Source organism: Accumulibacter sp. (genome assembly GCF_023806635.1).
Lineage (GTDB): Bacteria > Pseudomonadota > Gammaproteobacteria > Burkholderiales > Rhodocyclaceae > Accumulibacter.
This window is the reverse complement of the sequence record NZ_JAMTDQ010000023.1, coordinates 111,091-151,723: the sequence shown is the minus strand read 5'-3', so window position 1 is coordinate 151,723 and position 40,633 is coordinate 111,091. Positions and strand designations below refer to the sequence as shown.

Genomic DNA, 40,633 nt, shown 5'->3' with positions numbered 1-40,633 from the left:
CGATGCCACTCACCGTCGTACCGTCCGGCAGGCTGAAGTCCTGGATCGTGTCGCTCGCGTCCACCGTGATCGCCAGCGTCACCGCCACGGCAAGGTCGGATCGCGTGAGGCTCAGGGTATCGAAACCACTGCCCCCATCGATGACGTCCGCGCCACCACCGCTGACCGAAATGGAATCATTTCCAGACCCGCCATTCAGCGTGTCCTTGCCACTACCGCCGGACAGGGTGTCGTCACCACCGTTACCGTGCAGCACGTTCGTTCCAAGCGTGACGCCCAGGTAGTCGTTCCCGAAGCCACCGTAGATCGAGAAGTTGTTGACCTCGACAAGACTGACCCGAGTCTCGCCAGCAACATAGGCGTAGTAATAGTCAAAATTCCAGTAACTATGGCTGGCTGATACTCCACTGCCAAGCGTCGAGAAATCCAGCACAGCCGTATCGTTCCCAGATCCGGCATACCAGTATCGCGACGCCGACGTGCTGGTATTGACGAAGCTCACGTGATCGTCCCCACTGCCCGTCGTCAGATTCAGGAATTCGATGCCACTCACCGTCGTACCGTCCGGCAGGCTGAAGTCCTGGATCGTGTCGCTGGCGTCCACCGTGATCGCCAGCGTCACCGCCGCGGCAAGGTCGGACCGGTTGAGGCTCAGGGTGTCGAAGCCGCTGCCCCCCTCGATGAGGTCCGCACCACCACCACTGACCGAAATGGAGTCATTCCCGGTCCCGCCATTCAGCGTGTCGTTGCCGCCGCCGCTGGTTAGAGTGTCGTTGCCGTCATGGCCGAACAGCGCGTTGGCGCCCGACACTCGCGACAGACTGTCGTCCCCGGCGCCACCGTAGATCCAGACGTTTTCTACGCCAATGGTGACAAGATCATAGGTATTCGTACCCGCGACCTGCACATAGTAGACATCGTTGTTGTAACTGTACTGGCCCGTGATCGCCGAGATGGCTCTGCCAAAAGCCGAGAAATCCAGCACGGCCGTATCGTTCCCGGCGCCGGCGTCCCAGGACTGGCCGCTTACGTGCGGCCCCATCTTGCTGGTGGTATTGGCGAAGGTCACATGGTCGTCGCCACTGCCGGTCAGCAGATTCAGTGTCTCGATGCCGCTCACCGTCGTGCCGTCGGCCAGGCTGAAATCGTGGGTGCTGCCAAGGCCGTCGGAAGTGATTGCCAGGGTCACCGATTGAGTCAGTGCCGATCGATCGAGCTCTAGAGTATCGAGACCCGAGCCGCCGTCAATGACGTCAACCCCAGCGCCACTCCTGATGAAGTCGTCGCCCGAGCCACCCTCGATGGTGTCGTTTCCTGACTTGCCGAACAAGCTGTCGTTGCCCGCGCCAGCGCGGATGTGAAAGTTTTCGACGTTGTACAGGTAAAGCCTTGGTGAGCCTTCGCCAGAGACATAGACGTAGTATTCGTAACTGTTGGCACCAGGGGGCGTCGAAGATGACAGGGCGCTGGCAAACGCCGAAAAATCGAGCACTGCGGTGTCGTTGCCCAAACTGCCGTCCCAGAACTGGGTACCCGGTGTCGTCGTGTTGGCGAAGCTCACGCGATCATCGCCGCTGCCGGTCGCTAAACGCAACGACTCCATTCGGCTCACCGTCGTTCCGTCGGGGAGGCTGAATCCGGGAATGGTGCCGCTGGAATCCGCGGCAATCGTCAGCGTCACTGCAGACGTGAGGTCGTAACGAGCGAGCGACAGCGTATCGAAGCCTGCTCCCCCGTCGATGAGATCCGCCCCGGACCCATACACCGAGAGGCAATCATCACCGCTTCCTCCCTTGAGCGTATCGTTGCCACCGTCACCGGAGTCCAGGGTATCGTTGCCTGAGCCCCCCTCCAGTCGGTCGTCATCCGAGCCGCCTTCGAGGCGGTCGTTGCCGCCATGGCCGTACAGTTCGTCATTGCCTCCGTAGCCACGGTAGGTGTCGTGGCCGCTGGTTCCCGGTCTCGTCTCGCTGGCGCTGGTGCCTGTCCAGCTTTCCCCGGCGCCCGGATCGACATAGACGTCGTCGTCGGTGATCGTGAATTCGGCCCTGGCCAGGGTGTCAGAAACAGGCTTGCTCGGGTCGTCCTGAACGATGAAGCCGAAGGTCTCGCTGCCTTCCGCCTCGCTGTCGTCGTTGATGTGAATGGTTGCGGTATAGCTCGCCTGACCTGCGTTGAAGTCAACCGGTTGGCTGTACCAGTAGTCGTAGTCGCCCTGGTTGAGGCTGCCGTGGTTGATGGTGGTGCTGAGGTAAACCGTCTGTGCCGTGGTAGCTGACGTGCGTGTCACGGTCAACGTGATGTCAGTACCTGATTCGCTTACCGAGGTGGTCGCTGGGGTAATGCTCCAACCCGAACTGGAAATTACCAAAGTTGGTCTATGGGCAACATCGGCGGATTCTGAGCTGACAAAATATGCCTGGTTTGCAGTAGTCGATAGAGGACGAAGCTGGATCCCGGAATTTGCCAAAGCCCCGCTTTGCCACCGTTGGTAGATGTCAGTGATATCGATTTCGAACCAACCAATTCCGTCCGGCCGCCCGATATTCTTGACAAATGTTGCGGTCGTGGTGTTCTGGTTCCACTGCATACCCTCAGCCCACTGCCCATCAACGGTCCAGAGCGACATCTCCGGATAAGTCCACGGACCATGCTCGCCATATACCTCATGTAGACTGAGAATGACAGAGTTGGCGTCCCGGGGCAGCCCGGACAAGTCGAATTGGATAAACGTGTAATACTCGTCAGACCAGCCGCCGACCATCAGATACCCGTTATCCTGCCCCATATCGCCACTTGTGCTGACTGAACTCCGGATGTAGGTATCCTTGCCATCGTTGGGCTGGAAGGTTGTTACCTGACCCGTGCGGGCATCGGCGGCCCCGGCAACCGTGATGTTCGCAGTGCTATTGCTATTCCCCGCGTCCAGCTTGAGCTTCAAGGTGTTTCCACCCTGGATGCCATCGAGCTTGGCGATCTTGAGCCAAGTATCGTCGCCGGGGTCGCTGGTGCCATTGGGATCCTTGATGTACAGATTGGCAAACGTGCCGCTCGCGTCCTTCTCAGCGCGCACGAGATCCTTGAGCGAGGCGGGCGGCGTGGGGTAAAGGCTGGCGATCGCCACGGTGAGGTCGATGATGTCGCCTTCGCCGGCGAAGTAGATATGGTTGGTAGCGTTGCCCTGGTTGTAATCGCTGATCGTGTCGAAGATTCCAGCACGCGCGTCGGGGATCGCAAGCCCGTCGAAGATGAAAGTGTCTGCGCTACTGCCGCCAGCCAGATTGTCTTCACCGCCACAGCCCTGTAGGCGATCAACCCCACTGCCACCACGCAAGAAGTTGGCGTGGATATTGCCGTAGAGCCAGTCGCCATAGGTCGAGCCCCAAACATTCTCGATGCTGATGAGCCTGCCGTTGACATCCTGCCACTCGACGCTGAGGTCGACGGTCAACCCGTAGCCCCATCGACCATACGACACCCAGTCATTTCCGCCTCCGCCATCGACAACATCAGACCCCCCGACCAGTTCGAAAAAATTGTCGTAGCTGTTGCCAGTGAATGAGTCGTTGAAACTGGTACCGAAGGCTCCTTCGACATCAACGAGGGTATCGTAATAGGCGACTCCAATTGAGTAGGCATGGCCAGCACCAGCCTCGCCGAGAACCAGAATAATGGGGTGACCGATCTGGCTATAATCTGCCATATCAAAGCCGCTGCCTCCATCGAGCAGGTTATCCCCCATACCGCCGATCAGGGTGTCATTCCCCGCACCTCCGAAAAGCTGGTTGTCGGCGTCGTTACCCGTCAGTTCATTGTCCAGGGCGTTCCCGCGGCCATGCAGTGCGACGTCCGCGCCCGATAGATAGCCGTTCTGCAGGAGGATGAGGTTCTCGACGTTGTCGGGTAGATCGTATGTTGCTCCGGGCGTCGGTATCGCCGGCAGTTGCGTGCCGAAAAGGACCGTGTCCGTGCCTTCGTTCGAGTTCTCGATGACGGCGTCACCGCTTGGACCACCAACATTGACAACGTAGGTGTCGTTTCCTCGCCCGCCGTACATGCGATCAACACCACCGCCGCCGTCGAGAAGGTCGTCGCCGTCCAGCCCCCAGAGCCAGTCATCGCCGCCGGTGCTGGCAACTTCATCGCCTTGACTGCCACCCAACACATAAATGGGATTCCAGATATGGCTCGCTGGAATCAAGTTGATCACCGAAAGATCGTTGTTTTGTGCAGATGCATACCCTAGAACTATGGTTGCTCCATCCTGAGTCCAGAATGACGTGGCGCTGCTGCTGATCACATCTTGATCGGGCTGGCTGGCAAGGCGCCAGATTTCTTCAGCGTAAATAAACTTGGCATGATTGGTAAGAAGCCAAGCGGGAACATCAAGCATCACCGATGAATCGCCGGTATCGTGATATCCGATCAGGTTCCCGGCACGAGGGACGGGGTCGTACAGATTGTAGAAATGACTGAGATGTGGAATATCTCCCAGGGTATGTGCGCCCGGGGAACCAAAGGTAGCTCCAAAACACTCTTGAATTGATATGTTCGGAAACCGCCCCTCAACGACATCATCCAGAAATATCTGGGCCATGGCGCCACCAAGACTGTGACCGGTAACGAATACCTGCTCAATGGCATTCGCAGGATCAGCCACATAGGCGTCCAACTCGCTCAGGAGTGCCGCGAACTTGTTGTAATGAAACAGAGTGAACCCACCATAGTTCCAAGCATCGCTCCAGCAATCAGTTCCGCGGAAAGCGATCACCATGGTGCGCTTGCCGTCAACTATTGATTCGGCGAGATAGGCCGCGGCGCCATCATGGATGAAAACACCGTCAGAGAGAGCCAGATTGCCTATTTGGGTAATCGCCGCCCAACGACCGTCAATCCCGCCGTAGGCGGCTTCGAGAGCCATGTCCCGGTAGCTCGAATCGACCTCTCCCCAGTTAACGCTTAAACCAGGGTTTTCATAGGCTTTGACCGCCAGCATGGCCAATTCTGGATAGAGGCCGCGCGATTGGGTCAGGCTGAATGCCAAGAGCGGGCTGTACGAATAAGCCGTCTGTGCAGGTTCGCTCAATGCTATGGTGACGTCAATCTGTCCGGTTGATTTCTCCAGCACCCAGTCGCCGTCCAGCTCGGTACTGCCGGTCAGGTTGTCCGACGCTGCCACGTCCGCCCCAGTAAATCCCGCCACATCGTTGATGAACTGAACGCCGGCACCCCCACGCGCCACACTGCACCCATAGACCAGAATGTCCCCGGTCTCGCTCAGGCTCGCGCCAATGGCCCGCAGTGCGGCCTCATAGCTAGTCAGGTTGCCCGAGGTCAGAACCGTGTCGCCGAGATACAGGGTTCCCGGAGCGCCGTGCGAGAGGATCTGGATCGCATCGAGACCGCTGTGCGCCGACAGGATCCGCTCCATCTGCCTGATACCATCCTCGCCGGCTTGCAGCAGATGCCACTCGCTCCCCTCCGCCAGCCCGGCGATCAGGGTCTGGTAATCGGCGACGCGGGAATCGACGAAGAAGACTTGACGGGCGGCGGCAGTCATGAGGGCACCTCGGTTGGGGTTCGGGTCAAGTAATGAAGATGGGGGCAGTGCCACCGGTCAGGGCGACCGATGGCACGACACGGTCGGCCCGTCTTGTTCACCAGGACGTGTCGATCGGGTGGGCGGACAAGAAAGGAGTTCTGGCGGGGTAGGAACGGTCTGCTCGCGGCCTCAGAGCCGCGACCGCGAATGACATGCCCAGTTTCGCGAACCGCTTCAGAGTAGTGCCGGCCGCGTCGCAACCGGCTCGTCGCGACCGTGGCCGTTTTCTGCATGTCCCCGAACCGGCGGCGAGACCGCATGCGCGCGAACCGAGCTAGCGCAATCGGCGACCCGCATTTCGGGAAGCGTCCTAGCGTCCCGACTGTGCCGATCAGTGGAGCCCGACGAGCCCGACGACGCCGACGGGCTGGCGACAGCACGCGCGTGCGCCCTCCTCCGGACTCCTCTCTCGACTTGGGCATCCATGCCCCCTTATTAACGTTGTTGTTTTGTGCGCTTGATAGCACAGGCGAGGCCGGAAGCGGTTGATCTGGATCAATAACACTTATGTCTATCGTCTCGTCTGGGTCGGGCTTCAGCGCCGGGAGCGCCGGAGAGCGCACGTGCCCTCTGCGCGAGGACAGACCTCCGAGCGACGTAACGGGCCACCACATTCGGTGGTCAGCAGACGCTGCCGCGAGCGCGATGGCAGAACGCACGCATGGCTGCCGAGGAACCCCCTCCAGCCCCCGTTCCGGGGCCAGTCCCGCGGCATCGAGCCGCGCCGCTGGAAGAAAGCAGACAGCGCTTGACGCGCCGTTGAACGGCGGAGATACTTTCACCGAATCGGGCGTTCCGGCGTCCGTTTTGCCCTCGCATCTGGCTTCACCCTCCCTCCGACCTTCTCGATCAACCGAATCAGGACACGCAAATCATGAGTGCATCAGAAGTCAAACCCGGCGTCGCCACCGGCGACGAGCTGCAGGCCATCTTCAATCTGGCGAAGGCCAGGCAGTTCGCCCTGCCGGCGGTGAATGTCATCAACACCAGCACGGTCAACGCGGTCATGGAGACCGCCGCCGAACTCAAGTCACCGGCGATCATCCAGTTCTCGAACGGCGGCGCGCAGTTCTTCGCCGGCAAGGGGCTCGACAACAGCAACCAGCGTTCATGCATCGCCGGTGCGGTGTCGGGCGCCGTCCACATCCACCAGCTTGCCGCGCTCTATGGCGCGACGATCATCCTGCACACCGACCACGCGGCGAAGAAACTGCTGCCGTGGATCGACGGCCTGCTCGATGCCGGTGAGCAGTATTTCAAATCGCACGGCAAGCCGCTCTACAGCTCGCACATGCTCGACCTCTCGGAAGAGCCGATCGAGGAGAACATCGAGATCTGCAAGCGCTATCTCGAGCGGATGAGCAGGATGGGGATGACGCTGGAAATCGAACTCGGCGTCACCGGCGGCGAAGAGGACGGCGTCGACAATACCGGCGTCGACAGCTCGCGCCTGTACACGCAGCCCGAAGACGTCGCCTACGCCTACGAGGAATTGTCGAAGGTCAGCGACCGCTTCACCATCGCCGCCTCGTTCGGCAACGTGCATGGCGTCTACAAGCCGGGCAACGTCAAGTTGCAGCCGATCATCCTCAAGAACTCGCAGGAGTTCGTGCAGAAGAAATTCGGCACCGGCGCGCAGCCGATCAACTTCGTTTTCCACGGCGGTTCCGGGTCGACCCTCGAGGAGATCCGCGAGGCCATCTCCTACGGCGTCGTCAAGATGAACATCGACACCGACCTGCAGTGGGCTTTCTGGGATGGCGTCATGGGCTTCTACAAGAAGAACGAGGGCTATCTGCAGGGCCAGATCGGCAACCCCGAAGGCGACGACAAGCCGAACAAGAAGTTCTATGATCCGCGCGCTTGGCTGCGCAAGGGCGAGGACGCCTTCCGCGCGCGCCTGAAGCAGGCGTTTGCCGACCTGAACAACGTCGGCACCCTCGGATAATCGGCTGCATGGCAGGACAGCGGGCTGGTCCAGAGGTGGACTGGCCCGTTTTTGTGTCTGCCCCGTCCCCGAACCGCAGTCTGCAACCACCGCCAATGGGCCCGCTGCGCCGGCCCGGAGCAGGCAACCACGTAACCACACCACGTGACATAGAGGTCAAAGCATGAGTACCCTCGTAGAACAGCTCCTCAACACCGAAGCGCACCGCTCGATCTTCGAGACGGCCGTGCGCCAGAACCCGCTGCCCGTCTGTGCCGCCTTCGGCTCGTCCGAGCACCCGCAGCCGGTCCGCTTCAGCAACACCAGCCAGGTCCTCGGTACCAGGGATGCGGAAGGGGTTCGCGCGCAGTTCCCGCAAACCGTCGCCGCTTCCGGCAACGTCGTCCTCAGCTCGGCCGGCGCCAGCACCGCGGCCGTCACCGGCAAGCGTGTCGCCGTCCTCTTTTCCGGCGGGCCGGCCGCCGGCGGCCACAACGTCGTCTGCGGCCTCAAGCGCGTGCTCGGTGCGGGCAACACGCTGTTCGGCGTCAAGGCCGGGCCCAAGGGCCTGCTCAAGGGCTCGCTGTTCGAGATCACCGACGCCAACGTCGACTTCATCCTCAACACCGGCGGCTTCGATTTCCTCGGCTCGGACCGGACGAAGATCAAGTCGGCCGAGCAGTTTGCACAGGTGCGCGAGACCTGCATCAGGCACAACCTCGACGCGATCGTCGTCGTCGGTGGTGACGACTCGAACACCAACGCGGCGGTGCTCGCCGAATCGCTGTTCACCGGCGTCAAGGCCGACGGTTCCGGCGTCCAGGTCATCGGCGTGCCGAAGACGATCGACGGCGACCTGCAGATCGCCGGCCTGCTGTCGATCTCCTTCGGCTTCGACACCGCGACGCGGATCTACAGCGAGATGGTCGGCAACATCCTGCAGGACACCAGCTCGTCACTGAAGTACTGGCACTTCGTCAAGCTGATGGGCCGCTCGGCCTCGCACGTCGCGCTCGAGGTGGCGCTGCAGACGAAGCCGGCGATCGCGCTGATCTCCGAGGAGATCGCCACCAACAAGGAGTCGCTCGCCAGCATCATCGACCGCGTCGCCCGGGTCATCGTCGAGCGTTCGCACAAGGGGATGAACTATGGCGTCCTGCTCGCGCCCGAGGGCCTGATCGAGTTCATCCCGGAGATGAACGCGATGATCGCCGAGCTCAACGACGTCCTCGCGCACCACGCCGGCGAGTTCGCGACGCTCGCCGACGACGCCAAGGCGGGCTTCGTCGGCAGCAAGCTGAGCGCCGACAACGCCGCCCTCCTCGCCTCGCTGCCGCACTACATCGTCAACATGCTTCTCGCCGAACGCGATTCGCATGGCAACCTGCAGGTCTCGCTGATCCCCACCGAGCAGTTGCTGATCGACATGGCGAAGAAGCGGGTGCGGGAACTCGACCCGGCGGTTCCCTTTGCCGCGCACAACCACTTCCTCGGTTACGAGGGCCGCTGCGGCGCGCCGACGCTGTTCGACGCCGCCTACACCTACAACCTCGGCCTCACCGCCGGCTCGCTGATCCTCGACGGCCGCACCGGCTACATGGCGACGATCACCGGCCTGAGCAGTGGCGGCACGCCGCAGGCGATCCCGCTCGCCGGCCTGCTGAACATCGAGCGGCGGCACGGCAAGGACGAGTTCGTGATCGAGAAGGCGCTGGTGAAGATGGACTCGCCGGCGATGAAGTTCTTCGCTTCGCGGCGTGACGACTGGGCGGCGGCTGACCTCTTCTCCTCGCCGGGTCCGCGGCAGTTCTGGGGTCCGACGACGCACCAGCTGCCGATCAGCGTCGCGCTGAACTCGGGTGCCGATTCGCTGATGTTCCGCATCGGCTGAGGAGCACCGCCCGGCAGTCCGCGGGCGCGCCCAGCCAACGGCCGGGCGCGCCCGTTCTTTCACTTGCGTCAGCCGAGCAGACCGAGCAGGCCCTCGGCGAGGCGCTGCACGGTTTGCGGATCGGGAACCGGCAGCTTGAGGAAGCGCTCGCCGAGGATCCAGCCCTTGTCGCTGGCAACGCCGCCGTGGCACGCTATCGAACGAGCGGACGACTCCGCTGAGTGTGGAGTCTCTTCAGCGCCGCGCGAGTTCTTCGCGAATGAGCTGCCGCAGGTCGGCTTCCAGGTGACCGCTTTCGATGACGCGGCGAAGGGTGTCGTTGATGATCGTCTGGTAGCCACGCTCGCCAGCCAGCGCCTTGAAGTGTTCCACGATGGGCGCATCGAGCATGATGCTGATCCGCAACTTGCCGACGCGTTGGCGCACTGCGGCCTGCCACTCGGCGCGACTGACATCCCTGCCGGCGATTCGCGGCCGGGCGCGCTCGAAGTCCGCTGGCGTGAGCTTCGGCGCGTCGTCAGAAGTATCCCGCGTATCGATAGAAGAGGTCCGTTTCATTGCTGTCCGCCTTGCGCATGGAAGAGGCGATTGCACCCGCAGCCACCCGCGAGGGGGGCTTATGGAGGCTGATGAACACGCGCTGGCTGGCGCCGGATTTCCTGTCCTGCGAGTGCTCCCGTTCTTTTACTTGCGTCCGCCGAGCAGACCGAGCAGGCCCTCGGCGAGGCGCTGCACGGTCTGCGGATCGGGAACCGGCAGCTTGAGGAAGCGCTCGCCGGTCGCCGGATCGGTCTGCACCCACGGCGATGGGCGCTCGCCGCTCGACGCGGCGGCGAGTTCGCCAAGCAGTTGCACGCCGGCGGAGAGCAGCGGCGACCACGGGTCGGCGGGCGGGGCCGGGGTGCTCGGAGCCGGTGTGCCCGTTGCCGCCGCGGGCGCCTCAGCCACCGTTGCTGCCGGTGGCTCGCCAGCCTGCGGCACCATCTGCGCCTCTACCTGCACCTCTACCTGCGCCGCAACCGGCAGCGGCGACCCCGTTCCCTGGTACTCCTCTTCGCCGTCTGCGGCAGCGGCGACACCGGCTTCGCTGGTTGCCTCGAGTGGCGGGGTATCGTGACGCTCGTCTTCGCTGGCGGTCGTTTCGCCGGCCATCTGGCCGGTCACGCGGTCGACCGTCTCCATGAACTTGGACAACCGTGTTCCCTGCAGCACGACCTCGTCGTCGCCACCGTCGAGCACGCCGGAGAACAGCGACTGCTTGAACGCGAGCACCGAGAGCATGCCCTCCTCGATCGTGCCGCGGGCGACGAAATTGACCACCTGCACGCCGCGCGTCTGGCCGAGGCGATGGACGCGGCCGATCCGCTGCTCGAGAACCGCCGGATTCCACGGCAGATCCATGTTGACCACCACCGCCGCCGCGTGCTGCAGGTTGAGGCCAACGCCGCCGGCATCGGTACTGAGGAAGACGCGGCAGTCGGCGTCGCTGTGGAAGCGATCGACGAGGGCGCCGCGCTTGTCGCCGGCAACGCCGCCATGGAACAGCACGTGTTCCCAGCCACGTTGCCGCAGGCGGCGGATGATCAGCTCGTGCGTGCGCAGCCACTGGCTGAAGACGACGACCTTGGCCTGCGGGTCGTCGAAGAGGACATCGAGCAGCGCGATCAACTCATCGGCCTTGTAGCCGTCGTCGGTTTCCTTGTCGATCAGGAAGCTGCTGTTGCACGCCATGCGCATGTTCTGCAGCGAGCAGTGCAGGCGGAGTTGCTCCTTCTCGGAGAGGAAGCCGGTACGCCGCCAGCGCTGCACGATGCGCGCGACGATCTCGGCGTTCTCCTCGTGATGCCTCGCCTGCAGGGCGCTCATCGGCATCAGCAGCGTGTTGTCGACGCGCTCGGGAAGTTGTTCGAGCACTTCCGCCTTGCGCCGGCGCAGCATGATCGGCGCCAGCGTCTCGCCGATGCGATGCAGTTCGCGATAGCCGACGACGCGACCATGCTCGTCGCGCTGCTGGTGTTCGTGCAGCAGCCGCCACGTCGGTCCAAGTCGGTGCTGGTCGACGAACTGGACGATCGAGATCAGTTCCTCGAGCCGGTTCTCGAGTGGCGTGCCGGTGAGGACGACGGCGTAGGGGCTGTCGATCTGTTTCAGGGCACGGGCGGCGATCGTGTTCCAGTTCTTGATCCGCTGCGCTTCGTCGACGACCACCACGTCGGGCGCCCAGGCCTGGATCAGGTCGAGGTCGCGGCTGAGCGTTTCGTAGTTGGTGATCTTGCAGAAGTCGGGCTGCGCATAACGCGTCTGGCGCACCGCCCGCAGGCCACCGATCACCATCGCCTGGCGCTCGCTGAAGCGGGCGATCTCGCGCTGCCACTGGTGCTTGAGCGAGGTCGGGCAGACGACCAGGACACGCTCGGCGCCGAAGTGGCGGGCGAAGATCTCCATCGCCGCGATCGCCTGCACCGTCTTGCCGAGACCCATCTCGTCGCCGATCAGCACCCGCCCGGCACGTGCCGCGAACAGTGCCCCCTGGCGCTGGTAGGGGTAGAGCTTGACCTTGAGCAGGGCGGCGAGTTCGGGGCTGTCGCTGGCCAGCGGATAGGCGGCGGCAAGGGCCTGCTGGCGGATGTCGCGATCGCGCAGTTCGGCGATGAAGGCGAGCGCATCGTCGTCGCAGCGCAGGTCGTGACCGGCGGCACGAGCGCGGTCGATGAAAGCCGGCAGATCGACGAAACGCTCGCTCGGCAATTGCCACCCCGCATCCCGGTCGAACAGCTCGTACGCCAGCGGCAGCAAGTCGGCCGGCAACTCGCCGCCGGGGCGCAGCCGCACGCGACGCTGCCCGGCGTAGTCGAGAAAGAGCTCGCTGAAGGCGCCCTGGAAACCGGCGGCGAGCGCCCGCCTGCCGTCCGGCCGGTTGCCGATCTGTCCGAGGGTGAATTCGATGTGCTTGCAGGTTCCCAGGTCGTTGGTCGAGAAATCCGGACACGAGCAGCGGTTGTCGCCGGGCTGGTCGCCGCGGATGACGACCCGGTAGCGCCGCCGACTGTCGGGGTTGTACACCGCGAACTCGGAAAAAACCGGATCGTCACCGAGATTCTCGAAACCGAAGCGCTGCTCGCGGCCGTACTGCCGGCGCAGTTCGCGCTGCCAGTCGTCGACCGTCAGCTCGGCGGGTTGGCGCAGCCGGGAAAGGCGCGGCGGCGTCGTGCTGCGCTGGCTGGTCTTGCGGCCCTTGCCGTTCGCCCTGTCGTTCGTCTGGTTCATGCTTTCTCGTGGCATCGTTGCTCCGCTGGTCGGGTCTGCAGGTGTCGCCGCTGCCACTTGCCGGTCGGCGAATGGCGGCAGGAACGGCAGCGGGTGATGGCGCAGAAGGATCGCCGGGAGCCGCTGGCAAAGCCGCCACTATGCGCAAGCGATGCCGAAAACTCAAGCCCCCGAAACACCCGAGACACAATCGATACGGCACCGTGGCCACGCGGGGAGCCGCCGTCAATCCTTCGCGGTTGCCTGCGAGTGGTGCGCGTAGGTCGGCCAGTCCGGGGCGTAGGAATCCGCCTGGCTGCCCCAGGTCTGCCAGCCGGCGCGCGATCCGCGGGCGAACAACTCGAGGAAGGGTCCGGGCGAGCACGCCTCGATCAGTTCGTAGGCCTCGTCCGGCTTGCGCGAGTGCTCGCGCTTGCGGCTCTTGATGATGTTCACCTGGCGGCGGCCAGGTGCCAGCGTGCGGGCATTCCTGCCGCGCACGCCAAAGAGGATCAGCTCGGTCGTGTTGCGGAAGTAGAAACCGACACCGCGACCGTCCGGGCCGCCATCCTTGCGCACCTTGTGCCAGACGATGTTGCTCTTGTAGTCGAATCCCCAGGCGGCAAGGACGGCCAGGCCCTGCGGCAACAGGGCGTTCGGCACCCACAGGTAGAGGTGCGCGGTGTCCTCGACGATGCGCGCCACCGGCAGGTGCAGAATCTCGTCCAGGGTCAGCGTCGCATAGCGGTTCAGGCGCTTGTGCTCGGGCGCCATCTTGCCGGTACGGTTGTCGAACTGCCACGGCGGATCGGCAAGGACGGTGTGAAACCTGCGGCCGCCGACCCGCTGCAGCAGATCGGCAGCGGCAGCGCACGACTGCACGTCCATTTCCTCTTGCCCTGTCATCAGTCCGCCCGGTCGACTCGGGCCGCCGATCCGGCGGCGCCGCGAGTGCGGCTGCCCGTCCGCCGCCCGATCAGGATACCATCGCGCATCGCTCTCGGGATCCTCGAAACCATGTCCGCACGAACAGCAGCAGGGCAGCCGACCACAGCGCCGCAACCGCGCCAGCCCGCCAGCGCACACCGACGCCGCGACCGACATGCTTAGGCGCGAGCTCGAGTACTTCTTCGGCGCGCTGCGCTTCTTCACCCGCCTGCCGGTACCGGCATGGGTCGGCCACGACAGCGTCGCACTCGACCACTCGGCGCGCTACTTCCCTGCGGTCGGTGTGCTCGTCGGCGCACTGGCGGCGCTGGTCTACCTGCTGGCTGCGTCATTCTGGCCGACGACGCTGGCGGTTCTCGCGGCCATGGCGACCACGCTATACCTGACCGGCGCCTTCCACGAGGATGGCTGGAGCGACATGGTGGACGGCTTCGGCGGCGGCTGGGAAAAGGCGCAGATCCTTGGCATCATGAAGGATTCCCGGATCGGCAGCTTCGGTGCCATCGCGCTGGTCATGCTGCTGCTTGCCCGCTTCTGCGCGCTGATCGAACTCGATCCGCTGACCATCCCGCTGGCGCTCGTCGCCGGCCACGCCGTGTCGCGTTTCGCCGCGACCACTCTGCTGCGCGGCCTCGATTACGTGCGCGACGAGGGCAAGGCGAAGCCGCTGGCGACGCGCATCGGCAGCGGTGAACTCGCCTTCGCCGGCGGCACGGCACTGCTGCCGCTGCTGCTTCTGCCGGCTCTGCCGGCAGCCTGCGGCTGCCTGCTGGCGGCACTGGCCACCCTCTGGCTGGCCCGCCTCTACCGGCGAAGGATCGGTGGCTACACCGGCGACTGCCTCGGCGCGACGCAGCAGCTGGCGGAGCTCGCCTTCTACTGCGGACTGCTGTGCGACTTTTCCTGATCCGCCATCCGCGCCCGCTGCTCGACGACGGCGTCTGCTACGGCCGGCTCGACGTCGAGGCCGAGGACCCGCAGCCGGTCGCCGCGCGCCTGCGCCCGCTGCTGCCGGACGCGACGCCGGTGATCAGCAGTCCGCTGCAGAGGGCCCGCCGCCTGGCAAGCGCACTGCACCCGCAGCCGTCCTGCGATGAGCGGCTGCAGGAGATCGACTTCGGCGACTGGGAGGGCCGCCGCTGGGAGCAGATCGAGCGCCGCCTGCTCGACGCCTGGGCTGCCGACGTGCTGCACTTCGTGCCGCCCGGCGGCGAGTCGGTCGCCATGCTGCGCGCACGCGCGATCGATTGCGTCGGCGACCTGCCGGCGAGCGATTGTGCCCTCGTCACCCACGCCGGCGTCATCCGCGTGCTGCTCGGCCACTGGCTGCGCCTGCCGATCGACGAGTGGAGCCGGCTGCTGCTCGACTTCGGCAGCATCACGCTGCTCGAACTCGCCGCCGGCGATGGCGACGAGCGCTCGGGCAGCGGCGCCGTCCTGCACTACCTCAACCGGCGCGGCGGCGCTGGCGCCTCCTGATCAGCCGCGCGGGTGGTGCTGCGCGTGCAGCTGCTTCAGTCGTTCGCGTGCGACGTGGGTATAGATCTGCGTCGTCGAGATGTCGGCGTGACCGAGCAGCAACTGGACGACGCGCAGGTCGGCGCCGTGGTTGATGAGATGCGTGGCGAAGGCGTGGCGCAGGACATGCGGCGACAGCCGGGCGGGGTCGATCCCGGCGACGACCGCGTAGCGCTTGATCAACTGCCAGAACGCCTGCCGCGTCATCGCCGCCGCGCGGGCGGTGACGAAGAGATCGTCGCTCTGCCTGCCGTCGAGCAGCGCCCGCCGCGCCTCGGCAAGGTAGCGCCGCAGCCAGTCGGTCGCCTCCTCGCCCAGTGGCACCAGGCGCTCCTTGCCACCCTTGCCGAACACGCGCAACACGCCCATGTCGAGGCTGAGCTCGTGCAGCCGCAGGCCGACGAGTTCGCTGACGCGCAGGCCGGTGGCGTAAAGTGTTTCGAGCATCGCGCGATCGCGCTGGCCGAGCGTCGTCCCGATCGCCGGCGCGGCGAGCAGGGCTTCGACCTGCGCCTCGGACAGCACTTTCGGCAAGCGTGCAGGCTTCGCCGGCATGGCGATGCGCGACGTCGGATCGTCGGGGCGCAGCCCACGCGCGAGCCGATGGCGGTAGAAGCGGCGCAGGGTCGACAGGTAACGCGCCTGCGAGGAAGCACGCAGGCTGTGCAGGCGTGTAGCGACGAAGGCCAGCAGGGTCGCTTCGTCGAGGTCGCAGAGGCTGCCGCGCTGCTCCCCGGCAAGCCAGCCGGCGAGCTGCAACAGGTCGCTGCGATAACTGGCGAGCGAAGCCCTCGCCAGCCCGTCCTCGAGCCAGAGCGTATCGCAGAACGAATCGATCGCCGCGAGGTCAGCCTCGGCTGGCTCGGCTGGCTCGGCTGGCTCGGCTGGCTCGGCTGGCTCGGCTGGCTCAGCGGGCTTCATGCGCCAACAGCCAGCGCTTGACGTCGAGCAGGTGGCCGTCGCGCTGCCGGGCAAAGCCGCCGAGGCCATAGGCGGCAGCGAGCACGCGATGACACGGAACGACCACCGGGTAGGGATTGCGGCCGCAGGCCTGACCGACGGCGCGCGCCGCGCTGCCGAGGTCGCGGGCGATGTCGCCATAGCTGCGCGTCTGGTGCACCGGAATGGCGGCGATCCGCTGCCAGACTCGCCGCTGGAAGGGCGTTCCGAGCGGCAGCAACGGCAGCGCGAAAGCGTACTCCGGGTCCGCCAGGTAAGCCGCCAGCTGCCTCGCCGCCGCCGCGGCCAGTGCGTTGCCGGGCGCTTGCACGGGGCCCGGCGGCAGGAAGACGATGCCGTGCAGCGCCACTTCGTCGCAACGTACGCCGAGCCTGAAACCCGGCGCCGCGATCACCGCCTGCCAGGGCGAAGGGCCGGCGGCGCTCATCGCGCTCAGGATGCCTTGCCGAGCAGCGCCTGCTTGAGATCGTCCTGCACCGGCTTGCTGCCGAGCCAGATCTTCAGCAGCGCGCGGTAGAAATCCTCGCCGGCAATGTCCTTGCCCTTGACCTGTCCATTGACCGTCAGCCGCGTGCCGCTCTCCGGCAACCAGTCGATCAGGACCACGGTGCCGGTCTTCGCTTCACCGGCCGCCAGCAGGCTGTCCGAGAACTGCTTCAGGCGATCCTTGAGACCCGCCATCTCGGCTTCCGAATGATTGTTCGCCATGCCTTCCTGCAGCGCTTCGACGAACTGCTGTGCCGAGAGATCGCGCAGCAGGGTGATCGCCACCCGCTTGCCACCCTTGGCGGCCAGCACCGCATCGGCGTCGCCGCGCTTCTCGGGCAGGTAGAGCGCCATCGCATACACCTTGAACACCGCCTTCTTGCGCAGGCCGGCGCCATTGACCACGAGATCGGCAGCGCCGACGTGCGACTTGTCCTCGAACTTGACGCCAGCGACTTCGACGGCGCTGGCAAGGTTGAACGCAAGGGCGGCAACGGCCGCCAGAAGCAGGTGTTTCATGTCGTCTCCTTGGCCTGCCAGAGGCTGAACAGGCTGATTCGGCGGTCAGGGGAAGAAGCGGTGGCGGCATCCGCCTGCCGCCACCGCGTTGTCGCCGGCAGGCGCTGCCGGCGACAGGAAAGGCTTCGCATCGGCTTCAGCCACGCACCTCGCCGTGGCCCAGGACGATCCACTTCTGGCTCGTCAACCCCTCGAGGCCAACCGGACCGCGGGCGTGAATCTTGTCGGTGGAGATGCCGATCTCGGCGCCGAGACCGTACTCGAAGCCGTCGGCAAAGCGCGTCGAGGCATTGACCATCACCGAGGCCGAATCGACTTCGCGCAGGAAGCGCATTGCCGCACTGTAATTCTCGGTGACGATCGCGTCGGTGTGGTGCGAGCCGTAGTGATTGATGTGCTCGATCGCCTGCCCGATGCCGTCGACCACCCGCACCGAGATGATCGGCGCCAGGAACTCGCTGGCGTAGTCCTCCTCGCTTGCCGCCGACGCCTCGCCAACCAGTGCCCTGGTCTCCGGGCAGCCACGTATCTCGACCCCCTTGCGCGTCAGCATGGCAGCGATCGGCGGCAGCAGCCGGCCGGCCAGAGAGCGTGCGATGAGCAGCGACTCGGCGGTGTTGCAGGTGCCGTAGCGCTGCGTCTTGGCATTCTCGACGATGCGCAGCGCCTGCCCGGGATCGGCCTCGTCATCGACATAGACATGGCAGTTGCCGTCCAGATGCTGGATCATCGGCACCCTGGCTTCGGCCAGCAGACGCGCGACCAGTCCCTTGCCGCCGCGCGGCACGATCACGTCGACATGCTCGCGCATGCGGATCAGGTGACCGACGACGGCGCGGTCGGTGGTCGAGATGACCTGCACCACGCTGCCCGGCAGGCCGGCGCTGGCGAGGCCCTCGTGGACCAGCGCGGCGATCGCCTGGTTGCAGCGGATCGCTTCCGAGCCGCCACGCAGGATCGACGCATTGCCCGACTTGAGGCACAACGCCGCGGCATCGGCGGTGACGTTCGGCCGCGCCTCGTAGATGATGCCGATGACGCCCAGCGGCACGCGCATGCGGCCGACCTGGATGCCACTCGGCCGCCGGCGCAACTCGCTGATCTCACCAACCGGATCGGGCAGTGCGGCAACCTGCTCGACGCCCTCCGCCATCGCCGCCACACCCTGCGGCGAGAGCGTCAGGCGGTCGAGCAGCGCCGCTTCCAGGCCGGCGGCGCGGGCGGCGTCCACGTCCTGCCGATTGGCGGCGACGAGCGCCTCGCTCTCGCGGCGGATCGCGGCGGCGATCGCGCGCAGTGCCTGGTTCTTGGCATTGCTGTCGGCACGTGCGATGATGCGCGACGCGGCACGCGCCTCACGGCCCACCTGCTGCACATAGTTCTCGATATCCATCTCGCCCTCTGTCATCGGCAAGGATCGATTATAGCCAGCGCACGTCGGCAAACGTCAACGGAACCTCTGGTGCCAGGCGCACTCTCAGGACCATCGTCGTTGTCACCAGCCGCCGTCCCCTCTCTTGCCCGGAGCGACCATGAAGAAGCTGATCCTGCCCGCCGAGGCCAAAGTCTGTGCCACCTGCAGCTACTGGGACGGCGAGCGACGGGTCGATACCGAACTGCGACTGGTCGTCATTGCCGATGATTGCGCCGGCGAGTGTCTGGTACGCGGCGAGGACAGCCACGGCCTCAGTGATGTCCGGCATCAGAGCCGTGATGATTGCACCTGGGAACACCTGGCTCCGGACGCTGCGGGCGCCGACCCGTCTCCCGGCGACCCACCGGCCGGCGGCTGAGAAGCGCAGGCTCGCCGGCAGGCTGCGAACCACCGCAGCCGCCTGCCGCTCACGCAGCGACGAGCCGCAGCGCCAGTTGCCGGAATTCGTCCCACACGTCTCCCCGCGCGACCCCCTTGATCATCCGGTCGATGCGCGCGGCGTGCTGCAGGGCGGAGCTTGCCTGCGCCGCCCGCATCCGCTGCACCGCCCGCCGGAACGGCGCCTGTCGCGGCCCCCAGACGCGCGCTTCGCGCAGCAGCCCGTCGAGCGCCTGACCCCGTTCGAGACCGGCGCACACCTGCGCCAGTGCCCGCACCTCCTCGGTGAAGGCCCAGAGGATCAGCGGCGGCGCCTCGCCTTCCTGCTGCAGGCCATCAAGAGTGCGCGTCAGGCGTGCCACATCGCCACTCAGGAGTGCTTCGCGCAAGGCGTCGAGGTCGTAGCGGGCGACGTCGAGCACGGCGTCGCGAATCTGTTCCAGGCTCAGCCGGCCTTCCGGGTAGAGCACGCCGAGCTTGAGGATCTCCTGATGGGCCGCCAGCAGGTTGCCCTCGACCCGCTCGGCAATGAAACGCAGACCGGCGGCATCAGCGCTCTGCTGCTGCCGTCCAAGGCGGCCGGCGAGCCAGCCGGGCAGCTCGGCAGGACCAGGTGCGAGCAGCTTGACGACGACGCCGGCAGAGGCGACGGCAGCCATCCAGGCGGACTTCTCCTCCCGCCATTCGACGCCGATCATGCTCACCAGCAACAGCGAATCGGGTGACGGACGCGCGCAATACTCCTGCAGCGCCAGGCTACCCTCGCGCCCCGGCTTGCCGCCCGGGATGCGCAGGTCGAGCAGCGTCCGGCCGCCGAACAGCGACATGCTGCCGGCCGCGTGATGCAGCTCGTTCCAGTTGAAACCGGCGATGGCGATGAGCACCTTGCGTTCGTCGAAGCCCTGACGACGGGCGGCAGCACGGATCGCGTCCGACGCCTCGATGACCAGCAGAGCTTCGTCGCCGTGGACAAGATAGACGGCCTGCAGTTCGCGGGCGAGGTGGGCAGCCAGTTGTTCGCCCTTGAGCTGCACGCCGCAAGCCCTACGTGCCGGCGTCCACGAACACCGGCTTGGCCGCCGCCAGGCGACGCATCAGCTGTTGCACCAGATCCAGCTCCATGTCGCGCCAGAGCAGTGACTCTTCCTGCTGCTTCGCAAGCACCTGCGAATCGTCGTAGGTGAGGTCGCGCACCAGCTCGACGCTGCCCGGCGGCACGACGTCGCGGCCCTTGTTGTCGGTCAACCGGTAGGGAAAGAGATAGCGCAGGCGCAGCTCACTGACGCGGCCGGTACCCGCGACGGTCAGGATCACGCGGTCACGATACTCGGCTCCCGGAACGAAGATGACCTGCGCTTCGCTCGCGGTCGCCACCAGCAGGTTCGGGTTCGACGCCTTGATCGATCGCCTGAGCTGGGCGCCGATCACCGAGTGGTCGGCAACCGAAAGATACAGGCTTTCGAAGGGAAACGAGTAGGAACCGCGCAATTGGAAACCGCAGGCAGCGAGCAGCGAGCCAGCGGCGAGCAGGACGAGGAAGCGCAGGGCGGCGGGCATGGCAGGGTTCCTCGCGGTCTCAGACGACGATGTTGACCAGGCGCCCGGGAACGACGACCAGCTTGCGCGGCGGAGCGCCGGCCAGATGCTTGCGCGCGACGTCGCAGGCCAGCGCGGCGGCTTCGATCGTCGCCCGGTCGGCAGCGGCGGCAACGCGCAGGCTGCCACGCAGCTTGCCGTTGATCTGCAGCACGAGTTCGACTTCGTCCTGCACGAGGGCACTGGCATCGGCCTGCGGGAACGCCTGCCCGGACGCGGACTGGCCCGGCCTGAGCGAGGCGTGGAGCGCTTCGCAGACATGCGGGACGATCGGGCTGAGCATCAGCGTCGCCGCCTCGAGCGTCTCCTGGCGGACGGCACGTGCAGCCGGCGAGTCGTCGTTGATCCGGCTGCAGGCGTTGAGCAGTTCCATGACCGCAGCGATCGCCGTATTGAACTGCTTGCGCCGGCCGTAGTCGTCGGCGACCTTGGCGATCGTCTGGTGCAACTGTCGCCGCAGCGCCTTCAGCTCGCCCGTCAGGTCGGCTGCCGCCGCCGACGGCGGCAGCGGGCCAGCGGCGAGATGCTCCCACACCATTCGCCAGAGCCGCTTGAGAAAGCGGAAGGCTCCCTCGACCCCGGCATCCGACCACTCGAGCGATTGATCGGGCGGACTTGCGAACATGATGAAGAGACGAGCCGTATCGGCGCCGAACTGGTCGATCAGCGCCTGCGGATCGACACCGTTGTTCTTCGACTTCGACATCTTCTCGATGCCGCCGACGACGACCGGCAGGCCGTCGGCACGCAGGCTGGCACCGATCGCCCGCCCGCGCTCGTCATGCACCGCATCGACCTCGGCCGGGTTGATCCACTGCTTCTTGCCGTGCGCGTCCTCGCGGTAGAAGGTCGGCGCGACGACCATTCCCTGCGTCAGCAGGTTGGCAAAGGGTTCATCGAGCGGCGCATCCCCGAACAGTCCGAGGTCACGCATCAGCTTCGTCCAGAAGCGCGAATAGAGGAGGTGCAGGATCGCGTGCTCGATGCCGCCGATGTACTGGTCGATGCCACCGCGACACCAGTAGGCCACCCGCTCGTCGACCATCGCCTGCCCGTTGTCCGGGCAACAGTAGCGCAGGAAGTACCACGAGGACTCGACGAAGGTGTCCATCGTATCGGTTTCGCGGCGCGCCGGCTGGCCGCACTTCGGGCAGGCGCATTCGTAGAACCCGGGTAGCCGCGCCAATGGCGAGCCGGCGCCGGTGATCGTCACGTCCTCCGGCAGGACGACCGGCAGGTCGGCATCGGGAACCGGCACGTCGCCGCAGGTGCCGCAGTGGACGATCGGAATCGGGCAGCCCCAGTAACGCTGCCGCGAGATTCCCCAGTCGCGCAGGCGGAACTGGACCTTCTTCTCGCCGAGACCCCTGGCGGCCAGGTCGGCAGCGATCGCGTCGACCGCGGCGGCGTGGCCGAGGCCATCGTAACGGCCGGAGTTGACGCAGACGCTCCCCTGCTTGTCGGCATACCAGTCCTGCCAGGCATCGGTCGAGAAACGCTCGCCGGCCAAGTCGATCACCTGCCTGATCGGCAACCCGTATTTGCGGGCAAAGGCGAAGTCCCGTTCGTCGTGTGCCGGCACCGCCATCACCGCGCCATCGCCATAACCCATCAGGACATAATTGCCGACCCACACCTCGACCTGCTCACCGCTCAACGGATGGGTGACGAAGATGCCCGTGGCGATTCCCTTCTTCTCCATCGTTGCCAGATCGGCCTCGGCGACGCCGCCGCGCTTGCACTCGTCGACGAAGGCCGCCACCCGTGGATCGCGCGCGGCGGCATGCGTCGCCAGCGGATGTTCGGCGGCGACGGCGCAGAAGGTGACACCCATGATGGTGTCGGCGCGGGTGGTGAACACCCAGAGCTGTCCGGGCCGGCCGTCGAGCTCGTAGGGAAAGGCAAAACGGACGCCGGTGCTCTTGCCGATCCAGTTCTTCTGCATCAGGCGAACCTGCTCGGGCCAGCCCGGCAGCCGGTCGAGATCCGCCAGCAGTTCGTCGGCGTAGGCGGTGATCTTCATGTAGTACATGGGGATCTCGCGCTTCTCGATCAGCGCCCCCGAACGCCAGCCACGGCCATCGATCACCTGTTCGTTGGCGAGCACCGTCTGGTCCACCGGGTCCCAGTTCACGGTGCCCAGACGCTTGTAGATCAGACCCTTCTCATACAGGCGGGTGAACAGCCACTGTTCCCAGCGATAGTACTCCGGCCGGCACGTGGCCAGCTCGCGCTCCCAGTCGAGGGCGAAACCGAGGCGCTGCAGCTGCGCCTTCATGTAGCCGATGTTGGCGTAGGTCCATTCGGCCGGCGGAACGTTGTTCTGCATCGCCGCGTTTTCAGCCGGCATGCCGAAAGCGTCCCAGCCCATCGGTTGCAGGACGTTGTAGCCGAGCATGCGGTGGAAGCGCGCCAGCACATCGCCGATCGTGTAGTTGCGCACGTGCCCCATGTGCAGCTTGCCTGACGGATAGGGAAACATCGACAGGCAGTAATACTTCGGCCGTTCCGCATCCTCGACGGCGCGCGCTGCGCGGCTGCGCTGCCAGAGTTGCTGGGCGGCGACTTCAACTTCCGCGGGCTGGTACTTTTCCTGCATGGCCGGCTGCGATCCCGAGAGTGGCTGAGGGGCGAATTATACGCGCATCGCCCTCCTCCTCCCCCGCTGCCCGCCGCGCCACGCCGCGCCACCGATCTGCAGGCTGGCCGGCCGCCGGGCGCGACAGGAGCTCTCAGCTTCGCGGATCCGGAGCAAAGCCGCCCGGGAACGGGTTCGGCTGCGGCAACTGGCGTGGCCGCGGGATGATGCCCTGGGCAAGCAGGCGCGCACGGCTGTCGTAGTGGATGCTGACGATCTCGGCCGGATGGTCGGTGGCCCGACGGAAATCGGTGTACTGCGTCGGCGCGCTGAGGCGCTCGCCGTGCCCCGTGCCGAGACGGCTGGTCTCCTTCTGCCTGCCCCGGGCTGCCTCGTCGGCTGCTGCTTCGGCAGCGGGTGCCGCCCTGGCTGCCGCTCCGGTCGACGCGCTCCCGCCCAGGGCGTCAGCGTCGTTGTCGCGCGACGGCCGCGCCACTGCCGGCGCCGGCGCGATACCCTCGCGGAACACGGCGACGGCAATCACGCCGACATGGCGTGGCCGATCGGTACGAGCGGCATAGCTGTCGGCGAGGCTGGTGAAGTAGAAGGCTGCGACCTCGTCCATGCTCTTGCGCCAGCCGGCAACCTCGGTCGACTGCCCCGGCGCGAGAACGTAGCCGGACTGCGATGTCGCCGCGGTCTCGCCGCTGATGGCGTTGACGCCGTCGACCGAAAGGACCGTCAGCAGGCGCCCGGCAGTCCGGTTGTGCAGCTGGACGGCATAGCCGCTGCCGGGCGTGCCAGCCACGTAGAGGCGGCCCTGGTGGCGGTGGACCTCGAGCCGCTCGCCGGTCCGGCGATCGACGACGCTGATGTCGACCAGGGCGCCGGCGTCGGCGATACTCAGGCATCCTGCCAATGGCAGGGCGGCAAGCAGGGTGGCGAATCTGTTCATGACGGTCTCCTGGGTGGGTTTGGTGACGGTGTAAACGTCGCCGACCGCCATGCGGGGTCAAGTCACTGGCGAAATTCCTCGGGCAGCGGGTAGTCCGGATGGGCAAGACGAAAGTCGGCCAGCTGCTTCGCCGCTTCGGCGCCGTGACCCGCGCGACGCAAGGCGCGAATCTCGTCGAGCCAGGCGTCGGCACTGCGCGCAATCCCGGCGCGAGAAGGGGCCACTGCCCTCGGCTGCTGGCGCGCGGCCGACGCCGGTCCGGCGGCGGCCTCCTGCTCCGCGCTCGCCGCTGCCGCTGCCGCGGCGGTGGCAGCGGTGCCCGCAACCGTGCTGCCTTCCCTCGCCCTGGGTGACGCCGATCCCGGAGCCGCCTCCGGGGCGGTGGCCGGGCTGCCGTCCTGGCGCGGCGCGTCGCCGGCTGCCGCAGGCCGCACGCCTTCGCCGGCCGCCGGCGTCACGCGCTGCGCAGCCAGGCGATCCTCCCTGGCCGGCAGCTTCGGCGGCACGCCCACCGCTGCCTTTCCGGCGGCAGCCACGGCATCGCCAGCGACGGCAGTCGGCGGGGCTGCGGGCACGGCAGTGTCGCGCGCGACGGATGCCGGCGCGACACCCGGCGCCACCGGCTGCGGTGTAACCGCGGCCTCCCGCTGCAAGTCGCCGGGCTGCCGCTCATGCAGCAGCGCCAGGGTAAGGGTCAAGGCCAGCGTCGTCGCCAGCGCCAGCCCAGTTCGCCAGCGCTGCCACCAGTGGCGCTGCGCGACGCTCGCCGGTGCGCGCACCGCCGCCCGCGCCGCCGCGAGAACGTACCCGTCGACCGTGGCCGGGGGCTCGGCATGGGCATGCTCCCGGTAGAGTGCGGAGACTTGCGGATCGCCCTGGAAATCCTCTTGCGGCTCGCTCATAGCAGATCCTGCAAGCTCTTGCGGAGCTTGCCCAGCGCATAGCGCAGGCGGCTCTTCGTCGTTTCGCGACCGCAACCGGTGACGGTCGCGATCTCGTCCAGCGTCAGGCGGCCCTCCTCGGCGAGCAGGAAGACCTCGCGCTGCAGGGGTGGCAACTCGGCCACCGCGACGCTGATCCGGCGGGCCGTATCGTGGCGCTCGAGCAGGACATGCGGCATTTCCTCGCTCGCTGCCGGCAACCGTTCGATCCACTCCTCGCCCCCCTCGGCATCCTCGCCGGCGGCGGACTCGTGCTGCGCCAGCAGATGCCGGGCGTGCTGGCGATAGTGATCGATCAGGCGGTGACGGGCAATGCGGAAGAGCCAGGTCGGGAAGCGCGCCAGCGGCTCGTACTGGCTGCGCGCATGGATCACCTTCAACCAGACGTCCTGGTGCAACTCATCGGCCTCGGCGGCACTGCCGCACTGCCGCACCAGATAGCGGTAGAGCGGGCCGCGATGGCGGCGATAGAGGATGGTGAAGGCATCGGCGTCGCCTGCGCGGTAGGCCAGCATCAGTCGTTCGTCGCTCCAGTCCGTCTGCATGGCGCCAGTCTAGCCACTGCGGCGGCAAACGCAAGCCACGGAGGCACGGGGAGGCACGGCCGCGTCACAACGGAGTCGCCGCGGGCAGTGCTAGAATCGCCGCTTCATCGTCGCGAGGAGCAGCTCATGAACCGGAGTCGCCTACACGCTCTCGTCGCTTGCGGCCTGCTTGCCGGCGCCCTGACGTCGATCGCCGCGCCATCGGGGTCCGGCTCGGGTTCCGACGCCGTCGTCGCCGGCGTCCTCATGCCGGCCTGGCTGGAGCGTCAGGGCTCGCGGCAGGAGCTAAGGGCGGGTATCGCGCTGCAGAACCGGGACCGGCTGCTCACCGGCGCCAATGCGCGCGTCGAAGTCCGCCTGCGCGACGGCAGCGTGCTGCGCCTCGCCGCTGACACGCACTGCGAACTGAATGCGCTCGGCGTACGCGAGCCGGAGGTATTCACCGCCGCGATCGACGTGCCGCAAGGCGCCGTGCGCTTCACCACCGGCCATCTGGCGCGCAGCCTGCAGCAACGGGCGGTCAATCTGCGCGTCGGTACGCTCACGGCCAGCGTCCGTGGCACCGACCTCTGGGGCACGGCCGACGGCGCCGGCGACCGCATCTGCCTGCTCGAGGGCCGCATCACGCTGCTCCAGCCGGACAACGAAGCGCGGCAGGTCAGCGAAGAAGGCAGTTGCTATCTGGCAGCAAAGGATGGCAGCCCGGCCGTTCTGCAGACGGTCACTGCGGCGCAGCTGGCGTGGTCGGCGGCACAGACGGGAATGCCGCCCGCGGCGGCGACTGCGAGCCCGGCAGCGACGGCGTCGAGGCCCGCGCGCACGACGCGCACTGCGCGTCGTGGCAGCTGGTCGGTAGAAGTGGCTGCCGTCGATGGCGAAGCAGAAGCGCTCGCGATCCACGACCGCGCGCGCGCTGCCGGCCACGGCGTCCGCATCAGGCCCCTGCCTGCAGCCGGGGGCGGCTACCGCTACGCGCTCCGGCTCGGACCGTTGTCCTCCGAAGCCGAGGCAGCGGCCCTGGCCGCGGAAATCGGCAACGCACTTTCGCCCGCGCCGGTGAGCCTCGTTCGCAACTGAGTCCCGCCCGCCGCCGCAGACTGGTGCAGCGGCGACGGACGACGCGCGCCCAGGCCGGGTGGATCGGGCGGCCGCGCGGCGCCTGCCGCTAGAAGGCGTGCCGCTGCGGGCCGAAGATCTCCACCCACTGCGACTGCCAAAGGCGGACGAGGCTGTGCGCCGTGATCAGGTTGAGTTTCGAGATGCGGTTCTGGTGGCGCAGCAGCCACGAGACGCAGGTTCTCGCGGCGAGCGCGTCACGGGCCACCGAGCGGTCGCCCTCTGCCTCCGCATAGTCGATGAAACGTTCGACCGCCAGGCGATGATATTCGGAACTGGTGCAGCAACCGGCGATCACTTCGGCCTCGCCGGCAGCCCGCCGCCACAGCTTGAGCGCCAGCTCTTCGCTGATACGGGTGCGGTGCGCGATCCACGGCAGGATTTTCGGTGCTTTCATGGTGGTACTCCTGAAGTTCGGTTGCTGCCCGACCCCGCGGGGCGGATCGTCCGCCCCGCTGCAGGCTTCTGTTGCAGTGCAGCATATTATAGCGAATAGCCGTTCGAAAGGTGAGTAATTTCCTCTAAAACTGCTGTCCACCCGACGGGTTTGAAGCCATTGGCAGGTTCTCCTCGCAAGCACCGGGCCGGTCATACCCGACTGAACGACGGTGAGCCAGTCTTCAGCCGGCCGATCCGGGAGGCTGCGCTGCCGCTTTCCTGACACCTTGACCTCCCGATCTGTCTGCAGCTTAGCCCGCCAAGACCTCGCCACGCGTGAAGTAATCCACCCTTGGAGCGAGGTTGTTGCCACAGGCGATCGATTGCCACAGTCGCTGGTCGGCGATGACCGCTCGTCAGCCGAAGCCTAGCCGGCGATGAATGCCGAGTACGCCTGATGGGCGGCGAACACCGCCAGGGCGACGAAGAAGGCGCCGCTGATGCGGTGCAACAACTGCAGCGGAATCTTCTGCAGGATCGTCCTGCCGGCAAGGACTCCGAGCGCCGAAGTCGTCACCAACGCGAGCGTCGCCCCGAGCCAGACGCCAGCCGGTACGTGCGTGCTGCTCATCGCGACGACGGCGAGTTGTGTCTTGTCGCCGAACTCCGCCACCGTCAGCAGCAGGAAGGTGGTGAGGAAGATGCCGTGACCGCTTCTCTCCTCGACATCCTCGTCGTCGTCGTCGGCTGGCGCGCGCAGGGCGTGCACGCCGAAGGCGAAGAACAGCAAGGCGACGACGGCGCTGACGACCCATTCGGGCAACCAGCTGGCGATGGCGACGCCAAAGACGACGGCCAGCGTATTGAGCAGCGAGAATGCTGCCAGGGCACCGAGCATCACCGGCAGCGGCCGATGCCGCGAGGCCAGGGTCATGCAGACCAGCTGGCTCTTGTCACCGATCTCGGCCGCAGCGATGAGCGCGAAGCTGGTTGCTGCGGCAGCCGAAATCTCGATGACACTGCCGCCGCCAAAGAGTGAGGAGAGGTGGTGCAGCAGGCCTGTCGCGTCTTCCAAACGGGTCTCCCGGCGAACGATCAGGGAAAATGGAGCGTCCGCTGCCGCTCAGCGATCCGGCAGCGAAACCGGGCGATGATAGCGCGCGCGCCGTTGCCCGCTCAAGTCCAGCGGCAGCGAAGTGATGCTTTCGCGGCAGTTCCGTCTGATTGGCACCACAAGGCTTGATTGCTGCACCGCAGCAGATGCGGCCGAGACTCTGCGCCGGACGGAGTCGCCTGCCGACGCCCGCGCTGGCAGAAGACAAAAAAAGCCGCGCTCGCGGCGCGGCTTCGGCCATCGGGTGGCGTGCGGCGATCGGGCACGGGCACCCGGTCGCTGCAGGCTTCGCCAGCGACCTAGTGGAACTGCTCTTCCTCGGTCGATCCGGTCAGTGCCGTGACCGACGAAGTGCCACCCTGGATGACCGTCGTCACCTCGTCGAAGTAACCGGTACCCACCTCCTGCTGGTGCGAGACGAAGGTATAGCCGCGGTCACGGGCAGCGAACTCGGGTTCCTGCACCTTCTCGACGTAGGCCGTCATGCCGCGCGCGACATAGTCCTGCGCCAGGTCGAACATGTGGTACCACATGTTGTGGATGCCGGCGAGGGTGATGAACTGGTACTTGTAGCCCATCGCGCCGAGTTCGCGCTGGAACTTGGCGATCGTCGCGTCGTCGAGGTTCTTCTTCCAGTTGAACGACGGCGAGCAGTTGTACGCCAGCAGCTTGCCCGGGTGCTTGCCGCGCACCGCCTCGGCGAACTGGCGGGCGAACTCGAGATCCGGGGTACCGGTCTCGCACCACACGAGGTCGGCGTATTCGGCATAGGCGACGGCACGCGAGATCGCCTGCTGCAGACCCTTGCGGGTCTTGTAGAATCCTTCCGAGGTGCGCTCGCCGGTGACGAAGGGCCGGTCGTTCTCGTCACAGTCTGAAGTCAGCAGGTCGGCCGCCTCGGCATCGGTACGCGCGATCACCAGCGTCGGCACACCGCAGACGTCGGCGGCGAAACGGGCGGCGATCAGCTTCTGCACGGCTTCCTGCGTCGGCACCAACACCTTGCCACCCATGTGGCCGCATTTCTTGACCGACGCCAGCTGGTCTTCCCAGTGCACCCCGCCCGCGCCGGCCCGGATCATCGCCTTCATCAGTTCGAACGCGTTCAGCACGCCGCCGAAACCGGCCTCGGCGTCCGCCACGATCGGTGCGAAGTAATCGATGTAGCCGTTGTCGCCGGGGTTCACGCCTTTCGAGAACTGGATTTCATCGGCGCGGCGGAAGGAGTTGTTGATGCGCTCGACGACCTTCGGTACCGAGTCGACCGGGTACAGCGACTGGTCGGGATACATCGCGGCGTAGGAGTTGTTGTCGGCGGCAACCTGCCAGCCCGACAGGTAGATCGCCTTGACTCCCGCCTTGACCTGTTGCATCGCCTGACCGCCGGTCAGCGCGCCGAGGCAGTTGACATAGGGTTCGCTATTGACCAGCTTCCAGAGCTTCTCCGCGCCGCGCCGGGCGACCGTGTACTCGATCGGGAACGAGCCGCGCAGGCGGACGACATCGGCCGCCGAATAGCCCCGCTTGATTCCCTTCCAGCGGGGGTTCTCGGCCCAGTCCTTCTCGAGTTCGGCGATCTGTTGCTCTCTAGTGCTCATGATTGTCCTCACGAAAAATTGGCAAGTGCAGAGGGGGCTATGGCGACGCCCGCGGCCTGGCTGGGGAACCGTTGCATGCCAAAGCGGGGGCGGCCAATGGGGAGAAGTATAGAGATCTTTTGCCACGACGGCAACAGTCTTATATAAGACATAAGATATATTTTTTTGCAAACCGAAACAGCTGCTTAGCCGACGTCTTCCGCAATGCGAAAGGCGATTCTCTTCGGTGAAATGGACCAGACTATGCGCCGCTGTGCGCCGGGGCGAACACCAGCTCCGGCAGGACGATCTCCCAGCGTTCGCAGCGGATCCGGTGCGCGTGCTCGGTCGAGTGGTCATCTCTTCGCCAGCGGACCACGATCGCCGCAACGCGCGCGGCGACGCACTTCATCCCGACCGGCGGCGCGTAGCTGGCGGCGAGACGGCCGACCAGCCGGTCCTTCATGTCCAGCAGCAGCCAGCGCCGGCCCTCGTGGCGCAGGTGCAGCGGGTCTCCCGGTTGCAGCGCGGCGATGGCTCGCTGCACCGGATGGCCCGCTGCCCGGCGCCCGGCAAAGCCAATGTCCACCTCGCCAGGGTGGAGCTGCCGGTACTGCCAGGACAGCTCGGCCGGCGGCGCCGGCAGCGCCACAGGCAGTCGGCGCAGCAGGGCGGCGGACGCGGGCAGTGCGTCGAGCAGTGGCACACGCCGGGCGAACTGCGCCAGCAGCAGCGTCTGCCGCGCGCGGGTCATCGCCACGTAGTACAGGCGCCGTTCGGCGTCGGCGTCCACCGGAGCATCGTGCCGGCTGCCTGGTCCCCAGCCGCCATCGAGGACCGCGACATGATCGAACTCGAGTCCCTTCGCCCGGTGCGCCGTGAGCAACAACAACCCGCTCTGCCGACGCCGGGCTTCACGGCCCCAGTCGACCAGCCACTCGATGAAATGCTGCCGCGGCAGCTCGGCATCACCGGTTTCAGCGCGGTATTCGGCAACCGCTTCAGTGAGCATCTCCCAGGCCGATGTCGACGCCTGCCCGGCAACCCAACCAGCGATCGTTCGCCCAGTGACGAGCGAACCGGCATCGTGCAGCCAGTCGAGCAATTGTTGCGTTTCCCGTTGCCGCCAGAAGTGCAGGCCCTCCTCACGCGCGACCTGGACCGGCAGGCCCTGCCGCTCGCAGTGGCTGCGCACCGGTTCCAGCCATTGCCACTCGCGCGCGATCACGGCGCAGCGTGCCCAGTCCCATGCGGCCGTCAGGTCGGCCAGGCGCTGCAGTTCGCCGATCACCGCCAGCGCCTGCGTTCGCGCGCCCTGGCCCGCCGGCAGGATCTGCACGCGACCCTGCGCCACGGCGTCGATCCGCGCCCACTCGCCGCCCGGCGGCAGTTGCCGGCGCGCAGCGTCGATGCGGATCGGTTGGGCAGCCTTCATGCGCTGCGCCGCTGGCGCGATCACCTGGTTGGCGATTTCGATCAGGTGTGCCGTCGAGCGGTAGTTGTCCACCAGATGCAGCGTCCGGGCGCCGTAGTCGGCCGCGAAGCGGCGGATGAACTCGACCGATGCGCCACTGAAGGCGTAGATGTTCTGATCGTCGTCGCCGACGGCGAAGAGGTTCAGCCGAGCATCCGCGGCGGCCAGGTTGCGCCCCGCCAGCGCGGCGATCAGCTCATACTGCTGCGGACCGATGTCCTGGTACTCGTCCACCAGGATCCAGCGCAGGCCGCGCAGCAGTCGCTCGCGCTGCTCGTCGGCGTCCTCGGGCGGCCCTTCGTCGCCGCGCAGCAGGGCGACGGCGCGTCGCCGGATGGTCTGCAACGCAGCCTCCAGACCGCCGTCGGCCAGCTGCCGTTCGCGCCCGGCGAAGCTGGCGCCGACCAGCCGCATCGCCAGGGCATCGCAGGTCAGGACGCTGACCGCCCGCCCGTCGTCACCGACCAGTGCCGCCAGCCGCTGGCGAATCTGCACCGCGGCGTGGCGATTGTAGGCCAACGCCAGAATGCCGCGCGGATTCTCGCGGCGCACCCGCAGCAGATAGGCGATGCGATGGACGACGACGCGCGTCTTGCCCGAACCCGGTCCGGCGAGAACGAGCACATTACCGCTTTCGCGGTCGTCGGCGACGATCGCCTGCTGCTCCGGATTCGCCAGGACCTCGACGATCTGTCGCCACGACTGCGGCGTCGTCTGCCGCGCCACCTCCTGCTGCCGTGCGGGCAGCCAGCGCTGCATGAACTCGGCCCGCGACAGCCGGAAGTAATCCAGCGTCAGCTGCAGCGCATCGGCCATCGCCCGCAGTCCGCGCTGCACGTACTCCGCCATGACGTGGATCTGCAGCACCTGTTCTGCGTAGTGCAGCTGCAGCGGCGCGAAATCCGGCTGCCGGAACCGGCGTTTCCAGTCCGCATCGAGGCGGATGGTCATCGCCGGCCGGAAGACCGCCAGCCCCTTGTTGAGACGGATCACCTCCTGCTCGTGCAGCCAGAGCAGAGCCCGGTCGAGCAGGCGGGCACACTCCCTGACCTCCGCCTTGAGCAGCAGGTCGCCCTCGATGGCTGCGAGCAGCCTGCCGAGCGTCGTCTCGGCGAGCAGGTCGGCACCACGCGAGCCTGGCGCCAGGCAGGCCAGCAGATGGTCGAGCAGGTGGGTGGCAGCGGCGCGGCGAAGCTCGGCCGTTCGCGCCAGCGCCGACCAGTCGCGCTGCAGGACGATCGTCACCGTTTCGGCATCGATTCGCCGCATCGCGAGGCTGCCGACACCGCCCTCGTCGCCGCGACCGTCTGCGGCGAGGCTCCCCAGCAGTTGCCGCAGCCTCGCCGGCAGCGCCTGCCGATGGCCATCATCCTGCAGGCGCTGGCTCAGGCGTCGCAGGTGGAGCAGCGACGATTCGCCGCGCGCGAGATCGGGCGCCTGCTCGCGCAACAGGTCGATCAGCGCCTTCTCGAGCTGCGCGGCGCTGGCCAGTCGTTGCGCAGACGGGTTGTCGACGCCGACCTGCAGGTAGGCGGTCAGGGCAGTGTCGTTGCTCGCGATCCCCAGCCGCTCGAGATCGTACAGGGCAGCCCGCAGCCGTTCCGGGGCGAGACCGCTGACGGCCATCAGTTCGTCGGTCGACAATCCCTCGTCCGGCGGCGCGCCGATCAGCGCCTCGACCAGCGCCAGCAACTGTCGCTGATATTCGGCCTGCAGCCTGACGCGTGCCAGCCGCTGCCGCGCCTGCTCGAGCGAGGCAACGCGCAGCGACGACGGGAAGACCTGCACCCGGTTCTCCTCGCGCGTCAGCAGCTGCGCTTCCTCGAGCCAGCAGACCGCCGTGCGGACGCGCGTGTCGTCGGTCGTGGCGTCACGCTCGAACTCGCCCTCGTCTTCCTCGGCCAGGATCTCGCCGGCGGTGGCAACGACTTCCCCACCCCGGCGCTGGCGACGATCGAGCTGCCGCAGGGCGCGCAGGATCGCCTGGATTTCCCGGCGGCTCAGCCGCGAGCGCGCCGACATGCCGAACTGCCGCTCGACGTCCTCCGTCGCGTACAGGAGGACGCAGCGCGCCGCCTGCTGATCGCGGCCGGCGCGGCCCGCCTCCTGCAGGTAGTTCTCGAGCGATCCCGGAATGTCGGCGTGCACCACCAGGCGCACGTCCGGCTTGTCGATGCCCATGCCGAAGGCGTTGGTCGCGGCGATCACCCGCAGATCGCCGCGGATGAACGCCTCCTGGACGTTCTTCCTGCTTTCGGGCGGCAGCCGGGCATGGAAATGGGCCGCCGCCATCCCCTTCTGTCGCAGGAAGGCAGCCACTTCCTCGCTGTTGCCACGCGTCGCGCAATAGACGATGGCGCCACCCGATCCGTCGGCGGGCAACTCGGCGGCCAGCAGCTCATGGATGTGCGCCAGCTTCGCGGCCGGCGTCGTCGGCAGCACCGCGAAGTCGAGGTTGTGGCGACTCGCGCCGCCGTCGAACAGACGCAGATCGATGCCGACCCGGTCGGTGAAGTGGGCAACGATGTCGGCGACCACGTCGGGCTTGGCGGTTGCCGTCAGGCACATCACCGGCGGCACCGGCGCATCGCCGGCCTGCTCGCGGATGAAGCGCGCGACGTAGCGGTAGTCGGGCCGGAAGTCGTGGCCCCACTTCGACAGGCAGTGCGCCTCGTCGAGAATCCAGGCGCCGATCTCCCGTTGCGCCAGCACCTTGCGCAGCATCGGGCTGCGCAGCTGTTCGGGCGAGACGATGACGATGCCGACATCGCCGAGGCGCACGCGATCGAGCGCGTCGGCCCGCTCGGGCATCGACAGCAGGCCGTTGATGGCGACACAGGCATCGATGCCACGGCTGCGCAAGCCGGCCACCTGGTCGGCCATCAGCGCCACCAGCGGCGAGATCACGACGCTCAGTGCACCGATCCGGGTGAAGCGCGACAGCGCCGGAATCTGGTAGCACAGGGACTTGCCGCTACCGGTCGGCAGGATCGCCAGCAGGTGCTCGCCACGCAGCGCCGCCTCGACGATGCGCTGCTGCAACGAATCCCCGTCGGCCGCAGCCGGTTCCGCCCGGAAATCGGCAAAGCCAAACCAGCGCCGAAGTTCCCGCCGTGCGTCGTGGTGTTCGCGGCACCAGCAGCAGTCGGCCCGGGCACAGTCGACATCGCGCAGATGCCCGATGAGCTGGCCGGCAGCGGGGAACTGGTGGCGCACCCAAGGCGGCAAGACCGAATTGCCGCCGGCGACCGACAGCCAGGCGAGCGCGTAGGCCAGCGACCAGCCACTCGCCGCGGCCGCGTCCACGACTTCCAGGGCATGCTGCGCACAGCCCCGGCCGGCGAGCAGGCGGGAGATCGCCTGTCGCGCCTCGGTGTCGTCCGGGCGCGGTCGCCGGCGGAGCGTCGCGAACAGGCTGTGGACCGCCGCCGACGATTGCCCCGAGGTCGTCAGCCAGTGCCAGGCGAGCATCAGGTCGGGTTCCTCGCGCTGCCGCTGCTGCAGCGCGAGCATCTGATCGCGGAACAGATCGAGGGCCAGCTGTGCATCGAGCAGCGGGTCGTTCAGCTGTGCACGCCTGAGCCCGCCGTCCTGGTAGTGCTTGACGAGGTGGTGATACGGGTGGCGTGGAAAGGCCAACGGATTCAGCCACAGCGTGTCGACGACCGGCAGTTCGAGGAGTCGCAGTCGCGGCGCGACCGCGGCCAGATGCGGGCGGTCGAAGGCGAGCAGATTGTGCCCGAGGACGAAGCTGCAACCGCTGGCCAGTGCATCGAGACGGGCGAGCGCCGCTGCCAGATCGCCGACGCGGCAGTGCAACCGCTCGCCGCTGTCGCCGCGCACTGCAGCCAGTTGCCGGATGCGCCCACTACGCAGCCCGACCTCCAGATCGATCGACAGGCAGCGTGGCCTGAACGGCCGTTCGCTGCTGCCCCGTGGAGAAGCATCGCTCATGGACGCGATGATAACCGCCGGCAACGCCGACGGTGACCGCGCAGGCCGTTGCAGGTTAGCATTACGGCACCTCAACGCCCCGACCGCGGGCACCGACCGACGACACCGACAAGGACCGGCATGACATCCCTTCCCCGCCGCAACGGCATCCTCCTGCACCCGACCTCACTCCCTGGCGCCCACGGCTGCGGCGATCTCGGCCCGCCAGCCTACCATTTCGTCGACTGGCTGCGCAGCGCCGGCCAGACGCTCTGGCAGGTACTGCCACTCGGCAGCGTGGGACCCGGCAACTCGCCCTACATCAGCCCATCGGCCTTCGCCGGCAGCGAACTGCTGATCGACCTCGGCCAGCTGCGCGACCTCGGCTGGCTGAGCGAGGCCGATCTCCTGCCGTTGCCGGCCTTCCCCGCCGGGCGGGTCGATTACGACGCCTGCCGACGCTATCGGCTGCCGCGGTTGCGAAAGGCGGCGAAGCGTTTCCGCGAGCGGCGCGACGCGGCCCAGGACAAGGCTTTTGGCCGTTTCTGCAGCGCAGCCGACCCCTGGCTCGACGATTACGCGCTGTTCATGGCGCTCGACCGCGCGCACGGCGGCGACGGCAGGATGTGGCAGGACTGGCCAGCGACGCTCGCTGCCCGGCACCCCGACGCACTGCGCGCAGCACGTGCCGAACATGCCGACGAGATCGCCTTCTGGAAGTTCTGCCAATGGCGTTTCGCCGAGCAATGGGCGGCGATCAAGCGCTACGCCAACGAGCATCGCATCGCGATCGTCGGCGACCTGCCGATCTTCGTCGCCGCGCACAGCGCCGATGTGTGGGCGAATCCGGGCCTCTTCGACCTCGACCTGCAGGGTCGTCCGCGCGTCGTCGCCGGCGTACCACCGGACTACTTCAGCGCCACCGGCCAGCGCTGGGGCAATCCGCTCTACCGCTGGTCGGCGCATGCCGCCGAGGGCTACCACTGGTGGGTCGCCCGCATGCGCCAGACGATGACCCTGTGCGACGTCGTTCGCATCGATCATTTCCGCGGCTTCGAATCGTTCTGGGAGATCCCCGCCGCTGCCGAGACGGCGATCGACGGCCAGTGGCGGCCGGGCCCGGGCGAAGCGGTCTTCGCCGCGATGCGCCGCGAACTGGGCGACAGCCAAGGCCGCCTGCCGATCATCGCCGAAGACCTCGGGATCATCACGCCGGAGGTGAATGCCCTGCGACAGGCGATCGGCCTGCCGGGAATGCGCATCCTGCAGTTCGCCTTCGACGGCGATCCCCGCAACCCCTATCTGCCGCACAACTACGAAGCCGATACGGTCGTCTACACCGGCACGCACGACAACGACACGACGCGCGGCTGGTGGGAGTCGCTCGGCCATCCCGAGCAGGCCTACGTGCGCTCCTATCTGGGGGTAGATGAGGACGCCGACAGCGAGATGCACTGGCAACTGATCCGCCTCGCCTGCGCTTCGGTGGCGACGCTCTGCGTCATCCCGATGCAGGACGTCCTCGGCCTCGACTCGCCACACCGGATGAACGAACCGAGCCGGAGCGAAGGATCCTGGGAATGGCGCTTCGACTGGCACCAGGTCGCCGACGGACACGCCCGGCGGCTTGCCGAACTGGTGAGGCTCTACGGCCGCCGCCAGGGTTGAGGTGGCGGCGTCAGGGTCCCGAGGTGCGACGGGCGGTGCCTCCTCGTCGGGCACATCCCGGGATGCGGCGCGCGCTCATCAAGTTTGGCAGGCACCCACCCCTGGCCTGCCTTCAGCTCACGCCGCCCGGCGCGCCCGCCGCACCTGCGTCCCCACCACCGCCACCAGCGCCAGGCCAGCCAGTGCGAGGCTGCCGGGCTCCGGCACCGACGCCAGCCAGAAGACCGAAGTCGTGCTCGAGGCTTCATTCGAAAAGGCCAGGTAATACTGCCCGTCCAGAGCATATCCCTTGAGACCTTCGGGCGCGCGGTCGCCATTGGAGACCAGCAGCCCGACGAAGCTCGTGTTCGCCGGGTCGGTGATGTCGAACGCAGCAATCGCCGCCTGCAGCGTACGTTCCAGACCGATGAAGGCGAAGATGCGGCCGTTGATCTCCATCAACTCCACGCCTTCGGGCTCGACGCCCTTGTCACGACTGCGACCGTCGTCATAGATGCCGGCGGCGATGGCTTCCCGGTCGAGGATCTCGCCACTGTCGTAGACCAGCGTGCCGTTGACGTCGCGAATCGAGAACGAACGCGCGCCGGCAGTGAACAGGTTCCCAGCTGACGAGTCGGTGTTCGACACGCGCAGTGCGTTCAGTGGTGGCGCGGCATTCAGGCCTGCCGAGCTGGCGTTCGAGCGATCGCCATCGTCTTCGCGGTAATCGCCTTCGTTGGCCATCACCACGAATGTCTGGCCACCGCGTTCGAAGGTGGCCATGGCATCGGGTTGGTAGAGACCCTTGACGTTGACGTTGATCAGGCTCGGTGTGCCGTCGTTCAGGGGATCGATGCGGTTTCCCGGCAGGCTGAAGTCCTTCACGCCGAGGCCGACGATCCGTGCGAAGGACCCGCTCTGGATGTCCAGCACGCCCATGGCGTTGGCCTCCTGCAGCGAGACGTAGGCCTTCGTCCCGGCGGCATTGATGGCGATGTACTCCGGCTCGAAGTCCATGCCCGTGTTCGAGCGAATGTGCGTACCTGCGGTCGCCACGCCGGTCAGCGTGGCCGTTGCGCTGACGCTGCGGCTGGCCATGTCGATGATGCTGACGCTGCCCGCCGGGTCCAGCGCGGCTGGTCCATACGTGCGTGGGAAGACACCCGGCACCGAAGCAAGGGCACCGTAGGTACTGGGCGTCCCCTCGTTGGCGACCAGGAGCCTGCTGCCATCGGGCGTGAAGGTCAGCATGTCGGGCAAAGCGCCGACGGCAAAGGTATTCGTGCCGGCCAGAAGGCTGCGCGTGGCGGTGTCGAACAGGCGGACATTGCCCGGATCGGTGCGCACCGATGCCTCAAAAGCCATGGCCGCAATGCCTCCGTGTATCGCCACGCTGTTGATGCTGCCGTAGGCGCGGGTGTCGATGCGCTGCACCAGCGAACCGGTGCGGGCGTTCAGCACGTCCACACCACTGACGCCGGCCACCCACAGGGTCTGGCTGGCGCTATCGAAAGAGACGATCTCGGACAGGTAGCCATTGGCGGGGTCGTGTGCATAGGTCCAGGCCCTGCTGTTCAGCGTCGGTGCGGCCAGCGCAGGAACGCTGACCACGGGCAGCAGGATGGCGCAAGCCAGGGCGGGTGTCGTCAGGCGGAAGGGTCGGGGCATATCGGGACTCCAGTGGTGATTGCAGTGATGCCGCGCGCCCGGCGTGAAGCGACGGGACGAGTGGCATGCGTGGCGGGGTAGGGCCTGGGGCAGACCAGTGCTTCATGGGTTTCGGTCGACCGCGCGACCGCAGGGGTGATGCTGGGGCTGGCGTGTGACGGACACGTGACCGAGCGCCTCGGCATCGTGGATGGGGCCGTCGTCAATCGCAGGGCGCCGAGCGCTCCAGGGCCAGCGCGGCGCACGCCGCCGCCTGCCGCCCCCGTTCCACGGTCGACGCCCGTGGGCGGCAGCTGACGCTGGCAGCAGCAGCGGAGGCACCCGGCCAGGGACTGCCCCGGTGTACCCTCGGCGATCCACGCATCGTTGCTTTCCTCGAAAAACGGCTTGCCGCTCAGGCAAGCGGGGAACAAAGAAGAGGCGATACGGCTGGGTGCATGTAGTGCTTCGCATTCTCTTCAAGCACGATGTGTGCCATATGTCACAGGTGACCGCACCTGGCATTGATACAATGGTCTTTTTCCTGTTCGATCGGTTGTCATCACGGGCTACCAGAGAACCAACTGTAAAATTCTTCGACATTAGAGCCTCTTGCAAGACTCCCCGGCGAGAATCGCTGCGCGGCACCATTCGCTCTCAGGGAGCGATCTTTGGTCGCGAGGGAGGTTTGCTTGGCGGATCGGCTAACCGTATGGCATGGTTGGCTTCATTCGCGGCGAGCCCCCTCCTGCATTCCTCGAATGCACCGCGGCCGGAGAGGGAGCGCGGATGGTCATCGTCGTAGTCGCATCAATTGGTCAGCGGACAGCGCCAGGATGCCGAACATCAGGTGGGCCATCACTTTGGTGTCGCCTTTGACCCGGATGGTCTGACCGCCGAATTCATCCTTCAGCCCGGCGTTGCTCCGCTCGGCGGCGGACCGCTCGTTGTAGCGGATCGCGTCGGCAGGGGAGAATTCGATCTTCTCACCGCGGCGCGGATTGTGATCGATCAGGGGGACGTGGCCGCTGCTGGTGTCAGCGACACCCGATGCAGTTGAGTGGCCGGCGCATCTCCGGCCGCATGTGGCGGACTGTCAGCAGGCCTTGTCCACCGCCGCGTGGAGCGCGGTGCCACGGTATGGCGTCACTGTTCGATCGGGCCCACGCAAGAGCGAGATGCCACCCGGAAAACCGCGGCTTTGCCTGGCCTTCCGCTTCCTCCGGGCAAGGAAGAGAATCGCTGCGTCCGGCACGGCGAGGCATACAGCGAGTCCGCCAATGACGCCTGCAATCTGGTCCATCAGCTTGACCGCAAGTCCCTCCCGCCGCACGGGGGTGTGAGGCAACCCCATCGAAACCTACTCGAGATTCTGTACCTGCTCCCGCATCTGCTCGATCAGCAGCTTGAACTCGATGGCCGTCTGCGACACCTCCGCCACCAGCGACTTCGAGCCGAGCGTATTGGCTTCGCGATTGAGTTCCTGCATCAGGAAGTCGAGACGCTTGCCGGTCGCTCCGCCGGTCGCGAGGACCCGTTCGACTTCGTCGAGGTGGGTCGCCAGTCGCGCGAGTTCCTCGGCAACGTCGATGCGGGCTGCAAAGACGGCGACTTCCTGCCGGATGCGCTCGTCGTCGACCACCTGCACCGCGTCGAGCAGGCGCTGCCGCAGCTTGTCGTTGAACGCAGCCTGCGCAGCCGGGATGCGCGGCGCCACCTCACGCACCAGCAGACGCATGCGGGCCAGCCGCTCGCGGATCACCGCGGCCAGCTTCTCTCCCTCACGTGCCCGACTGGCGGCGAAATCGTCAAGCGCGTCGGCAGCCAGTGCCAGGCACGCCGGTACCAGAGTCGCCACGTCGACCATGTCCTCACCGAATATGCCTGGCCAGCGCAGGATGTCGTTCACGCTCAGTGGTGCTGCCGATGGCAGGATGCGGCGCACCTCTTGGTCAAGGTGGCGGAGACGTTCGAGCACCTCGTCGTTGAGCCCGACCTGCGGACCACCACCAGCGGCCGAGACGAAACTGACACGGCACTCGAGCTTGCCGCGGCTGATGCGGCTGGCAAACAACTCGCGCAATGCGGCCTCGGCGGCACGCAACTCGTCGCTGACACGAAAGATGACGTCAAGGTAGCGCGAATTGACGCTTTTCAGCTCGAAGTACAGAGTGCCGCCCCTGACGGATCGGGTCCTGGCGGCGTAGCCGGTCATGCTGTAG

At 66.7% G+C, this 40,633-nt stretch carries 27 protein-coding genes and 1 pseudogene (1 of these 28 cut by a window edge); 7 read left to right on the top strand and 21 right to left on the bottom strand.

Annotated elements, in window-relative coordinates:
* Positions 1 to 5,560 (bottom strand): DUF4347 domain-containing protein (locus NFW30_RS04330; protein ID WP_295371781.1); only part of this gene is annotated, 5,560 nt, incomplete at its 3' end.
* Positions 5,561 to 6,476: 916 nt separating this feature from the next.
* Between NFW30_RS04330 and fbaA the strand changes: the two genes are divergently transcribed.
* Entirely contained in the window at positions 6,477 to 7,550 is a 1,074-nt protein-coding gene (gene fbaA / locus NFW30_RS04325) for a class II fructose-bisphosphate aldolase (RefSeq protein ID WP_295355940.1), read from the top strand.
* Between the two features lie 163 nt (positions 7,551 to 7,713).
* On the top strand, positions 7,714 to 9,420 hold the full coding sequence (locus NFW30_RS04320) for a diphosphate--fructose-6-phosphate 1-phosphotransferase (protein ID WP_295355939.1): 1,707 nt from the start codon (positions 7,714 to 7,716) through the stop codon (positions 9,418 to 9,420).
* A 234-nt stretch (positions 9,421 to 9,654) separates the two neighbouring features.
* Here NFW30_RS04320 and NFW30_RS04315 read toward each other — a convergent pair whose 3' ends face one another.
* From NFW30_RS04315 to NFW30_RS04305, 3 genes are all read right to left on the bottom strand, one after another.
* Positions 9,655 to 9,978 (bottom strand): BrnA antitoxin family protein, encoded by a 324-nt coding sequence (locus NFW30_RS04315; protein WP_295355938.1) that lies wholly within the window; start codon positions 9,976 to 9,978, stop codon positions 9,655 to 9,657.
* A gap of 126 nt (positions 9,979 to 10,104) precedes the next feature.
* Positions 10,105 to 12,687 carry a DEAD/DEAH box helicase gene (locus NFW30_RS04310; protein WP_295355937.1) on the bottom strand — a complete coding sequence of 861 codons (2,583 nt, stop codon included), beginning with the start codon at positions 12,685 to 12,687 and terminating at the stop codon, positions 10,105 to 10,107.
* Positions 12,688 to 12,912: 225 nt separating this feature from the next.
* Complete coding sequence (locus NFW30_RS04305; protein ID WP_295355945.1) at positions 12,913 to 13,554, bottom strand: MT-A70 family methyltransferase; 642 nt, start codon at positions 13,552 to 13,554, stop codon at positions 12,913 to 12,915.
* 214 nt (positions 13,555 to 13,768) lie between these two features.
* On the opposite strand from NFW30_RS04305, the gene NFW30_RS04300 reads away from it, so the two are divergent.
* Together NFW30_RS04300 and cobC are read left to right on the top strand one after the other, a co-directional pair.
* Entirely contained in the window at positions 13,769 to 14,521 is a 753-nt protein-coding gene (locus tag NFW30_RS04300) for an adenosylcobinamide-GDP ribazoletransferase (RefSeq protein ID WP_295355936.1), read from the top strand.
* Complete coding sequence (gene cobC, locus NFW30_RS04295) at positions 14,506 to 15,093, top strand: alpha-ribazole phosphatase family protein (RefSeq protein WP_295355935.1); 588 nt, start codon at positions 14,506 to 14,508, stop codon at positions 15,091 to 15,093. The genes NFW30_RS04300 and cobC overlap by 16 nt, the downstream gene beginning before the upstream one ends.
* Here the strand turns inward: cobC and xerD are convergent, their stop codons facing one another.
* From xerD to NFW30_RS04275, 4 genes are all read right to left on the bottom strand, one after another.
* Positions 15,094 to 16,053 carry a site-specific tyrosine recombinase XerD gene (gene xerD, locus NFW30_RS04290; RefSeq protein ID WP_295355934.1) on the bottom strand — a complete coding sequence of 320 codons (960 nt, stop codon included), beginning with the start codon at positions 16,051 to 16,053 and terminating at the stop codon, positions 15,094 to 15,096. It lies immediately after the preceding gene.
* Positions 16,040 to 16,519: a methylated-DNA--[protein]-cysteine S-methyltransferase gene (locus NFW30_RS04285; protein WP_295355933.1), complete on the bottom strand. Its 480-nt coding sequence runs from the start codon at positions 16,517 to 16,519 to the stop codon at positions 16,040 to 16,042. Before NFW30_RS04285 ends, xerD begins: the two co-directional genes overlap by 14 nt.
* Before the next feature lie 5 nt (positions 16,520 to 16,524).
* Positions 16,525 to 17,097, bottom strand: a complete 573-nt coding sequence (locus NFW30_RS04280) for a chalcone isomerase family protein (RefSeq protein ID WP_295355932.1) — start codon at positions 17,095 to 17,097, stop codon at positions 16,525 to 16,527.
* Positions 17,098 to 17,233: 136 nt separating this feature from the next.
* Complete coding sequence (locus tag NFW30_RS04275; RefSeq protein WP_295355944.1) at positions 17,234 to 18,490, bottom strand: glutamate-5-semialdehyde dehydrogenase; 1,257 nt, start codon at positions 18,488 to 18,490, stop codon at positions 17,234 to 17,236.
* 139 nt (positions 18,491 to 18,629) lie between these two features.
* On the opposite strand from NFW30_RS04275, the gene NFW30_RS04270 reads away from it, so the two are divergent.
* Positions 18,630 to 18,890, top strand: coding sequence for a hypothetical protein (locus NFW30_RS04270; protein ID WP_295355931.1), 261 nt, complete (start codon positions 18,630 to 18,632; stop codon positions 18,888 to 18,890).
* Positions 18,891 to 18,939: 49 nt separating this feature from the next.
* Here the strand turns inward: NFW30_RS04270 and holA are convergent, their stop codons facing one another.
* The 6 genes from holA to NFW30_RS04240 all read right to left on the bottom strand — a co-directional run bounded on the left by holA (position 18,940) and on the right by NFW30_RS04240 (position 25,525).
* Positions 18,940 to 19,944, bottom strand: coding sequence for a DNA polymerase III subunit delta (gene holA, locus NFW30_RS04265; protein ID WP_295355930.1), 1,005 nt, complete (start codon positions 19,942 to 19,944; stop codon positions 18,940 to 18,942).
* A gap of 10 nt (positions 19,945 to 19,954) precedes the next feature.
* On the bottom strand, positions 19,955 to 20,467 hold the full coding sequence (gene lptE, locus NFW30_RS04260) for an LPS assembly lipoprotein LptE (RefSeq protein ID WP_295355929.1): 513 nt from the start codon (positions 20,465 to 20,467) through the stop codon (positions 19,955 to 19,957).
* 19 nt (positions 20,468 to 20,486) lie between these two features.
* A complete protein-coding gene (gene leuS, locus NFW30_RS04255; protein WP_295355928.1) occupies positions 20,487 to 23,105 on the bottom strand; it encodes a leucine--tRNA ligase in 2,619 nt (872 codons plus the stop codon).
* 133 nt (positions 23,106 to 23,238) lie between these two features.
* The gene (locus NFW30_RS04250) at positions 23,239 to 24,039 is read right to left on the bottom strand and encodes a hypothetical protein (protein WP_295355927.1); all 801 of its coding nucleotides are present in this window, start codon (positions 24,037 to 24,039) and stop codon (positions 23,239 to 23,241) included.
* A 62-nt stretch (positions 24,040 to 24,101) separates the two neighbouring features.
* The gene (locus tag NFW30_RS04245; RefSeq protein ID WP_295355926.1) at positions 24,102 to 24,941 is read right to left on the bottom strand and encodes a hypothetical protein; all 840 of its coding nucleotides are present in this window, start codon (positions 24,939 to 24,941) and stop codon (positions 24,102 to 24,104) included.
* Complete coding sequence (locus NFW30_RS04240; RefSeq protein ID WP_295355925.1) at positions 24,938 to 25,525, bottom strand: RNA polymerase sigma factor; 588 nt, start codon at positions 25,523 to 25,525, stop codon at positions 24,938 to 24,940. The genes NFW30_RS04245 and NFW30_RS04240 overlap by 4 nt, the downstream gene beginning before the upstream one ends.
* A 126-nt stretch (positions 25,526 to 25,651) precedes the next feature.
* On the opposite strand from NFW30_RS04240, the gene NFW30_RS04235 reads away from it, so the two are divergent.
* On the top strand, positions 25,652 to 26,602 hold the full coding sequence (locus NFW30_RS04235) for a FecR family protein (RefSeq protein WP_295355924.1): 951 nt from the start codon (positions 25,652 to 25,654) through the stop codon (positions 26,600 to 26,602).
* 88 nt (positions 26,603 to 26,690) lie between these two features.
* Here the strand turns inward: NFW30_RS04235 and NFW30_RS04230 are convergent, their stop codons facing one another.
* The 4 genes from NFW30_RS04230 to NFW30_RS04215 form a co-directional block, all read right to left on the bottom strand.
* Positions 26,691 to 27,038, bottom strand: coding sequence for a hypothetical protein (locus tag NFW30_RS04230; RefSeq protein ID WP_295355923.1), 348 nt, complete (start codon positions 27,036 to 27,038; stop codon positions 26,691 to 26,693).
* A gap of 408 nt (positions 27,039 to 27,446) precedes the next feature.
* Positions 27,447 to 28,094: a TMEM165/GDT1 family protein gene (locus NFW30_RS04225; protein ID WP_295355922.1), complete on the bottom strand. Its 648-nt coding sequence runs from the start codon at positions 28,092 to 28,094 to the stop codon at positions 27,447 to 27,449.
* A 338-nt stretch (positions 28,095 to 28,432) separates the two neighbouring features.
* Positions 28,433 to 29,731: an isocitrate lyase gene (aceA, locus tag NFW30_RS04220; RefSeq protein ID WP_295355921.1), complete on the bottom strand. Its 1,299-nt coding sequence runs from the start codon at positions 29,729 to 29,731 to the stop codon at positions 28,433 to 28,435.
* A 241-nt stretch (positions 29,732 to 29,972) separates the two neighbouring features.
* Positions 29,973 to 35,138, bottom strand: coding sequence for a RecQ family ATP-dependent DNA helicase (locus tag NFW30_RS04215; RefSeq protein ID WP_295355920.1), 5,166 nt, complete (start codon positions 35,136 to 35,138; stop codon positions 29,973 to 29,975).
* Between the two features lie 120 nt (positions 35,139 to 35,258).
* Here NFW30_RS04215 and malQ point away from each other — a divergent pair, with 120 nt between their 5' ends.
* Positions 35,259 to 36,785: a 4-alpha-glucanotransferase gene (malQ, locus tag NFW30_RS04210; protein ID WP_295355919.1), complete on the top strand. Its 1,527-nt coding sequence runs from the start codon at positions 35,259 to 35,261 to the stop codon at positions 36,783 to 36,785.
* A 117-nt stretch (positions 36,786 to 36,902) separates the two neighbouring features.
* Here malQ and NFW30_RS04205 read toward each other — a convergent pair whose 3' ends face one another.
* The 3 genes and pseudogenes from NFW30_RS04205 to NFW30_RS04195 all read right to left on the bottom strand — a co-directional run.
* On the bottom strand, positions 36,903 to 38,432 hold the full coding sequence (locus NFW30_RS04205; protein ID WP_295355918.1) for a choice-of-anchor I family protein: 1,530 nt from the start codon (positions 38,430 to 38,432) through the stop codon (positions 36,903 to 36,905).
* 772 nt (positions 38,433 to 39,204) lie between these two features.
* Positions 39,205 to 39,444: pseudogene (locus NFW30_RS04200) on the bottom strand (IS5/IS1182 family transposase); the annotation flags it as partial.
* Positions 39,445 to 39,771: 327 nt separating this feature from the next.
* On the bottom strand, positions 39,772 to 40,633 hold the 3' portion of the coding sequence (locus NFW30_RS04195) for a YicC/YloC family endoribonuclease (RefSeq protein ID WP_295355917.1). Its footprint extends 5 nt past the window's final position; only the last 862 of its 867 coding nucleotides appear in the window; the start codon falls outside the window, past its right edge — the gene reads right to left on this strand; the stop codon is at positions 39,772 to 39,774.

What these genes read in the sequence shown, in the direction of transcription:
- NFW30_RS04315 (WP_295355938.1), bottom strand. Translation starts at nt 9,978, where the DNA reads ATGAAACGGACCTCTTCTATCGATACGCGGGATACTTCTGACGACGCG.
- leuS (WP_295355928.1), bottom strand. Translation starts at nt 23,105, where the DNA reads ATGCAGGAAAAGTACCAGCCCGCGGAAGTTGAAGTCGCCGCCCAGCAA.
- NFW30_RS04215 (WP_295355920.1), bottom strand. Translation starts at nt 35,138, where the DNA reads ATGAGCGATGCTTCTCCACGGGGCAGCAGCGAACGGCCGTTCAGGCCA.
- NFW30_RS04305 (WP_295355945.1), bottom strand. Translation starts at nt 13,554, where the DNA reads ATGGACGTGCAGTCGTGCGCTGCCGCTGCCGATCTGCTGCAGCGGGTC.
- NFW30_RS04250 (WP_295355927.1), bottom strand. Translation starts at nt 24,039, where the DNA reads ATGAACAGATTCGCCACCCTGCTTGCCGCCCTGCCATTGGCAGGATGC.
- xerD (WP_295355934.1), bottom strand. Translation starts at nt 16,053, where the DNA reads ATGAAGCCCGCTGAGCCAGCCGAGCCAGCCGAGCCAGCCGAGCCAGCC.
- NFW30_RS04320 (WP_295355939.1), top strand. Translation starts at nt 7,714, where the DNA reads ATGAGTACCCTCGTAGAACAGCTCCTCAACACCGAAGCGCACCGCTCG.
- NFW30_RS04245 (WP_295355926.1), bottom strand. Translation starts at nt 24,941, where the DNA reads ATGAGCGAGCCGCAAGAGGATTTCCAGGGCGATCCGCAAGTCTCCGCA.
- NFW30_RS04275 (WP_295355944.1), bottom strand. Translation starts at nt 18,490, where the DNA reads ATGGATATCGAGAACTATGTGCAGCAGGTGGGCCGTGAGGCGCGTGCC.
- malQ (WP_295355919.1), top strand. Translation starts at nt 35,259, where the DNA reads ATGACATCCCTTCCCCGCCGCAACGGCATCCTCCTGCACCCGACCTCA.
- fbaA (WP_295355940.1), top strand. Translation starts at nt 6,477, where the DNA reads ATGAGTGCATCAGAAGTCAAACCCGGCGTCGCCACCGGCGACGAGCTG.
- NFW30_RS04205 (WP_295355918.1), bottom strand. Translation starts at nt 38,432, where the DNA reads ATGCCCCGACCCTTCCGCCTGACGACACCCGCCCTGGCTTGCGCCATC.
- NFW30_RS04300 (WP_295355936.1), top strand. Translation starts at nt 13,769, where the DNA reads ATGCTTAGGCGCGAGCTCGAGTACTTCTTCGGCGCGCTGCGCTTCTTC.
- lptE (WP_295355929.1), bottom strand. Translation starts at nt 20,467, where the DNA reads ATGCCCGCCGCCCTGCGCTTCCTCGTCCTGCTCGCCGCTGGCTCGCTG.
- NFW30_RS04230 (WP_295355923.1), bottom strand. Translation starts at nt 27,038, where the DNA reads ATGAAAGCACCGAAAATCCTGCCGTGGATCGCGCACCGCACCCGTATC.
- NFW30_RS04280 (WP_295355932.1), bottom strand. Translation starts at nt 17,097, where the DNA reads ATGAAACACCTGCTTCTGGCGGCCGTTGCCGCCCTTGCGTTCAACCTT.
- NFW30_RS04270 (WP_295355931.1), top strand. Translation starts at nt 18,630, where the DNA reads ATGAAGAAGCTGATCCTGCCCGCCGAGGCCAAAGTCTGTGCCACCTGC.
- NFW30_RS04310 (WP_295355937.1), bottom strand. Translation starts at nt 12,687, where the DNA reads ATGAACCAGACGAACGACAGGGCGAACGGCAAGGGCCGCAAGACCAGC.
- aceA (WP_295355921.1), bottom strand. Translation starts at nt 29,731, where the DNA reads ATGAGCACTAGAGAGCAACAGATCGCCGAACTCGAGAAGGACTGGGCC.
- NFW30_RS04285 (WP_295355933.1), bottom strand. Translation starts at nt 16,519, where the DNA reads ATGAGCGCCGCCGGCCCTTCGCCCTGGCAGGCGGTGATCGCGGCGCCG.
- NFW30_RS04240 (WP_295355925.1), bottom strand. Translation starts at nt 25,525, where the DNA reads ATGCAGACGGACTGGAGCGACGAACGACTGATGCTGGCCTACCGCGCA.
- NFW30_RS04235 (WP_295355924.1), top strand. Translation starts at nt 25,652, where the DNA reads ATGAACCGGAGTCGCCTACACGCTCTCGTCGCTTGCGGCCTGCTTGCC.